General features: G+C 46.1%; 45 protein-coding genes, 1 other RNA gene and 1 pseudogene (2 of these 47 cut by a window edge). 29 read left to right on the top strand and 18 right to left on the bottom strand.

Features of this window, described 5'->3' with window-relative positions; all coding sequences use genetic code 11:
- The 3 genes from trpB to QT992_RS07595 form a co-directional block, all read left to right on the top strand.
- Positions 1-882, top strand: the 3' portion of a protein-coding gene (gene trpB / locus QT992_RS07605) for a tryptophan synthase subunit beta (protein ID WP_333085184.1). It extends 357 nt beyond the left edge of the window; the window shows 882 of its 1,239 coding nt (coding positions 358-1,239); its start codon lies beyond the left edge, outside the window; it ends in the stop codon at positions 880-882.
- Positions 883-1,178: 296 nt separating this feature from the next.
- Positions 1,179-1,685, top strand: a complete 507-nt coding sequence (locus QT992_RS07600; RefSeq protein ID WP_333341415.1) for a CAP domain-containing protein — start codon at positions 1,179-1,181, stop codon at positions 1,683-1,685.
- A gap of 150 nt (positions 1,686-1,835) precedes the next feature.
- Complete coding sequence (locus tag QT992_RS07595) at positions 1,836-2,468, top strand: ribonuclease H-like domain-containing protein (protein ID WP_333341413.1); 633 nt, start codon at positions 1,836-1,838, stop codon at positions 2,466-2,468.
- Between the two features lie 511 nt (positions 2,469-2,979).
- Here the strand turns inward: QT992_RS07595 and QT992_RS07590 are convergent.
- A complete protein-coding gene (locus QT992_RS07590; RefSeq protein ID WP_333341411.1) occupies positions 2,980-4,146 on the bottom strand; it encodes a hypothetical protein in 1,167 nt (388 codons plus the stop codon).
- A gap of 505 nt (positions 4,147-4,651) precedes the next feature.
- Positions 4,652-5,779 carry a HetZ-related protein 2 gene (locus QT992_RS07585; RefSeq protein WP_333341409.1) on the bottom strand — a complete coding sequence of 376 codons (1,128 nt, stop codon included), beginning with the start codon at positions 5,777-5,779 and terminating at the stop codon, positions 4,652-4,654.
- A gap of 136 nt (positions 5,780-5,915) precedes the next feature.
- Between QT992_RS07585 and glyS the strand changes: the two genes are divergently transcribed.
- The 3 genes from glyS (at position 5,916) to murD (ending at position 10,428) form a co-directional block, all read left to right on the top strand.
- Positions 5,916-8,081, top strand: a complete 2,166-nt coding sequence (glyS, locus tag QT992_RS07580; protein WP_333341407.1) for a glycine--tRNA ligase subunit beta — start codon at positions 5,916-5,918, stop codon at positions 8,079-8,081.
- 418 nt (positions 8,082-8,499) lie between these two features.
- A complete protein-coding gene (locus tag QT992_RS07575) occupies positions 8,500-8,868 on the top strand; it encodes a hypothetical protein (RefSeq protein ID WP_333341405.1) in 369 nt (122 codons plus the stop codon).
- Between the two features lie 213 nt (positions 8,869-9,081).
- Complete coding sequence (gene murD, locus QT992_RS07570; protein WP_333341403.1) at positions 9,082-10,428, top strand: UDP-N-acetylmuramoyl-L-alanine--D-glutamate ligase; 1,347 nt, start codon at positions 9,082-9,084, stop codon at positions 10,426-10,428.
- Positions 10,429-10,625: 197 nt separating this feature from the next.
- On the opposite strand, the gene QT992_RS07565 is transcribed toward murD, so the two are convergent.
- The 4 genes from QT992_RS07565 to QT992_RS07550 form a co-directional block, all read right to left on the bottom strand.
- On the bottom strand, positions 10,626-10,811 hold the full coding sequence (locus QT992_RS07565; RefSeq protein ID WP_333341401.1) for a hypothetical protein: 186 nt from the start codon (positions 10,809-10,811) through the stop codon (positions 10,626-10,628).
- Between the two features lie 36 nt (positions 10,812-10,847).
- Complete coding sequence (locus tag QT992_RS07560; protein WP_333321078.1) at positions 10,848-11,210, bottom strand: hypothetical protein; 363 nt, start codon at positions 11,208-11,210, stop codon at positions 10,848-10,850.
- Positions 11,179-11,361 (bottom strand): hypothetical protein, encoded by a 183-nt coding sequence (locus QT992_RS07555; RefSeq protein ID WP_333321077.1) that lies wholly within the window; start codon positions 11,359-11,361, stop codon positions 11,179-11,181. Before QT992_RS07555 ends, QT992_RS07560 begins: the two co-directional genes overlap by 32 nt.
- A gap of 181 nt (positions 11,362-11,542) precedes the next feature.
- The gene (locus QT992_RS07550; protein WP_333202841.1) at positions 11,543-11,959 is read right to left on the bottom strand and encodes an MAPEG family protein; all 417 of its coding nucleotides are present in this window, start codon (positions 11,957-11,959) and stop codon (positions 11,543-11,545) included.
- 490 nt (positions 11,960-12,449) lie between these two features.
- On the opposite strand from QT992_RS07550, the gene QT992_RS07545 reads away from it, so the two are divergent.
- The 4 genes from QT992_RS07545 (at position 12,450) to QT992_RS07530 (ending at position 16,459) form a co-directional block, all read left to right on the top strand.
- The gene (locus QT992_RS07545; protein ID WP_333341399.1) at positions 12,450-13,385 is read left to right on the top strand and encodes a DUF389 domain-containing protein; all 936 of its coding nucleotides are present in this window, start codon (positions 12,450-12,452) and stop codon (positions 13,383-13,385) included.
- A 19-nt stretch (positions 13,386-13,404) separates the two neighbouring features.
- Positions 13,405-14,982 (top strand): sodium:proton antiporter, encoded by a 1,578-nt coding sequence (locus QT992_RS07540; protein ID WP_333341397.1) that lies wholly within the window; start codon positions 13,405-13,407, stop codon positions 14,980-14,982.
- Between the two features lie 269 nt (positions 14,983-15,251).
- Positions 15,252-16,031 carry a methyltransferase domain-containing protein gene (locus QT992_RS07535; RefSeq protein WP_333320689.1) on the top strand — a complete coding sequence of 260 codons (780 nt, stop codon included), beginning with the start codon at positions 15,252-15,254 and terminating at the stop codon, positions 16,029-16,031.
- Between the two features lie 92 nt (positions 16,032-16,123).
- A complete protein-coding gene (locus QT992_RS07530) occupies positions 16,124-16,459 on the top strand; it encodes a cupin domain-containing protein (protein WP_333172170.1) in 336 nt (111 codons plus the stop codon).
- 429 nt (positions 16,460-16,888) lie between these two features.
- On the opposite strand, the gene QT992_RS07525 is transcribed toward QT992_RS07530, so the two are convergent.
- Both QT992_RS07525 and QT992_RS07520 read right to left on the bottom strand, forming a co-directional pair.
- Positions 16,889-18,382, bottom strand: coding sequence for an IS5 family transposase (locus tag QT992_RS07525; protein ID WP_333342075.1), 1,494 nt, complete (start codon positions 18,380-18,382; stop codon positions 16,889-16,891).
- 109 nt (positions 18,383-18,491) lie between these two features.
- Positions 18,492-19,103 carry a Crp/Fnr family transcriptional regulator gene (locus tag QT992_RS07520; RefSeq protein WP_333342077.1) on the bottom strand — a complete coding sequence of 204 codons (612 nt, stop codon included), beginning with the start codon at positions 19,101-19,103 and terminating at the stop codon, positions 18,492-18,494.
- A gap of 45 nt (positions 19,104-19,148) precedes the next feature.
- Between QT992_RS07520 and QT992_RS07515 the strand changes: the two genes are divergently transcribed.
- The 5 genes from QT992_RS07515 to QT992_RS07495 all read left to right on the top strand — a co-directional run bounded on the left by QT992_RS07515 (position 19,149) and on the right by QT992_RS07495 (position 24,555).
- A complete protein-coding gene (locus tag QT992_RS07515) occupies positions 19,149-19,667 on the top strand; it encodes a CdiA C-terminal domain-containing protein (protein ID WP_333320692.1) in 519 nt (172 codons plus the stop codon).
- A gap of 199 nt (positions 19,668-19,866) precedes the next feature.
- Positions 19,867-20,673 carry a thiazole synthase gene (locus QT992_RS07510; RefSeq protein ID WP_333154621.1) on the top strand — a complete coding sequence of 269 codons (807 nt, stop codon included), beginning with the start codon at positions 19,867-19,869 and terminating at the stop codon, positions 20,671-20,673.
- A gap of 69 nt (positions 20,674-20,742) precedes the next feature.
- Positions 20,743-20,910 carry a photosystem II assembly protein Psb34 gene (psb34, locus tag QT992_RS07505; protein WP_106333461.1) on the top strand — a complete coding sequence of 56 codons (168 nt, stop codon included), beginning with the start codon at positions 20,743-20,745 and terminating at the stop codon, positions 20,908-20,910.
- A 573-nt stretch (positions 20,911-21,483) separates the two neighbouring features.
- Complete coding sequence (locus tag QT992_RS07500) at positions 21,484-23,757, top strand: tetratricopeptide repeat protein (protein WP_333342079.1); 2,274 nt, start codon at positions 21,484-21,486, stop codon at positions 23,755-23,757.
- A 105-nt stretch (positions 23,758-23,862) separates the two neighbouring features.
- Complete coding sequence (locus QT992_RS07495) at positions 23,863-24,555, top strand: response regulator transcription factor (protein WP_333320696.1); 693 nt, start codon at positions 23,863-23,865, stop codon at positions 24,553-24,555.
- Positions 24,556-24,672: 117 nt separating this feature from the next.
- Here QT992_RS07495 and hemG read toward each other — a convergent pair whose 3' ends face one another.
- Positions 24,673-26,160 carry a protoporphyrinogen oxidase gene (gene hemG, locus QT992_RS07490; protein ID WP_333342081.1) on the bottom strand — a complete coding sequence of 496 codons (1,488 nt, stop codon included), beginning with the start codon at positions 26,158-26,160 and terminating at the stop codon, positions 24,673-24,675.
- Positions 26,161-27,281: 1,121 nt separating this feature from the next.
- On the opposite strand from hemG, the gene QT992_RS07485 reads away from it, so the two are divergent.
- The 5 genes from QT992_RS07485 (at position 27,282) to QT992_RS07465 (ending at position 36,129) form a co-directional block, all read left to right on the top strand.
- Entirely contained in the window at positions 27,282-31,517 is a 4,236-nt protein-coding gene (locus QT992_RS07485; RefSeq protein ID WP_333342876.1) for a PAS domain-containing protein, read from the top strand.
- A gap of 76 nt (positions 31,518-31,593) precedes the next feature.
- Positions 31,594-32,775 (top strand): magnesium/cobalt transporter CorA, encoded by a 1,182-nt coding sequence (gene corA, locus QT992_RS07480; protein WP_333342877.1) that lies wholly within the window; start codon positions 31,594-31,596, stop codon positions 32,773-32,775.
- 449 nt (positions 32,776-33,224) lie between these two features.
- Positions 33,225-33,658, top strand: an RNA gene (rnpB, locus tag QT992_RS07475) — RNase P RNA component class A.
- A gap of 285 nt (positions 33,659-33,943) precedes the next feature.
- The gene (rnc, locus tag QT992_RS07470) at positions 33,944-34,648 is read left to right on the top strand and encodes a ribonuclease III (protein ID WP_333342878.1); all 705 of its coding nucleotides are present in this window, start codon (positions 33,944-33,946) and stop codon (positions 34,646-34,648) included.
- Between the two features lie 305 nt (positions 34,649-34,953).
- Positions 34,954-36,129, top strand: coding sequence for a Gfo/Idh/MocA family oxidoreductase (locus tag QT992_RS07465; protein ID WP_333339640.1), 1,176 nt, complete (start codon positions 34,954-34,956; stop codon positions 36,127-36,129).
- A gap of 38 nt (positions 36,130-36,167) precedes the next feature.
- Here the strand turns inward: QT992_RS07465 and QT992_RS07460 are convergent, their stop codons facing one another.
- Both QT992_RS07460 and QT992_RS07455 read right to left on the bottom strand, forming a co-directional pair.
- On the bottom strand, positions 36,168-38,213 hold the full coding sequence (locus QT992_RS07460) for a sensor histidine kinase (RefSeq protein ID WP_333339638.1): 2,046 nt from the start codon (positions 38,211-38,213) through the stop codon (positions 36,168-36,170).
- 360 nt (positions 38,214-38,573) lie between these two features.
- Complete coding sequence (locus QT992_RS07455; protein ID WP_333339636.1) at positions 38,574-38,717, bottom strand: hypothetical protein; 144 nt, start codon at positions 38,715-38,717, stop codon at positions 38,574-38,576.
- A gap of 182 nt (positions 38,718-38,899) precedes the next feature.
- On the opposite strand from QT992_RS07455, the gene QT992_RS07450 reads away from it, so the two are divergent.
- Together QT992_RS07450 and QT992_RS07445 are read left to right on the top strand one after the other, a co-directional pair.
- Positions 38,900-39,559, top strand: a complete 660-nt coding sequence (locus QT992_RS07450) for a class I SAM-dependent methyltransferase (RefSeq protein WP_333339634.1) — start codon at positions 38,900-38,902, stop codon at positions 39,557-39,559.
- A 171-nt stretch (positions 39,560-39,730) separates the two neighbouring features.
- Entirely contained in the window at positions 39,731-39,892 is a 162-nt protein-coding gene (locus QT992_RS07445) for a hypothetical protein (RefSeq protein WP_333339631.1), read from the top strand.
- Positions 39,893-39,927: 35 nt separating this feature from the next.
- On the opposite strand, the gene QT992_RS07440 is transcribed toward QT992_RS07445, so the two are convergent.
- The gene (locus QT992_RS07440) at positions 39,928-40,161 is read right to left on the bottom strand and encodes a hypothetical protein (RefSeq protein ID WP_333320713.1); all 234 of its coding nucleotides are present in this window, start codon (positions 40,159-40,161) and stop codon (positions 39,928-39,930) included.
- 211 nt (positions 40,162-40,372) lie between these two features.
- Here QT992_RS07440 and QT992_RS07435 point away from each other — a divergent pair, with 211 nt between their 5' ends.
- Positions 40,373-40,630: a DUF2811 domain-containing protein gene (locus QT992_RS07435; RefSeq protein ID WP_050813024.1), complete on the top strand. Its 258-nt coding sequence runs from the start codon at positions 40,373-40,375 to the stop codon at positions 40,628-40,630.
- Positions 40,631-40,991: 361 nt separating this feature from the next.
- On the opposite strand, the gene groL is transcribed toward QT992_RS07435, so the two are convergent.
- Positions 40,992-42,683: a chaperonin GroEL gene (gene groL, locus QT992_RS07430; protein WP_333339628.1), complete on the bottom strand. Its 1,692-nt coding sequence runs from the start codon at positions 42,681-42,683 to the stop codon at positions 40,992-40,994.
- A gap of 651 nt (positions 42,684-43,334) precedes the next feature.
- Between groL and QT992_RS07425 the strand changes: the two genes are divergently transcribed.
- On the top strand, positions 43,335-45,083 hold the full coding sequence (locus QT992_RS07425; RefSeq protein WP_333232791.1) for an ABC transporter ATP-binding protein: 1,749 nt from the start codon (positions 43,335-43,337) through the stop codon (positions 45,081-45,083).
- Positions 45,084-45,450: 367 nt separating this feature from the next.
- On the opposite strand, the gene QT992_RS07420 is transcribed toward QT992_RS07425, so the two are convergent.
- Complete coding sequence (locus tag QT992_RS07420) at positions 45,451-46,566, bottom strand: fatty acid desaturase (protein ID WP_333051424.1); 1,116 nt, start codon at positions 46,564-46,566, stop codon at positions 45,451-45,453.
- Positions 46,567-47,117: 551 nt separating this feature from the next.
- Here QT992_RS07420 and QT992_RS07415 point away from each other — a divergent pair.
- Positions 47,118-47,585 (top strand): hypothetical protein, encoded by a 468-nt coding sequence (locus QT992_RS07415; protein ID WP_333051426.1) that lies wholly within the window; start codon positions 47,118-47,120, stop codon positions 47,583-47,585.
- Between the two features lie 135 nt (positions 47,586-47,720).
- On the opposite strand, the gene QT992_RS07410 is transcribed toward QT992_RS07415, so the two are convergent.
- From QT992_RS07410 to QT992_RS07400, 3 genes are all read right to left on the bottom strand, one after another.
- Positions 47,721-47,924 (bottom strand): hypothetical protein, encoded by a 204-nt coding sequence (locus tag QT992_RS07410; RefSeq protein ID WP_333232785.1) that lies wholly within the window; start codon positions 47,922-47,924, stop codon positions 47,721-47,723.
- 125 nt (positions 47,925-48,049) lie between these two features.
- A complete protein-coding gene (thiO, locus tag QT992_RS07405; RefSeq protein ID WP_333232783.1) occupies positions 48,050-49,147 on the bottom strand; it encodes a glycine oxidase ThiO in 1,098 nt (365 codons plus the stop codon).
- A 300-nt stretch (positions 49,148-49,447) separates the two neighbouring features.
- Positions 49,448-49,786, bottom strand: a complete 339-nt coding sequence (locus tag QT992_RS07400) for a 2Fe-2S iron-sulfur cluster-binding protein (RefSeq protein ID WP_333051432.1) — start codon at positions 49,784-49,786, stop codon at positions 49,448-49,450.
- A 75-nt stretch (positions 49,787-49,861) separates the two neighbouring features.
- Here QT992_RS07400 and cimA point away from each other — a divergent pair, with 75 nt between their 5' ends.
- On the top strand, positions 49,862-51,646 hold the full coding sequence (gene cimA / locus QT992_RS07395) for a citramalate synthase (protein ID WP_445305364.1): 1,785 nt from the start codon (positions 49,862-49,864) through the stop codon (positions 51,644-51,646).
- Positions 51,647-51,897: 251 nt separating this feature from the next.
- Here the strand turns inward: cimA and QT992_RS07390 are convergent.
- A pseudogene (locus tag QT992_RS07390) lies at positions 51,898-52,035 on the bottom strand (IS1 family transposase); the annotation flags it as partial.
- 119 nt (positions 52,036-52,154) lie between these two features.
- On the opposite strand from QT992_RS07390, the gene QT992_RS07385 reads away from it, so the two are divergent.
- From QT992_RS07385 to dxs, 3 genes are all read left to right on the top strand, one after another.
- Positions 52,155-53,342 carry an RNA-guided endonuclease TnpB family protein gene (locus QT992_RS07385; RefSeq protein WP_333320844.1) on the top strand — a complete coding sequence of 396 codons (1,188 nt, stop codon included), beginning with the start codon at positions 52,155-52,157 and terminating at the stop codon, positions 53,340-53,342.
- Between the two features lie 376 nt (positions 53,343-53,718).
- Complete coding sequence (locus tag QT992_RS07380; RefSeq protein ID WP_333339621.1) at positions 53,719-55,857, top strand: protein phosphatase 2C domain-containing protein; 2,139 nt, start codon at positions 53,719-53,721, stop codon at positions 55,855-55,857.
- A gap of 692 nt (positions 55,858-56,549) precedes the next feature.
- Positions 56,550-57,671: the 5' portion of a 1-deoxy-D-xylulose-5-phosphate synthase gene (dxs, locus tag QT992_RS07375; protein ID WP_333320841.1), read on the top strand. Its footprint extends 786 nt past the window's final position; only the first 1,122 of its 1,908 coding nucleotides appear in the window; its start codon is at positions 56,550-56,552; the stop codon falls past the right edge of the window.

Genomic DNA, 57,671 nt, shown 5'->3' with positions numbered 1-57,671 from the left:
CGCATGGGCAAAAAGCGCGTAATTGCTGAAACTGGTGCCGGTCAACACGGCGTTGCTACTGCCACAGTTTGCGCTCGTTTCGGGATCGAATGCGTTGTCTACATGGGCGTTCACGACATGGAAAGACAGGCTTTAAATGTGTTTAGAATGCGCTTGATGGGAGCCGAAGTGCGGCCGGTGGCTGCGGGTACGGGAACGCTGAAAGATGCCACTTCCGAAGCGATTCGCGACTGGGTGACAAATGTTGAAACAACTCATTACATTCTCGGTTCCGTAGCGGGCCCCCATCCTTACCCCATGATGGTACGCGATTTCCATGCGGTAATCGGTGAAGAAACGCGGGCTCAGTGTCAGGAAAAGTGGGGTGGTTTGCCGGATATTTTATTAGCTTGCGTCGGCGGCGGTTCTAATGCAATGGGTCTTTTCCACGAGTTTGTCGGGGAAGAAACTGTCAGATTGATTGGTATTGAAGCGGCCGGCGAAGGTGTGGAAACTGATAAACACGCTGCTACTTTGACTAAAGGAAGTGTGGGAGTTCTGCACGGGGCGATGAGTTATTTGCTGCAAGATAATGAAGGTCAAGTGATTGAACCGCATTCTATTAGTGCAGGTTTGGATTATCCGGGTGTGGGGCCGGAACACAGTTATTTGAAGGATGCGGGCAGGGCTGAATATTATAGCGTAACTGATGCAGAAGCGCTGGAAGCATTTCAGCGACTTTCGCAGTTGGAGGGGATTATTCCGGCTTTGGAAACTTCTCACGCGATCGCCTATTTGGAGACTCTGTGCCCGCAGCTAACAGGCAATCCGCGCATTGTGCTTAACTGTTCCGGACGCGGCGATAAAGACGTGAACACTGTAGCGAAGGTTCTGAATATCTAGGTTAGCGGAATGTGGGGCGATCGTTCTGTAGGAATTGGTAACAATTAATTGGTGTTAACTTAAGACTAAAATCCTTTGTATCTCTCGTTTGTATCGAAGTCTAGATCCCCCCTAGCCCCCCTTAATAAGGGGGGGACTGGAAGCGTTCAAAGTCAACCCCTACTCCCCTTATTAAGGGGGAGTAGGGGGTATGCGAGGGGGATCTAGAGGCTTATCCTCTGAGGGTATACTCATATTACTTTTGGCATTAAGTTGACACTAATGGTAACAATTAACTTTATTTATCGTTTGATTTCATGTCCAAAGGTTTGATTTTGATGGGCTTGGGATTGTTGACAATCCTGCCCAAGTGTGATACCTCCATTCCTACGCGATCGCTGCCACAAACTCCCATGAATACTAATGTTGCTTCGAGTGCTATTACTGACTTAGAAAAAGCGGTTAACCAACAGATCAATCAATACCGAGCATCTAAAAAGTTGCCGCCGCTGAGTGTCGATCCGCGAATCAGTCAGATAGCAAGAATTCACAGCGAAAATATGGCTAACGGTAAAGTACGTTTCAGCCACGATGGATTTGAGGGGCGGGCGAAAGCAATTACGATTCCTTATCAAAGTGTAGCTGAAAATCTTGCTTACAATATGGGCTACAGCGACCCGGTACGGAATGCTGTTGAGGGTTGGATTAAAAGTGACGGCCACCGCAAAAATATGGAGGGTCAGTTTAATGTGACCGGTATTGGGGTTGCGAAAAATGCCAAAGGGGAGTATTATTTTACTCAGCTTTTTGTCCGCACTCGGTAATTTGAAGGAAGGCACGACACGGATTCGGACACGGATACACGGATTAATTATCGAGTGTGACGTAGATGCTGAAGTTAGAAGGAAGAGGGAAGAGGGAAAAAGGCAGTCAAAAGTCAACAGTCAAAAGTCAACATTCAACAATTACTAATAATGGAATTTGCAGATTTTCAAGTGTGCGATCGTGATATTCCCGATTCTCTCTTATCTTATTATTTGACTGCGGAGGCGATCGCCGTTGATACGGAAACAATGGGTTTGATGCCGTGGCGCGATCGCTTGTGTTTGGTGCAGTTGTGCAATCCAGAAGGTAAAGTTGCAGTGGTGCGGATTGCCAAAGATCAGACAGCAGCACCGAATTTAAAGAAGTTAATGGAAGCCGAAAATATTGAGAAAGTATTTCATTTTGCGCGCTTTGATATGGCAACAATGCGTTACAATTTAAGTATTGATATTGCACCAGTTTTCTGCACCAAGCTAGCTAGTAAACTTGCTAGAACTTATACCAACAGACACGGATTGAAAGAATTAATTCTAGAACTCGAAAAGGTAGAATTAAATAAAACATCTCAAAGTTCCGACTGGGGAAATGCGACTAATCTTTCTGACGATCAACTAAATTATGCTGCTAATGATGTTCGCTATTTGCTGAGCGCTAAACAAAAGTTGACTGCTATGTTGCAGCGAGAAGAACGCTGGGAAATTGCACAGCAATGTTTTCAGTGTTTGCCCGTTTTTGTGAGTTTGGATTTATTGCAGTACAAGGATGTTTTTGAGCACGGCTAATACCATTTTAGATTTTAGATTTTAGATTGGGAATGACTGATGAGTACCAGGGTTTAGATCGCGGGCATACAGTTGCATTCTTTTTGGGAACTTGTATAATATTGTGTCATATTATGTCCGATGGATTGACCATAATATCCGGGCCGGGCGGGTTTTTGAGATTGTCAATTATTGGCAGATATTATTGGTTAACCCGCCCCTACCTGATTTCGGGCGAAGCGAAGCGGAGGGAATCGACCGGACTAGATATCACCTCGCACAACTGCAATCAAATTGTTTTGTAGTGAAGACTTGAGTTATCATAAAACTCGCTGGGACTTGAGTCGTCACTACAAACGTAATTATTATTATTTGACCGGACTTGATGTGATATCAAATCCGGTAGCATCGGAAATATTCCTCTCTGTATTCTCTCCCTCTGCGTTCTCTGCGCCCTCTGCGGTTAAATCATTCCGATACACCCGGAAACGATATGAGTTAAAAAAAAATCAAAACAGTGATCTATTGCTAATTAGGGCTGATCGGGATTGTGTGCGTGCAGCAAAGCTTCAATTTGGTCGTCAACATTTCTAATCACCTGTTCCAAAGCGGGCAACCCCTCTAAGGGCACAGGAGAAAGGCGAGTTCGATCGCGAATTTGATTCACTTTCCGCTGCAATTCTTCGGCCAGCCGCAGTGCGTCGCGACTCAAAGTAGACAACTGCTGCTGCTGGTAAAACCTCAAAGCTGCCCCCCGCAAAACTTGCAGGGTGGCTTCTTCCTTGCCACCCACCGTCATTACCCGCAAGCGCAACAGCAAATGAGTGTTTTGATATATGCGCTCAACTTCGACTTGTTTGGGCTGTTCTACCGGACAAACAGGCATATCTGTCAGCCGCTTCAACTCGTCGATAACCTCTTGGAAAAGGACGATATCGATACCTTCGAGCATCGATTTCAAAACGCCGTCTTGACTCCAAAGAATCCGGCCTTGGGACTGGTGCCGCTCAAAAAACAGGCGGCCGATACCCTCTCGCAGCACTCTACCGAGCAATTCTTCCAGCAGTTGGGGCGCGGGCAAAGTTGCCAAAACTTCGACTGGGCTTGACAAGTGCAAGGCCTCGACATTCAAAACCGATAGCTGTGTCGGTGTCGGGGGAACCTCAGCGCCAGCAGGTTGAAACCGCTCAGGATGGGGCAGCGAGGGTTGTGGCACAGACAGCAGCGTTGCTGCATTGGGGCCTGAAGTTGCTGGTGGGGGATTTTTGGCTGTTGGGGCTGCTGCGGTTTCTGTCTGGCTGGGTTCTCGAAGCTGGCTCCCGTGCAGCAAGTAAGCTGAGAGCATCGAGCGCTGAGTTTCCGAGGCAATTGGCTCTGTTGTGACTGAGCAATTCATGTAAGCTAAAATCCGCTGCACGTAGTCCAAGGCGGAGTCATCTTGGGCATCGACTACGCCCAGTTTAAACAGATTACCTTCTAGAGATAAAGGCAAAACTTGATAATAAAGGCAAGCTTCAAAGGGGACAACTGTGTCGATTAGTTGAAATATTCGATCGGAGTCCATTGTAGCTGCCGAGTCTGTTGAAGATGTATGTACCATTAGCTGCTTTGTAGTTGGAAGCGCGATCGAGCGCGACGCACCAACCTGATGCGATAAAATTAAACGCTGCAACTTCCCTGACGGAGGAATTGGTCTCACAACCGGAAGCTTTTCTTAAATAAAAATTCTTAGTCCCAGAATTTTCTCCCTTCTGTATTGCAGCCTCAAATTCTACCAAAAGATTGAGAGCTAGATGATGACTAGCGCAGTCTAGACCAACTATCATCGATCGCCCGAGATTGATGCCCGTGGCTGGCAACAATAGAATTATGTCTTTAATGCACAAGTATTAGAGATGCACCACAACCGATGATTTACGGGCAACCGCTGAATTTAGGATTGGTTAAAAAATCCTCAAAAGTCGATCGTGCTGCTAGTATCTTACCTCAGAGAGTGGGCTGCGATCGTCTCGGAGCGCGATCGTCACGGCAGCGCTACAAGAGCCCGATTAATCTAACCTGAATTGATACAAGGGGCATCGCGCGGTTTTCCACGGGGAAACTCGCAGAACTCTGTGGCTGTGAGGGAATTGATTTGTAGCGCGGATTCGGAAAAATGCTACCGCCCATTAACAATTAGCAATTGCCCGCCACCCATTACCAATCTACTCGTTGCGGAGAGATTGAGCTGCTAAATAGAGTTTGCTCCACTCGCCGATGACTTGATTGGTTTTCAGCTTTAATTCAGATGCGATCGTCTCTACACTTTTCCCTGCTTTCAGCGATTCTACCAACTGCCGCTGCACCGGCGTGAGGTTCTGTAAATATTGCTGCCACTGAGCCGGAGTCAAGCCCAAACTGTGTTCTTTGAGCGAAGTTTCCAGCCAGCTAGCGACTAATTCCGGTGCTTGTTTGACCGCAAAAACCCGAATCGCGTGGTAACTGACTTTTTCTCGCAAGCGGTAAATTTGCTTGATTGGAACCTTCAAATCCTCGGCAATTGCCTCTTGGGAACGACCTTGCAGGTAAAGCTGCAGCCACCGGGAAGCCAGCGGATCGACTTCAGCGGCCAAGTAATTCTCAAATTCTTGTTGGACAATCTGCCGCTGAGTTTGCTGCTCTTCCCAAGCTTGATTTTCTCGATACTCGGACATCGCCTGTTCGTCTAGCAGGCTGAGCGGTTCGTCTGTATCGTCGGGTAGAACCTGTTCCGACACCAGCCGCACCCAGTCTCCCGCAGGCACTTGGGTCAACCCGCCCCGCTGAGCACGCCGCAGGTAGTTGACAAAACGGTACACCAGCAGCGGCTGGTTGCGGATCGGCCGCAAGCAGTATTCTTCTGTGCTCGCTAGCAGCAAAGCATTTCGCAGCCGTCTGTCTGAGGTGCATTCGGCAATCCAGGCGACTTGCTGCTGCAGGTAGCGATCGGAATTGAGCATTTCCTGAATCACTTCTTGTAGTACCTCCACCGCACTCCGCTGTCTGTCGCGACTCAGGGAAACCCACGCTTGGATTTTTTGCCGGAGCACAACCAAACCGCCGAGCCGCCCGATCAAGTTGCGGTAAGCTTTTTCTGGCGGTACTCCCAGATACCGAGAAATCAAAATTCGATATAAAAAGTCGATCGCCCCAGAGGCGACAGACAATTGAGTTGGGCTAAGAGTGTCAAATCTTTCGGGCTTGTCTCCCAACAGCCAGCGGACAACACTCTCGCGGGTGCTAGAATTTTCGTCCGGGCAATCTTGTTCAAGTCGAGACTTCCAATCTTGTGCCAGTCTTTGGGCCAAGGTCATGAGCTGTTGAGCTATTTGTCTTTCACCCCCGATTTTACGTGGTATCCTGGATTTTTGAGTATTTTTCAGATATACGATCGCGCGATCGGATAAATTACCTTAAATTACCCTAAACAAAATTCCATTACGGTGCGATATGCCTAACTTTTTATTAGAACTCGGTACAGAAGAATTGCCCGCATCTTTTGTCTCAGGCAGCGCCCAGCAGTGGCAGCGACTTGTACCTGCAACGCTGGCAGAAGAATCCTTGACAAATGACTCTATTAATGTATACGCTACTCCGAGGCGTTTGGCCGTTCTCGTGAAAGGACTGCCAGTTCAGCAATTAGACAGAGAAGAAGAGGTAAAAGGGCCACCCGCGAGTTCGGCTTTTAAAGATGGAAAACCGACGAAAGCAGCCGAAGGTTTTGCGAAAAAGCAGGGCGTAGAAATTGATGCTTTGGAAGTTCGCGCTACCGATAAAGGCGATTTTGTGTTTGTGCTCAAAAAGATTCCGGGGCGGATGACAGCGGATATTTTGACAGAACTTGTGCCGCAGTGGATTAATAAGTTAGAAGGCAAAAGATTCATGCGGTGGGCCGACGGAGATTTGAAGTTTCCGCGCCCGATTCGATCGATCGTGGCACTGTTAGATGATACTGTACTGCCAATTACATTGGTGAGCGGTTCGGATACGGTCAAGAGCGATCGAATTTCCCAAGGACACCGGGTGTTATACACCCCCCCTACAGCCCTGGGGGGGGTCTCGATTCCCCAAGCCGAGGATTATGTCGAGTGTCTGCGGGCGGCTTGCGTAGAGGTCGATCGAACCCAGCGCAAAAATCAAATTAAAGCACAAGTAGAAGCCGCAGCCACAAAACAAGGCGGTTATGCCGACATTACCGAAGATTTGTTAGAAGAAGTCACCGACTTAGTAGAATGGCCGAACGCAGTTGTCGGCAAATTTGACGAGGAATTTTTGATATTGCCGCCGGAAGTAATCACCACAATTATTGTTACAAACCAGCGGTATTTTCCCATCCTCAAAAGCCCCGGTTATCCCGAACTTCTGCCCTATTTCATTACAATTTCCAACGGATCTCCCGCTAAAGCAGCGATTATTGCCGCCGGTAACGAGCGAGTAGTGCGGGCAAGATTGGCAGACGGTCAGTTTTTCTACAAAGCAGACTTGGCAAAGCCTCTAGAGGATTATTTGCCCAAGTTGGAAACAGTTACTTTCCAAGAAGATTTAGGGACTGTGCGCGCAAAGGTCGATCGGCTGTGCAAGATTGCCAGTTTAATTGTCAATCAACTGCAAATCACAGAGGAAGAGCAAGCTGATGTAGCAAGAGCAGCCTTACTTTGCAAAGCCGACCTCGTAACCCAAATGGTTTACGAACTTCCCGAAATGCAAGGAATCATGGGGCAGAAATACGCCTTAGCAAGTGGCGAATCGGAAACAGTAGCCACAGCGATTTTTGAACATTATTTGCCCAAAGGTGCGGGCGACAATTTGCCCCAAACTCTCACAGGTCAAGTTGTCGCAATAGCCGACAAATTAGATACATTAGTCAGCATCTTCGGTTTGGGAATGTTGCCGACAGGTTCCTCCGATCCTTTTGCCCTGCGCCGCGCAGCCAATGCAATAACTAACATTATTTGGGCGGCTCAGTTGCCAGTCAACTTGCACAAGTTGCTCGCAGAAGTTGTGGCCGAATTTACCGCAGCGCGCCCGGAAACACCTGCGGAGTTGCTATCGCAGTTATACGAGTTTTTCTTGCAAAGAATTCGGACTTTGTTGCAAGAAGAAAAGAATGTAGATTATGATTTGGTAAATGCAGTTTTGGGAGAAAACGACCCAGAATATACTGAACGAGCATTGAGAGATTTGTTAGACGCACGGGAAAGAGCGCTTTTTCTGCAACAAATCCGCAATAACCAGACTTTGGATCTGATTTACGAAACAGTCAATCGTTCAACTCGTTTGGCGACTCAAGGAGATTTGGATAAAGTAGAATTGGAACCGAAAACGGCGGTGAAACCGGAGTTATTTCAAAAGTCGTCTGAACAAGCTTTTTACGATGCAGTAGTGCAGTTAGTGCCGCAAACGCTGCTATGCAAACAAACTCGCAATTACCAGCAGTTGGTAGATAGTTTGACTGAGATTGCTCCAAGTGTCAGCAACTTTTTCGACGGGCCAGAAAGCGTTTTGGTGATGGATTCTGACCCGGAAATTAAGCAAAATCGGTTGAATTTACTGGGTTTGTTGCGGAATCACGCGCGGGTGTTGGCTGACTTTGGGGCGATCGTCAATCGATTTTAGATTTTGGATTTTTGATTTTAGATTGAAGAATTTAACTGGTTTCCAGGCTCTGCCTGGGAACCCATATCCAGAGGCTCTGCCTCGCTCTTGAAAAGGGAAGATATGAACAATGAATGTGAAACAACTGATTCGTAAATGGGCGCAAATGTCAAACGCCTATTTTTGGATAGGGCCACTTATTTATGTCATATTCTATCTGCTATCAAGATGGTGGATTTTAACAACAATCAGTGTGGTATTTCTGTTTTTAATAGGGAAAGCCTTCGGGACAGGGATTTTATTTTATACTTGTTTGATATTTATAGTAGCAATGCTATTGCCACCCAGGGGTGGGCGGGAAGTAACAAGATGTGGATTACAAAGAAATATAGGGTTATCTGGGTTGGTGTTATGTTTGTCGCTGTGCTTAGCAATAGCTTTGCCATCTCAATCTGCCGGCTGGTTGTTTTTGACAGGCTCTAGTCTGTTTAGTTTCATAGACAACTGGTTAAGACTAACCGAATTGCTGTCTAGAGATATTGCCAAATTAGAAGATGAAATGAAATATCTTAAGAGTCGTACTGCCATCCTCGAACAGGGGGAATACTGGGGCGAGATAGATCCAGTCGAAGCAGCCGCCAGGGAACTGGAAACAGCAACTAACTACGACTCAGCAATTTACATTTTTCAGCAATACCCCCGACCAATTCTCTCTGAAGCTTGGAACAAGCTAACTGACAAGCAAAAAGCTAAAGTCCAGCAGTGGACAAGAACATATTTGAGCGAGAAGGGGGAGTTTTGGAATTAAATCATATAGCTGGCTTTCTGGAAAATAGTCAGGAGACGGCAGTGCCGTTTCCCTACGAATTAGGACACGGCAGTGCGGTTTCCTTACAAATAAATATCGCGTGCGCTCGCTCTCTTAAAAAATAAGCAAAATGGCCAATAGTCAATAACCAATTCAAGGTTAAGATATAAACTTATAAAACCAGGTAAGTTCGCTCCATCACACACACAACTTATGCCGATAGCTCATATCATTGGACTAGGAAAATCAGGAATTGCCGCCGCAAGACTGCTAAAACGCGAAGGATGGGAAGTAACGCTGAGCGATCGCTCATCTTCCCCAAATTTGCTCGAACAGCAACAGGAATTTGCTAAGGAAGGAATTAATGTTGAGTTAGGTAAATCTTTTGAACCAGTCGAATCTATAGAATTAATAGTAGTAAGTCCGGGCGTTCCCTGGGACAGTCCAGCATTAGTGCGCGCCAGAGAGTTAGGAATTGAAACAATCGGAGAAATGGCTCTCGCGTGGCGTTACCTCAAATCTCCTTGGGTGGGAATTACCGGCACTAACGGCAAAACTACTACTACTGCTTTAATTGCTGCTATTTTTGAAGAAGCCGGGCTTTACGCTCCCGCTTGTGGCAATATTGGCTATGCTGCGTGTGAATTAGCTTTAGCAGAAAAACAGCCGGATTGGGTAATCGCAGAAATCAGCAGCTATCAGATAGAATCCTCGCCGTTTGTAGCGCCACGCATCGGAGTTTTGACGACTTTGACGCCGGATCACCTCAGCCGCCATAAAACTTTAGAAAATTACTACAACATTAAAGCGCATTTGCTGAAAAAGTCTGAATTGCAAGTAATCAACGGCGACGATCCTTGTTTGCGGCAACAAGGAGTTGACATTTGGCCGGATGCGTGTTGGACGAGTGTCAAAGGTGAAAAAGATTTGTTGGGAAATACAGATTTTGGAGCCTATATTCAAGATGGTTGGGTAATAGCTCAAAGCGAGAAAATTCTGCCTGCTGATTCTTTGCGGATGGTGGGAGAACACAATTTGCAGAATTTGTTAATGGCGGTGGCGGCGGCTAATTTGGCGGGGATAGATAAAAGTGCGATCGCGCGGGCGATCGCTAAATTCCCCGGAGTTTCGCACCGCCTAGAACACATCTGCACTTGGGAAGGCATAGATTTCATCAACGACAGCAAAGCTACTAATTATGACGCCGCCCAAGTCGGGTTGGCTTCTGTAAGCGCACCGGCGATTTTAATTGCGGGCGGCGATGCCAAAGAAGGGGACGATCGCGCGTGGATTGATACAATCAAGGCGAAAGCTGCTGCGGTGTTGCTAATTGGGGATGCAGCGAGTCTTTTTGCCGATCGGCTCACACAAGCAAATTACAACGCTTGGGAAATTGTCGAAACAATGGAAAGAGCAATTCCGAGAGCAGCAGAATTAGGCAAACAAAATCATGCTAAAGTAGTGCTGCTTTCCCCAGCCTGTGCTAGCTTCGATCAATACCAAAACTTCGAGCAACGGGGCGATCATTTCCGCCAATTATGCCTCGAATCCCTGATTTAACGAACATCAATCCTGTAGGGGCGGGTTCACCAACAATTTATGGCTAAAACCAATAATCTCGTAAACCCGCCCCCACCCAACAGACTAAAACCAATAATCTCGTAAACCCGCCCCCACTCAACTGTCAATCACAATCTACCGCTTTCAAGATACAAGAGGCGGGTTCACCAACATCTTTAATTGGCTAACCATAATCTTCATAAACCCCCCGTCCATACTGTCTTCCAAATATCCTTAATTCTAGCCTGCTCTTCCCATTCTAGCTCATAAAAAACTAGCATCATTTCCTCATGAGTATAATCAATAATGATTGCCGCCAAATGAGCAGCGGTTTCCGCTTCCAGCATGGCTGTTTTCAACTTTGCCATTGCCTCTTTATCCATTACCACTAAACTTTGAATATTGACCTCACTTTCATTTTAATTGTGTCTGCAAATGTCTTTTAATTTGCTCTGAAAATCAGCAATCTGAGGAGCACTTATTGTATCAGAAGGCGACGACGATATTTTAAATTCTTGCCTACAAAGCTGAGAGCGCAATTTTTCATCAATCTCCAGAATCTGGTCTTCGGAAGTGCCATTTTTTTGCAACAAAATTGCGATTTCCCTTTCCAGTTGGCGATAGCCTTGCTGAAAGAAATCTTGAGAGTTAGAACGAAACAAACCGCTATTGACTTGCTGAATTTGGCTGGGTGTCAGCGATTGAGCCGAGACAGCAGCCGGAAATCCAAAAGATGCTGCTAGCCACCAGCTAGAAATTATCTGTTTGAGAATGCTGTTCATCACTGTGGGGAGGAGTTATTACCTCAGTTGGTTTCTCGTTTTCTGACTCGCTTGCTAATTCATCTTCTAGTTCAAGTTTTTCTTGCCACTCGACAAGCTGCTGAAAAAGTTTCGGGCTAATTTCAAATACGGGTTTGTTGGTTTCTGACATCTTTACTCCTGAAGGTGATTGAAAGACTTGGATTTAACTGGTTCCCAGGCTCTGCCAGGGAACCGCTGTCGAGAGGCTCAGCCTCGCTTTTTCAGCAGGAAAATTGGAGGCTGAGCCTCCGGATCTGCGTTACCAGGCTCTGCCTGGAAACGAGTATAAAAACAATTATGTCGATCGGAAGCTACGCTCCAACCTTCAGCAGCGACATAATTATGCCAGTTAAGGAACCACCAAGCAAAGCTAAAGTAGCTAAGGTACTAATGCCAAATCCTGCCGCTCTTTTTTCGGCAGCTTGATAGTAACCCCAAGCAAACAAAATGCGTCCAACTATCCAAACTGCGCCGATACCGGCGCCCCAAATTGGGCTGATAAATTGCGAGAACAGCCACAGCGAGGGCAAAAATAGAATCATTTGCTCTAAGGTATTTTGCTGAACTCGCAACACTCGCTCAAAGTCTGGGTTTCCTGTCACCTGCGGGGGAGAAACTTTGTATTTGAATCTAGCTCTGCCGACGTTGATGGTAACAACGAAGTAGAGAATTAAGGCTGAAACAGTAATTAGACTAGGCCAAAGTGTCGCGTTTGCTTCTGCGAGCATGATTCGGTATTATGGGGTGGAGTATATATCTTGATTATAAATCAATTATTGCCGATCGGGTTATTCATCGCCGTCCCGGCATTCAAGGCAGGAGATTTGATTCAACTGCTGGGTATTAGTGGCGCGGCAATTGCTTTAGAGTTCCGGGACATCCTCGAAAACTTGCTGGCTGGGATTTTGATTGTTTTTGATTGCACCTGCCGACGGATACAAACCCGCGACTCTTGTCGTGAGCAGCCCAAAATTTTAGACTTTTGTTCAAGGTACCAGATTCATCAGTGGAGTAAATCTAAAATCAGTGGAGTAAATCTAAAATCAGTGGAGTAAATCTAAAATCTAAAATCTAAAATCTATAATCTAAAATCGTTTGACGGATACAAGCCCCCGACTTAAGGAGATTATTTTGCTCAACAATATTCGAGACCGTCTTAAATATTTCACCAGGAGCAGGATTCCTCGAGAGCATTTAAAGCAAATACGAGTTGACTTGTTGGAAGAATCAACCCTAGATATTGACTATCTTGTCTTAATTCTCGGCTCCTGTATAATTGCCACCTTTGGACTGCTTGCCAACAGTGCGGCCGTCATCATCGGTGCTATGATCGTCGCGCCTCTGATGTTGCCAATCCGAGGGTTAGCATTTGGAGCGGTAGAAGGTAACGTTCTCCTCTTCCGCAAAGGTTTAATTGCATTAGCAGTCGGGACGGTGCTAGCAATTTTTCTAGCTTGTTTGTTGGGCGCTTTGGTACAAATTCCCGACTTTGGGAGCGAAGTTCTAGCTCGTTCTAAACCTACATTACTAGACTTAGGAATTGCGATCGCCGCTGGGGGAATCAGTGGCTATGCAAAAGTTCAGCCCAAAGTTTCTGCTACTCTGGCGGGAACTGCGATCGCCGTGGCTCTGATGCCGCCAATTTGTGTTATAGGTTTAGGCTTATCTCAAGCTAATTGGTCGCTCAGCCTGGGAGCAAGCCTGCTGTATCTTACTAATTTGCTGGGGATTACTCTCTCCTGTATGCTAACCTCTTTAATGGCCGGCTACACCCCCCTGCATCGCGCTGGTAAAGCCCTTTTGTGGGCGCTAGCATTGACGGCTATACTTGTGATTCCTCTGGGGGTGAGTTTTGCGGAATTGATCGAGCAAGCGCAACTAGAAGCCAGTCTGAAGCGGGCTTTGCTTAACCGAACTATCACTTTTCAACGGGTGGAACTGATTAAAACTGATACTAACTGGTTGGCGAAACCGCCGGAAGTTCGCCTGATTGTTCGCAGCAGCGAAGCTTTGACACCCAAACAGGTGCAGCTTTTAGAAGCATTTGTCGAAAAAGAAATGGGTCAACCATTTACCCTAATTTTTCAAGTCAGTCAAGTTGAAGAAGTGCGGGGCCGGGCGCCGGATAAGTCCCGATCGAAACCGAAAATTTAGCTATTTTAGCCCTAATTGTATGACCCCAGAAACTCTAATTAACCAAGTGACGATCGAGGGGAATCTGAAGCAATTTCTCTTAGTGCTATTAGTTTCCTTAACTGTGGCGACGCTGCCGCAAATCTTTGGGTGGCTGAGCAAAATTCCCTACACGCTGCTGTTAGTAATTGTCGGGTTGGGTTTGGCTTTTATAGATGTGCGATTGGTGACGCTTTCACCGAAACTAATTCTGTTGATTTTTTTGCCACCTCTGTTGTTTGAAGCTGCTTGGAATCTGGAATGGCCTAAACTCAAGCGGGATTTAGTGCCGATCGCTCTTTATGCGGTTTTGGGTGTTGTTATTTCTGTTGCTGGCGTGGCTTTTGCTCTCAACCAACTAGCGGGAGTTTCTTTAGCGATCGCCCTGTTGGTAGGAGCTAGTATATCTGCTACAGATCCTGTTTCAGTAATTGCATTGTTCCGGGAACTGGGAGTTGAAAAACGCCTAGCTTTGCTGGTGGAGGGAGAGAGTTTATTTAATGATGGCATTGCTATTGTTGCCTTTAGTTTTTTGGTGGGATTCTCTCTAGGGACTGATGACGTTGGCATCCCAATTCTGATTGCGCGTTTCTTAGCTTTTGTGGGAATTGGGGTGGTTGTCGGCAGTTTAATCGGTTTTGGAGTTTCTTATCTGACTCAACCATTTGATTTACCTTTGGTGGAGCAATCGTTAACCTTAGTTTCAGCCTACGGCACTTATATAATTGTTGAGGAATTGGGTGGTTCTGGGGTGATTGGTGTGGTGGTGATGGGCTTGATATTTGGAAATTTCGGCTCTCGTATCGGTATGCAACCCAGTACCAGACTAGCGGTAACACAATTTTGGAATTTTTTGGCGTTTTTTGTAAATTCGATCATGTTCCTGCTGATTGGCGATCAGATAAGGTTTGCTGATTTGGGAACGAATTTAGGAGTGATTGGCATAACTGTAGTGGCGATGTTTGTGACGCGAGCGATCGCTATTTTTGGTTTAGGATGGTTGAGCAATTGGTTAGGACACTCTGAAATTTCATTGCCCGATCAAACAGTAATTTGGTGGGGAGGATTACGGGGTTCTGTCTCGATTGCTTTAGCTTTGAGCGTACCCAATGTTCTGCCCGATCGACCAAAAATTATTGCGATCGTGTTTGGGGTAGTTTTATTTACGCTGCTAGTACAAGGTTTAACCACCAGGGCGCTGCTGGAAAAACTGGGGTTGTTGAGCAACCAGGAGTTCCGCCAGGAGTATCTGGAGGCGATTGCCCAACGTGTTGCTCTCAATCGGGTTCTCAAGCATCTATCTGAAGTATCGGGCGATCGTAAAATCGAGCCTGAGTTTTCCAATCATCTCGCGAGTCAGCTTCAAGAAAAATTAAACTTGCTGCAAGCAGAAATCAATCAAATGTACGATCGATCTCCTGAACTGCGGCAGATGACTATCGACAAACTCGAAGGGGATTTGGAGGCAATAGAGGCTGATACTTATGCTGAATTTGTGCGAGCTGGTCAATTGAAGGATCTGCCTGTTTCTGTGTTGCAGCAATGTTTTAAAGAGCGGCATGAGACAATTGTTTCTTAATAGGGTGTTTGTAGGGATGGGAGCATCTCAGTTTTGTAAAAAGCATTTTTTTTATTGTAGTGCGAGCGTCCCCGCTCGCGTATTGTACAATACGCGAGCGGGGACGCTCGCACCGTAAATGCAAAACTGAGATGCTCCCGGCGGACATGGTATAATTCTTGATATTGTAGGGTGCCTCAGCCTACGATAATTTGAATATGAGCTAGATCATAGAAAGATTTGGGAAAATTTGGCAAACTGAGAGTAAGGTTAAATAGGAGGTCAATTCAATGACCAATACTGCTCTGAATTTTAAGACTGCACCGGGACATGAAGTGCTCGCGGCGGCTGGCAAGAAAATGCTGAGGCCGGGGGGGAAACTTGCTACGGAACAGTTATTTGAATGGGCGGATTTTCAGCCTGGGGAGACTGTTTTGGAGTTGGCTGCTAGTTTTGGATATAGTTCGATCGCCCTTGTTGAACGTTTTGGCGTAAAAGTAGTGGGAGTTGAGAAAAATCCCGACAGTGTAGCCCGCGCTCGTGCTAATGTTGCAGCAGCCGGTTTGAGCGATCGAGTGGAAATTGTGGAAGGAGATATTTTTCAGTTGGATCGGATTTCCCAACAGTTTGATTGGGTGTTGGCTGAAGCTATCCTGACAATGCAGTCGCCGTCGGGGAAAGCTAAAATTGTATCGGGAATTTGCGATCGTTTAAAACCAGGCGGCAAGTTTCTCTCTCACGAACTTTTAGCTAGAAACCGAGAATCAGAAATTCACAAAGCTTTATCAGAAGTGACGCGGGCTAATTCAACGCCTTTGTCTGAGTCGGGCTGGATTGCTGTTTACCAAAACGCGGGTTTGCAAGTAGAAAAGTGTCAAAGTGGGGCGATGGGGCTCCTCAATTTGTCGCGAATGCTGCAAGATGAAGGGTTTGTGGGTACTGTGCGGATTTTGTGGAATATTTTAAGTCGATCGCAAATTCGCGATCGTATCTTAGCAATGCGTCGAGTTTTCCAGCATTACCAACAGGATCTAGGCTACATCGTTATCTCTGCCAAAAAACAATCTTAACAAAGTCAATCGATTTTCGATTTTCGATTGAAGAAAGTGAAGCCACTGATAAATTCGAGACTTGTGACCCAATTAATTAATTGTCAAAAACTATGACTACTACTCTTTTACCGCTACAATCTTCAGCAATCCAACTCCGAGACGCAATTGAATATCCCGCCGCCGGAGTCTTGAACAAAATTTTAGTCAAAGACAAGAATTGTCAGTACAGTTTATTTTGTCTGGCAGCAGGAACGGAAATTTCCGAACACTCTTCGGCACGGAATGCCACAGTTAATGTCATCGAAGGAAAAGGTATTTTGACTTTGGAAGGCAAGGATATTGTTTTGGAACCGGGGGTATTTGTCTTCATGCCCGGTCAAGCTCTTCACGCTTTGAAAGCCGAAGAAAATTTGGCGTTTATTTTGACACTTTCCGAGCCTCATTAATCCCATAAATATTGCTGTAGGGGCGGGTTTTACCAACCATACTTGCCTAAAATCAATAATCTCATAAACCCGCCCCCCACAACCCGTGAATCGGGGCGGGTTTATGTAGATAGTGAGTTGCAGTCAAATATTGTTTGTGAAATCATGTCCCGTAGCATCATCAGTTGGGGCGGGGCGGGTTTACGAGATTGTTAGTTTGAGACGTAAATTGTTGGTAAAACCCGCCCCTACGAGCATTGGGATTTTAACATTTATTCTATTTCATCTCCAGAGGCGACATCCTCCAATTTTTCCCAATCTAATATAATAATTTTACCGCCTCGACTGTAGGAAACAAACGGCTTGAGTTTCTTAAATAGGGCTTGCTGAATAAGTTAAGAAAAATCGCGTAGGCGTAGCCAGCCGTAGGCATCTCACTTAATGGGTGATTCAAGCTCGACGAAACATAATTTTTGGTTTTCTATAACTTACCCAGTTATAGCTTTTGATAATGGTTGACCCGTAAGCAGGTGTGATTTTCGGTTTTTGACATAAAAACACACAAAAAACCCGTCTTAACCAGGTAGAAAGGTTGATTACTAAAAAAGTAATAGCAATGGCTGTCTGTGAAGTATTATCAAGTTTTGCCATCACCCGATTCAAGCTGAATCTTCGTTTTCCTTGTCCAAATTTGCCCTCAATAGAGTTCCGAATTCTCTCATCTTCTAAAGCTTGTTTCTTTGTTTCTTTGCTGACATTTGCTGGGGGTCTTCCTAAAGGGGGACCACTAATTCTAATTCCTCTTTCTTTACACCAGGCTCGATTTTCTCTCGTCCGATAAATGCGATCTGCATGGACTGATTCTGGGTAGTATCCTGTGTAATGTTTAAATGCTTCTACTTGTGCTTTTAAGTCTCCTGATTCGTTAAAATTATCCCAACTTATCCTGTCTAAAAATACATATCCTTCACTGCAACTCGCTGACAGTTTGGCTCCAAACTCTACGGGTTTCCCTGCTTTTCCTCTGACAATGGGACGAATGTGCGGTTGGCTTAAACTTACTATTCTGTCCGATATACTCTGTTTGTTATTTTCAAATAACCAGAGTTGTTGGCGATAGACTTCTGTGAGGACTAGCAAAGTTTTATACTGCTTTTGGCTCAGACTTTGTAGGGTGGCACCTGACTCGATTAGTTGTTCAATATGAGCGAGGTTTCTTTTGACATATTGCAGTTGTTTTTTAATTGCTTGGATTTTTTTGTTTCCTTTAGGTCGTCGTTGTTTGGCTACTGCTAAGTAATCTTTTCTTGCTATTTTTCGGTAGGTTCTGGGTTTTTTCTTGATTTTTACTTTGAGAGACTTATAGAGAATGTCGATGATTTTTTCGGTATGAACTCGGACTCGATTTAATAGTCCTAAGTCGGTTGGATAGCTAATATCTGCTGGGGCACAGGTCGCATCTATGATTAATTTTCCTTGATTGGGTGACTCATTTTTTGCTTCCGAATCCTTTTTTTTTTCAGGCGGGTTTGGGGTGGTTTCCCGTATTTTATTGACCATTCGTTCGTTCACTTTATTGATTAGATTCACACTAATTCGTTGCCGAAAGTGAACTAATAGTGATGGGTCAAATGGGAGTTCATTACTATAGGTTGCTTGACCGATAAAGTATTGCAGGTATGGGTTTTCGCGAATTTGTTCTACTGTTTCGCGATCGCTAATTCCCAGTTTTTCTTTGATAATTAATGCCCCCAATGCCATCCTAAATGACTTGGCGGGTGCGCCCATTTCGGTGGGGAAATTTTCAGCATAATCTGATTCAAATTCCGACCAAGGGATTAGTTCGGCCATTTTTACCCAACGGTTGTCAGCAGACAACCTTCCTCCAAAGGGGAGTTCAAAGTCGGATGGGGGGCTTGGGGCAAGCTCAGCTTTTCGGTACACGAACGCAAATGGTGATGCACGGGTTTTGAGTCATTATACCTGTTTTTCTTGCACCATTACTACCTTTCTTCGTCCGAAAATCCATACAGTGTTTACTTGAACCACTTATTCAGCAAGCCCTAAATAACCGCACGCATTCTTCGTAGGTAATGCCAATACTGCGAGCAATTTGATAGTAGGGAAAACGTTTTTCTAAACATACACTATTATCCGCAAGCTTCGTACCTTGCGCGACGGCAAAGTAATGAATAAATCGGGCCAGCCGCACGATCGCCCTTTCCGACACCAAACCGTGCACTGTCTCGTGCAGTTGCTGCAACCGCTGATTAAACACCGCCAATATTCGCAAAGCAATCTCAGGATTTTCCCGAATTGCTGCTAGCAAAACTTCCCGTTCTGTGGTAAGAACTTCCACATCAGTTTCTGCAGTCACCGTTGCGGGGGCAATGCCGTTGCCTAGCAAAGCAGGTGCGGCAAAAATATCTCCCTGAAATAAAGTGCGGAGAATTGTTTCTTTGCCTGCCGCCGCTGTTTTTGCAACCCGCAGAGAACCGCTCAAAAGAGTGTATAATTTTTCGGGGATGCGATCGCCCTCATACATCACAACTTCTCCCTGTCGGTAACTCCGAATTGCTGTATGTTCTTGCAATCCCTCTAATTCAGTTTGGTTTAAGCTGGTAAATATTCCAATTTTAGCCAGTTGCTCAACAGTTGATTTCATACCTTTAACTCTACCCGATCCGAGTCCATTGAGAGTATAGTAACGGTGAATTCAGAATATATCGAAACAAGCAGAGCCATCTACGAAAATGCAGAACCAGAATATCGGCGATATTATTTTGATGAGATAGCTGGCGGATTTGTGCTAATTCACCAACAACACAATCTTAATAATTCAGAAAGTTTTGTCGCTGAAGTTTTGGCTAAAATGGGAAAGAGAGTTACGCTGTTGAGCGAGCAAGCAGCAGAGGGTGTGAGAACGCCAGACGCTGAGATAGACGGTCAGATTTGCGAATTTAAGGAGTTAACAGAATCTACGAGGAACATCAGGTATCGAGTTCAAGAAGGAATCAGCAGGGCAAAAAATCAAGGTGCATCAGTAGTTATTTTTCACATCAACCGAGAAAATTACGAGGTCTGGAAAATCAACGCTGGCATCAAACAAGGTCTGTTTTGGGATACCCAAAACCAGATTCAACAAATAACTTTTGTTGCCAACAGCAAACAAATTCAAATCATTACAAGGGAAGACTGGCAAAATGGAAGACCATTTCAGCGAATTTAAAGAAATCGTAGAGTGCGGGTTGAAAAATAATATGCCGCGAGATGCTAAACTAATTACTGTAGGCCAAATTTTATATGCTGTTACCCGCGATGATCTAACCATAAAAGAAGGTTGGCAGCTTGAAGAGATGATGGGTGGCCGAACACAGTGGGAAGAGGCACTTGAGTATAGTATTTTTGGCTATCCAGTAGATACCGCAATGCCATCTTTAGATAAACCTCTGGTTATCGCAGGCAAAACTTTTCATTCTCGCTTGATGACGGGGACGGGAAAATATCGCAGCATCGCAGAAATGCAGCAAAGCGTCAACGCTAGCAGGTGCGAAATTGTGACTGTAGCTGTGCGACGAGTGCAAACAAATGCTCCCGGCCATGAAGGATTGGCAGAGGCTCTCGATTGGACTAAAATCTGGATGCTGCCAAATACTGCTGGTTGTCAAACTGCGGATGAGGCAATTAGAGTAGCTCGTTTAGGGCGGGAAATGGCGAAACTTTTAGGGCAAGAAGACAATAATTTTGTCAAATTAGAAGTGATTCCCGATGCTAAATATTTGCTGCCAGATCCGATCGGCACTTTGGAAGCTGCAGAACAATTAGTTAAAGAAGGTTTTGCCGTTTTGCCCTACATCAATGCCGATCCCTTGCTAGCCAAACGCCTCGAAGAAGTCGGTTGTGCGACAGTCATGCCTTTAGGTTCGCCCATCGGTTCAGGGCAAGGGATCAACAATGCGGCCAACATTCAAATAATTATTGACACCGTGAAGGTTCCTGTGGTTGTCGATGCGGGGATCGGAACCCCCAGCGAAGCAGCCAGAGCAATGGAAATGGGAGCCGATGCACTGTTGATTAATTCCGCGATCGCCAATGCCCAAAATTCCCCGGCAATGGCAAAAGCAATGGGAATGGCCGCAGAAGCGGGGCGGATGGCGTACTTAGCAGGCAGAATGCCGATCAAAGATTACGCGATCGCCTCTTCTCCGCAAACAGGCACTGTCACATCCAAATAAATTCCTGAATTTTCCTGGGCGCTTTTTTGGTAGAGTTGTAAACATCAAAAATATTAAGGATTGTGACTGATGCCTTACATCAAAGATGACGATGGACGCCTGAACAACTTTGCTAAAGAGCCGAAGGTGTATGAAGCCGTACCTCCCAACAAAAATCAGCAACGCAACTACATCATCATGGGTATTGCAGCAGCCATGTTAGTCGCCGGTTTGGTGTACGTGGCTGCCTCCGTCTGAAAACTGGCCTGAGACTCAAAGCTGCTTCAAATCGCAATTTTAAATAATCCTTCGAGAAACCATGTTTTCCTTTCCCAAGGAAACATGGTTTTTGTGTTTCAATACAAAGCAGGGAGTTGCGACAATCCTGAAGCGTGCCGAGCGAGCCCGAAAGCTAAATAAGACCAGCATAAATTTGGTGTTTTCCTCTCGGCTGTAGGGTTCAGGGACTTGGGTTGCACTTAATCACACTGGTTCGCCACCCACATAAAATTGCCAATTGAAAATCTACAATCCTTTAGTCATCACCGGTGCGATTGACAATCAAGCATCCAGGATACAAGCCACGTGATTCATCCGTCCAGAAATAAAAAACCTGTATCCGATAAAGGAGCCTCCGAATTTATCCGTGGGGTCAAGGCTTCAATCTAAAATCTAAAATCTAAAATCTAAAATCGATTGACTGCCTTCGGGGCGCAAGTTGTGAGTTATGAGCGATCGAGATTTCAACTCTCAACTCTACAATCTAAAATCTACAATCCAAAATCTAAAACCTAAAACCTAAAATCTAAAATCTAAAATCGGCTGATCCTGATGTCTATTCCTTCCCAAAAAGTTTCTAGCTCGAACAAGCTGATCTACCAACGCTTGAAACAGGCGATCGACCTCAATTTACGCCGTCAAATTTTTATCGCCGCCTGCGACGACTTGTGCTTGCGGGACTGTCTGGCAGCCCGCTTACACACAGAATTAGTCGCAGAGAGCGCAGGCTCCGATCCTCGCTCCCCGATCGACTACCCCCGATTTGTCAGTTTGGAACTCGACTTGAGCGAGCCAAATCCTTGGGGTTCGATCGCCGCGTGGCTCACCCAACACCCACCGCCGCAAAACAGAGGCAGCTACAGCCGTTTGCCGGGATTTCAAATTATCGGGGCAGAACACCTGACCAGGCAGTCAGCAGCCGTGCAGTGGTCGTTCCTGAGCTATTTGAGGGACATTGAAGCAAACCTGCAATTGTGCGAGTCTGCTCTGTTGCTGTGGGTGTCGCGGCCCTGGCTGAGTTCGATCGAACAATCGGCCCCGGAATTTTGGCACTGGCGAACCGGAGTATTTGAGTTTGAAGGCGAACCAACTCCAGCTAAGGGAGACTTGGGGCACTTTGAGGACTTCGGGAACTCAGGAGACTTGCGAAACTTGCGGGACAGCGGAGACTTTGGTAACAAACTTTTAATATCTTCTTTGTCTGGACAATCCCCAATTCCCGATGAACAATTCCCAATTTCCTATCCCCCGTCCCCAGGGCCAGATTCTAAATCCCTCCCATTGGCAGATGACGAACAATCCCCAATTTCCCATCCCCCGTCCCCAGCGCCAGATTCTAAATCCCTGCAACTGGCAGATTTGGTGCTAGCAGCGGCTTCTGAGGATTTGGAAGCCGAAAATAATGCCGCATCAGAGGAGAATTTTCTACCGCTGCAAACCCTGCAATACATCGAACTGCTGCAAGAACATCAGTGTTGTTCCGAAGCATTGGCTTTGGCTTATCACGGTTTGGGAAATTACTACCGCGATCGCATTCTGGGCGGAGACGTTTCAGAGCAAAACCTGACAATCGCCATTCGCGCGATCGAACAAGTGATTGCGTATCTCGACGTTGACAGCAACTCGCAGCAAAATCAACCACTAACTGAGGAATGCGCGCGGCTGATTGCCCAATTGACAGAAAATTTAACTCAGTACGCCCAGGAGTCCCACAGCCTACCGCCAATTTCCGATTTGCTCAACGATCTCGGCACTCTCTACTGGATGCTGTCGCGCGATCGCACCAATGCCCTCAACGCCTCAGATCCAGTATGCAGCCTTGAACGCAGCATCGCCCTCTACCTTGAAGGTTTGAACCGAACAGATGCCGAAACCGTACCCCAAACCCGCGTTAGATTAAACAAAAATTTGGGAATCGCCTCGGCCGATTTAGCCCGCTATCGAGACAAGACAGAGAACTTGCAGCACGCAGTTGCAGCTTACCAACAAGCGCTGCTGGATCTAGACCCCGCCGTGGAGCCTCAGCAGTACGCTGCTGCTCAGAATAATTTGGCGACAGCATACTGGAATTTAGCCCAAGATGGTGAGCCGATCGTATATCTCAAAAGCGCGATCGCAGCTTACACCCAAGCCCTCTCCTGTTACAGTCCCGAACGAGAACCCCTCAACTATGCCGGAGTGCAAAACAACCTTGGTACCGCCTGCTGGAACCTCGCCCAGCACCAACCCTCAGAACCCCTGCTAGTCAGGGCGATTTCCGCCTACCGCGAAGCATTGAAATACCGCACCCGAGAATTAGTACCTGCAGCAGCCGCCGCCACCTACAACAATCTCGGTACCGCTTATTGGCATTTGGCGAACCACTTCCAGCAGAAACAGGCGCGGACGGAATCATTGCAGCAGGCGATTACCGCCTACGAAGCCGCCCTGGATATCGCCGGAGAGATCGATCGAACCAAACTCACTTTTGACGCCTTGGCCGCCCGCAACAATCTCGGACTAGCCCACTATCAACTAGCCACAGACCCAGATTTCGCCGCTAACAAAGTCGCACAGACAAGCCATCTAGAAGCAGCACTGCAGCACCAGTTGCAAGTGTGCGCCGAATGGGGACAATATCTCAATGACAAAGGGTTAATATATGGGGATAAACTCAACCTGCAAGCCCCGGCAAACTCCCAAGCTGCTGATTCCCGGCAAACAGCATTGAGCTATATTGTCAAAACGATTAGAGCTTTCTATAGTGAATGTGGGCTGCCCGGCCAAAATTTAGCCTTATCCAAAGTTCCCGGAGATTTATTGCCCGAAATCTTGCGTAGGTTATAAATATGGCTATAACTATTAAAAGCTCAATTTTTTCGAGATTTGTATCCAGTTTTCTATTATTATGGCTGAATCTTCTTGCCTAATTCTTCAAGCAAACTTGTGGTCATGGCCCCTGTAAAAATCCTTGTGGTTGATGACGACCCGGCAATCCGAAATTTAATTCACCGTTTTTTGAGCCAGCAAGGTTATCAAGTTGAGTCTGGCGAGGACGGTGAGACTGGTCTGGAATTATTTGAGCAACTCAATCCTGACTTAGTAGTTCTAGATGTAAATTTACCTGATACAACTGGTTACAAACTGTGTCAAGAAATGCAAAGACGCACGGGCGTGTTTGTGTTGATGCTGACTGCCCGAACCGATGAAGCTGACAAAATGAAAGGGTTTGCCGAAGGTGCTGACGACTACATTACTAAACCTTTTAGTCTTGTAGAGATTGGAGCTCGCGTTGCAGCAATTTTGAAGCGCAAACGCATTGTTACTCCCGCCGAACAACAAAGTCTTACTTTTGGAGAGCTACTAATAGATCCGGTTCGCCGCGAGGTAATTCTCGGCAGTCAGATAGTTGCTTTGACTGCTTTAGAATTCGATCTGCTGTACTGTTTGGCCAGCAAACCCGGTCGCGTATGGAGGCGATCGGAATTGCTGCATGAAGTGTGGGACTACGAGTATGTAGGAGCCGATCGCGTGGTGGATGTTCATATCGGTCAAATTCGCCGCAAAATTGAACTAGATCCTAATCAAATGCCGATGATTCAAACCGTCAGGGGGGTGGGTTACAAGTTTGAGCCAACAACCTAGTAGCATTCGCCGGCATGTCCGTCGGCACACCAGGCAGAAGGCTGTATAGGGGCGGGTTCACCAATATCTCTGATTAACATCCTCGATATGTGTAAACCCGCCCTCCCACACAATAATTCAGATCGATCGAGTATCTGATTGTTTGTTCTGCAAATACTCGCCCACTTCTCGTGCAAGATCGAAACCCCTTCGCACGCAATCTCCCAAAGCCACGCCGCCAACGTAGTTACTGCACAAATACAGCCCAGGCAAAGATTTTAAGCCTTCATCGATTTGTTGCAGGCGATCGAAATGCCCCAAATTGTACTGAGGAATCGCCCGCTTCCACACATTCACCGCTAAAACTTTAGGCTGTGGCACATCTGGTTTCAGCAAAATCCGAGACAAATCTCGGTGCACCTCCCGAACGATTTCTTCTGAGTCGAGATTGCCAATTTCCGAGTCTGTAGCCCCGCCGATGAAACTGGTGAGAGTGTGCCAGCCCGCAGGCGTGCGATCGGCAAATAAACTTGATGTCCAAATCGTCCCCAGAGTGCGAATTCCCTGCCCCCTCGGAATTAAATTTCCAAAACCTACTAATTTACCCTTGACATCCGAATGCGGATATGCTAATACAACGCAGGCAACCGTAGGATAAGTAAAAGCTTGTAAAGCACTGCTAACTTCCGGTTGCAGAGGCTGCAACAAATCGGCTGTAACATAAGCCGGTGTGGTCAAAACCACGGTACGCGCCTCAACTTCCTGCTGTCCGTCGGGCGTCGAGAATACAGCAATGTAAGTTTCGCGTTCTGTACGATCGAGGCGAGTCAGGTGCCAGTTGAGTTTCACTCGATCGCCCAATTCAGCAGCGATCGCCTCTGGCAAAGCCTTCAACCCCTGTTTGAACGAACCCAACTCCCCCGGTCTAGTCTTAGGAACATTCGGGTCTGCAACAGTCTTTAGCCCCCCCTTGGTAAGGGGGGGTTGGGGGGGTCTTTTCCTAGCAGAAAGCAGCGCCCCCGCCACCAGCCCGCCACCCAGATCAGCCATCTTGGCTACCCGGCCAAAAGCCGCCGCCGCGCTAAGTTGTTGCGGATCGCCCGCATAAACCCCAGAAACAAAAGGTTCCACCAACCGCTGCATCACTTCCTGCCCCAGATGACGGCGGAAAAATTGAGAAACAGTTTCCTCGTTACCCTGCTGCGAAAGTCGATCGCCCATTGCCGGCGCGACAAATCCCAAAGCCCCGAACAACGCCCGCAGTTTCCCCGGAAAACTCAGCAACTGAGACTGAATCATCGCCGATGGAGTCATCGGCACCGGTTGCAGCTTTTTTTGCCAATACACAAAACGAGGCAATTTGCGATCGGCAAAAATCAACTCCTGCTTCAATCCCACATCCACAGCCAACTTCATCAATTCCGGCGTCGGCGAAAAACTGTTCGGGCCCTCCTCCCAGAGAAACCCCCCCGCTGTCACAGTGGTGATGTTCCCGCCCACACGTCCCTGACTCTCAGCGACTAAAATCTTTAGCGAGGATGGATTCGTTGCTTCCTTGTGAAGTGCGTGCGCCAAACTCAAACCGCTAATACCCGCACCCACAATCAAGGTATCTAATAGTTCCATATTACATAGAAAAATATCGCAATCTTTATGTTACATGGGTTTGCACGGCTTGCGTTCTTTGCTTCGCGTACTGCCAAACCGCTTTCAGATTACCGAATTGGGAATTGGGAATCGGTAAGCTGTGCGGCATTTGTGAAACATTTTTCTCACAGGTTGTGGATGAGAACCTCTGCCCACCTCCCCGTCTCCCCGTCTCTCGATCTCGCTTTTGTCTCCGCTGGGTCTGGTGTGAACAAACCTGACGGTCAACTGAGTACAGTGAGACCGCAGGCTTCTTTTTCCTTGTTTTCAAAGGCTTTTTATATTAAAATTTTTGTGGGAGCATCTCAGTTTTGTAAAAAGCATTTTTTTATTGTAGTGCGAGCGTCCCCGCTCGCGTATTGTACAATACGCGAGCGGGGACGCTCGCACTGTAAATGCAAAACTGAGATGCTCCCATTTTTGTATTATAGGGAACAGCGCCGAAAATTGCACCGGGAAACGCAGCAGTACAGTGTCCAAAAAGATTTGAGTGGGTTAAACTTATATGTTGCACCATTCTCAATTAGCCTTTTATGAACAGGCTTTTCGGCCTGTTCCACAAAATATAAATTTTCTTGGGGAACAGGCCGGACAGCCTGTTGCTGACAATGGTGCAAGATATCAGTTAAACTAACTTTAGGCAAATTTTACAGCTTAAGCAAGTCAGCACCCTGCTCTGAATAGATGGGGTTTCATGCCCTAATCAAAAGACATAGTTGACCAGCTATCGTCTTAACTGATTACGTTATCAAAATTATCGGTGTAAGCCCAAGCTGCTATGCGATCGCGCGTGAAATATTTAAAACGGTAATTGTTCCGTTGAAAGTAGATCATAAAAGTACCAAGCGACCAAGTAGCCCGGTGTAGCAATAATCAATATTCAAGGCGGTTAAAACGGCCTGATGAGTGTTTCCTCGATCGGTCTACTCACATCTTGCACCATTCTCAAGAACAGGCAAGATGCCTGTTCCACAAAGAGTTAATTTCTTGTGGGTTGGGCATCCTGCCCGCTCATAAAAGCTTATTGAAAATGGTGCAACAGATGAGCCTGAAGACACGAGGTTTCCACAATACTAAGCTTTTCTCATGAAAAAATACCCATGCAGGAAGTTATCAACTTGTTTCAGTCTTTTTTCTCTAACTCTGTTGATGCTTTCCTAGAGTGCGATCGACAGCAAAAGTACCTATCGATCAATCCAGTCGCTGCTGCTTGGATGGGATTGGAGCCTGCTGAAATAGTCAACAAAACTAATCAGGAATTATTAAAATTATATCCCAATAATGCTGCTGTCAAAAATATAATCTCGCAGATTGATTCTTGCCTGCAACAAGTATTTATTACCGGGGAAAAACGGCTGGCAATTCATGAGGTGACGACGGCAGACGGCGGGATTAAAATTTACGAAACTGCTTACACGCCAGCGGTGGATGCCTCTAGCAAGCAGATGCGGGTTTTGGGCGTCGGTAGAGATATCACCAGGCACTACCGCTGGCAGCAGCAGAAAACTCAACAGTTACGCCGATCGAACCATTTACTGTGGTTGAATGCAGCTAACAGTCCCCTGGCAATGGTGGGCTGGGATGAAGATTTTCGGATAGTTCAGTGGTCGAAACGCGCCGAAGAAATCTTTGGCTGGACAGCCGATGATATGATGGGCAAGCAGTTCGGCGATTTGGCTTTGGTTTGCGAAGAAGATAGAGAGGCTGTAAGCGCGATCGAGCTTGAATTAGCCACTGGCAACGGCAATACTTCAATTAACCGCAACTATACTAAAAGCGGACAGGTAATTTGGTGTCGCTGGTTCAACTCGATTATTCGCAGCGCCGAAACTTTTACCGTGCTTTCTTTGGTGGAAGATATCACCGATCGCAAACGGTTGGAAGCAGAAAAAGCCCAAGCTTCTCGCCTCACAGCAATGGTAGCCGATGTGGGTATTGCCCTCACCAAACACCCTGAAGATATCCTGCTTCCCTGCTGCGAGGCAATGGTGCGAAATCTCGATGTCGCTTCTGCTGAAATTTGGACTTTCAACTCTCAACATAATGTTTGCCAATTGCAAGCGGCATCGGGAATATACAGCCGCACAGACGATCGGGCTAGGTTTATTGAAAGTAAGGTTAACTTTATAGCCAAACAGCACAAACCGGAATTTGACTGCGGATTTGAACTGAACAATTTTGGACTCCCAGAGGAAGAATCCCCGAAAGCAACAGAGGCGCCAAGTTCCGAAGTAGCAATTATCAACACCAGTCAAAAGCAGACAAATTGCCCAATACCCAAGCAAATTCTCACCTTCGCCGGCTACCCTTTGATAGTCGAAGAACGGCTGGTGGGAGTCATGGTAATTATCAGCAGCCAGCCGCTGACAGCACCGTTTCAGGAAACTTTAGCATCGGTTGCGGATGTCATTGCTTTAGGCATCGAACGCAAGCGTGCAGAATCTGAATTAAAATCAGCTAGAGCTTTCCTCAATTCCGTAGTAGAAAATCTGCCGGTGGGAGTTTTTGCTAAAGATGCTTCTTCGCTGAAATTTGTGCTGTGGAATAAAGCGGGAGAAACGATCGCCGGTGTTACTTCTCAAGAGGCGATCGGCAAAAATGACTACGATATTTACCCCAAAGAACAAGCTGATGTTTTTACTGCTCAAGACAGGGAAATATTGACCCGCGATCGCAACCAATCTACTGTTAAAGACATAGGCGAAGAGCCGATCCAAACTCGCCACAAAGGTATGAGAATACTGCACACGCGCAAAGTGCCAATTCTCGACGCCGCAGGTCGTCCTCAGTACGTTTTGGGGATTACTGAAGATATTACCGAACGCAGGCAGGTAGACGAAAGCGTGCGCCTCTACGACCAAATTGTCGAGAATATGCAAATTGGTTTGTACGTCTACCATTTAGAAAATATAGACGATGACAGCACTCTCAGGGCGATCGCCTCCAATCCTGCAGCTACCCTATTTACCGGATTAGAAATGGCTGATGTTTTGGGAATGACAATCGACGAGATTTTTCCCCACCTGCGATCGAAAAACATTCCCCAAGCATTTGCTTCGGTAATTCGCACCCAGAAAGCCGTAGAACTTGAAGATATTGAGTGCGATGAAGGTGGCCGCATAACTCGCGCTTTTTCTATTAAAGCTTTTCCATTACCCAACAACTGCGTCGGTGTTGCTTTTGAAAACATTACTACCCGCAAGTGCCTAGAACTAGAACTGCAGGCGTCTTTGGAAAAAACCGAACGTTCCGAACAACTCCTGCGTACAGTAATAGACAAAACTAGCGACTGGATTTTGGCAAAAGACAAAAATTTTCGCTGTATTTTGGCAAACAAGAGTTTCGCTCAAGCAATTGGTAAAACCGTCGAAGAAATTATTGGCAAATCTGATTTAGAATTAGGATTTTCAGAAGAACTCGTGTTTGGGAATTGGGCCAAAAATATCCGAGGATTCCGCACAGACGACTCTGCTGTAATGGCCGGCGAAATCATCCACAATCCCTGCGATCCGGCAACTCTTGCTGACGGTTCAGTACATATTTTTGATACCCAAAAACTTCCCCTGCGCGACGCTGAAGGTAATGTATTTGCAGTGCTAGCTTTCGCTCACGATATTACAGAACGACATGAATCGGAAGCAGCTTTGCGTAGAAGTGAATCCAGATTTAGGTCTTTGGTAGCTAATATTCCCGGAGTGGTTTATCGCTGGAGGTGCGATTTTTCGACTAATTTTATTAGCGATGCCGTTTACTTATTAACCGGCTATCCTGCGGCAGATTTTATTTGGTTTTTGGACAGGAGATGCCGGACTTTTGCTAGCATTATTTACCCGGAAGATTTGGCCAAAGTAGAAGCAACTATTCGGCAAGGCATAGAAAACAAAGAGTCTTATAACTTGGAATATCGGTTGCTAGCAGCAGACGGCACGGTTAAATGGGTGTGGGATAAGGGTTCTCCTGTTTTTGACGCAGAGGGAAACGTTTGCTATTTGGACGGGGTGATTTTTGATATTAGCGATCGGTACTACGCCGAGGAAGCATTGCGCCAAAAAACTTTAGAGTTAGAAGCCGTTTTTCGCGCTTTGCCGGATTTGTATTTTCGACTAGATGCTGACGGTATAATCGTGGATTATTTGTCAGGAACTTCTTCGAGTTTATACGTCCCTCCCGAACATTTTATCGGCCAACGAATCACAGACATATTGCCACCCAATGTCGCTGGCCAATTTGCCCAAGCAATCTTTGAAATTTCCGAAACAAGAAATTCAATCGATATAGAATATTCGCTTTCCATGTCGGAAGGAGAAAAAACTTATGAAGCCCGACTGTTGCCGTTTAATTCAGATCAGATTATTATTCTCGCCCGCAATATTACCCAGCGCAAACAAGCCGAAGCTCAATTAAAACATAAAAATCGCCAGCTAGAGCAAACATTGAAACAATTAGGCCGGACTCAAGCTCAACTAATTCAAGCGGAAAAAATGTCGGGTTTGGGACAGCTAGTGGCGGGAATCGCTCACGAAATCAATAATCCTGTCAGTTTTATTTACGGTAATATCACTTACGCTAGTGAGTATGCCAAAAACTTGCTGGAACTGTGCAGTTTGTACCGCGCACACTACCCGGAACCTGTTGCTGTTATCCAAGATTTGGCAGAAGAAATAGAACTGGAATTCATGAAAGAGGATTTCCCGCACCTGCTGACTTCAATTCAAACTGGAGCCGATCGAATTCGCCAAATAGTTCTGTCTTTGCGTAACTTTTCCCGCCTGGAAGAATCCGATCTTAAGCGTGTTAATATTCACGAAGGAATAGAGAGTGCTCTGTTAATTTTGCAACACAAGATTAAAGAAAATGGTAGAAATCGTCCTATTCAGATAGTTAAAGAATATGGGAAATTGCCGCAGATACAGTGCTACGTGGGACAGTTAAATCAAGTGTTTATGAATATTTTAAATAATGCTATTGATGCTTTAGCGAATGTCAGGCAGAGGAAGTTGGAATTGGCGACTTATGTGGAAGAGGAAGGGCAAGATTTTGCTAGTTTACCTTTAAGTTGCGACACATTGCCTTCGATTCGGATTCGCACGGAGGTGTTGGAGAATAATCGGGTTGCGATCGTAATTTCCGATAACGGATCGGGAATGGCAGAGTCTGTTAGATGTCGGGTATTTGACCCGTTTTTTACTACTAAACCAGTAGGCAAAGGTACAGGTTTGGGACTGTCTATCTCCTATCAGATTGTGGTGGAAAGACACGGAGGGACGCTGCAGTGCATTTCCGCGCCGGGAGAGGGAACGGAATTTGCGATCGAGATTCCAATTCGGCAGAGGTAATGAGTCATTGGTAATTGGTAGTTGCACGATAAAAATGATAATCTAATTAAAGGTTGTAAAAGTCAGGAATATTAGCATGGTATACAAAAGCATACATACTTCTAATGCCGTTGCAAAACAAATTCAAGATGATGAGGATGATGATGATTCCTACGTTGACTATTTTTATGACGATCCGGGGGCTCCGCCGGGAACTCTCGACTTAGAACCCGATGCGCCGCCTCCCGAGATTGTATTAATTGACTATTGCGAAACAGCCGCAACTCGCGGTAAATTGGCAAATCCTCAAGACGCTTCGGCCTATTTAGATACAGCATCTGTTTCTTGGGTTGATATGTTGGGACTAGGAAACAAAGAAACTTGGCGCCAAATGGGTAAAGTGTTTAATTTGCATCTTATGGCTCAAGAAGATGTGGTTAATGTACCACAGCGCCCCAAAGTGGTAGATTACGAAAATCACCTTTTAATCATTGCTTGGATGGTGATACTTAAGCCGAATTCAGAGAATTTTCATAAAGAACAAGTTAGTTTGATTTTGGGGAAACATTACCTGTTAACTGTTCAGGAAGAACCGGACTATGATTGTTTTGAACCCGTGCGCGATCGCATTCGTAAAGGACAAGGAATGATTCGCAAACACGGAGCCGATTATCTGGCTTATACTCTGTTAGATTCGATTATAGATGGCTTCTTCCCTGTATTAGAAGTTTATGGAGAGCGCATTGAACAATTAGAGGATGAAGTGGTGCTAAACCCCACCCGCAAAACCCTGGAAAAAATCTATAAAATCCGGCGCGAATTGCTGACGCTGCGCCGCGCCATTTGGCCGCAGCGGGATGCAATTAATGTTTTGATTCGAGATAGCAGTGATTTGATTAGTCCAGAGGTGCGAATTTACCTGCGCGACTGTTACGATCACACGGTGCAGGTGATGGATATGGTGGAAACCTATCGAGAGTTGTCTTCGGGTTTAATGGATGTTTATCTGTCATCCGTTGGCAATAAAATGAATGAAATCATGAAATTGCTGACAGTGATTTCTAGTATCTTTATTCCTCTAACTTTTGTGGCGGGAGTATACGGGATGAATTTCAATACAGAGAAATCGCCTTGGAATATGCCAGAACTGAATTGGTATTTTGGCTATCCGCTGTGTTGGGCAATTATGCTAGCGATCGCCTCTGGTTTAGTTTACTTCTTCTGGCGGCGCGGCTGGTTTGATAATTTTTCTACTGTGAAAGATGACTCATTAAAGTAACCGAATTGAAGATTTGAGATTGGGGATTAAAGATTGAAGAATCCAAAATCCTGTTATGTAAAAAGGTTTCCTGCCCCTAGTTGAATCCGTGCGATAAATCCTGGCATGATAATTGCCAACTTTTGGACCCCCTGATTCATCCGTGAGTGAATTTAAGGGGAGTTGCAGGGAAATTTAATTGTTGGGCGGGCCTTCGGGCCCACAGTACAAGAGTTTGAATAAACTGAGATGTTGCACCATTGTCAAGAACAGGCTTTCCGGCCTGTTCCACAAGAGATGAATTTTATTGTGGAACAGGCCGGAAAGCCTGTTCATAAAAAGCTTATTGACAATAGTGCCAGATGTGAGAATAAACACAAATGTCCAAATTAAGTGGGCGACAAGTTAAAATATTCAATCTCAAATCCCACATTGATTGACGAACGATCGCGTACAATAAATCTGGGGAAAAAGTAGGCGCAGGCGGTTGCGGATTAGCGAAAGCTTGTCTGAGGAAAGTCCGGGCTCCCGAAAAACCAAACTTGCTGGGTAACGCCCAGTGCGAGCGATCGTGAGGATAGTGCCACAGAAAGATACCGCCAATTAGTCATTAGTCAGCAGTCATTGGTCATTAGTAAGTAACTGAGGATTTGTGACTGGGAAGCAACCACTAATTTGGTAAGGGTGCAAAGGTGCGGTAAGAGCGCACCAGCAGCATCGAGAGGTGCTGGCTCGGTAAACCCCAGTTGGGAGCAAGGTCGGAGGGACTATGGTTGGTTTTTTACCAGTGCCGTTTTTTGGTACCGCTTGAGGCGTCTGGTAACAGGCGTCCCAGATAGATAACTGCCCTCGAAAACTGCTTGCAGTTGAGAGAACAGAACCCGGCTTATGTCCGACTTTTTCCCCCCCATTTAATTAAAATTACCGCTTGGGAATCAGGTCAACAAATCTTTTCGACCTGTTTTATGTTGGGAAAGGTATGCACTGCACACCCGGAGGAAGATTTTGGGTAAGGTGCACCATAAGCACCCGGAGGAATATTTAGTTTTTCAACTAATTTTTTTTATTAATATGAATCTGATCCCAGTAAAAAAAAATAATGCAACTTTTGAAAAGCTCCCAACCCGGATAGTCATCCGTGATTCCCACTTCTAAAATCTAAAATATAAAATCTAAACTCTAAAATGGTATGATTTATCCGGGTCGCCAAAAGCAACTTGAAACATTAATTCAAAAATTGGGACTGACGAAGAATGCTTCGATAAAATGGCATCTCCTCGATTTAGCTTTGACTCATGCGAGCGCGTCAGCTAAGGCAAATTACGAGCAACTAGAGTTTGTCGGGGATGCAGTCGTGCGGCTGGCTGCGTCGGAATTGTTGTTTGAGATTTATCCTGACTGTACAGTGGGGGAATTTGCTGCTATTCGATCGATCTTGGTGAGCGATCGCATTCTTGCTAAAATCGCTGAAAGTTACGGGTTCGATCGCTATTTAATTGTTTCCAGCAGCGCCGCCGCAGACAAAACAGGCGCTGAACCCCGGTTGGCCGATGCTTTGGAAGCGGTACTGGCTGCGCTTTATTTGAGTACCCAGAGCTTAGAATTAATTCGCCCTTGGCTAGATTCTCACTTTCAACGCCTAGCGGCGGAAATCCGCAGCGATCCGGCCCGCCAAAACTACAAAGCTGCTCTCCAAGAGTTGACTCAAGGCAAATACAAAACTTTGCCCAAATATAGCGTCCAAGAAACCGGGACAGTGCAGGGCGGGGAGGATCGTTTTACCGCAGAAGTTCTCATTCAGGGAAAGTTGGTAGCAGAGGGAAAAGGTCGATCGATCAAAGCGGCCGAACAAGCAGCGGCTCAGGCAGCTTTCAATAAATTAGTTGACAGTTGACAGTTGACTGTTGAATGGTGTTATCAGTTATTGGTTATTTGTTAGGAGCGCGAATTAAATAACTTACAATTTTAATTGTTATTGTGGGATGGGCGTCCCGCCCGTCCAAAAAGGACGGGCGGGACGCCCATCCCACTTTCAAGAGTGGAAGTTATTTAATTCTCATTCCTTAGCTGATACCAATAACCAATAACCAATAACTACTGCAAACAGTCAACAGTCAACAGTGATTTTTTTGAGTAAAAACATAGATAATAATAACAAAATATGCTATAATTGCTGTGCGATTTTTTAAATTATAATTAATGAAAATCGGAATAGCTGTATTGGGTGCCGGTCGCTGGGGAGTTAACCTAATTCGCAACTTTCTCGAACATCCCAACAGCGAAGTTTTAGCGGTGGTAGACCCGAATCGAGATTCATTGGCGGCCGTTCAAAAACAGTTTAATCTTGATGCCTCGGTGATTCTAGCTGCCGATTGGTCTCAAGTGCAAGCCTTGCCGGGACTGCAAGCTGTGGCGATCGCTACTCCAGCTTCCACACACTACACCCTCGCAGCAGCCGCGCTGAAACAAGGCTACCACGTCTTAGCAGAAAAACCCCTCGCCCTCAACCTGACTGAAGCAATAGAACTCTGTCAATTAGCCGAAAAACAGCAGCGGCAACTCTTCGTTGACCACACTTATCTGTTTCATCCAGCAGTCGATCGAGGCCAAAGAATTATTCAACAGCATCAACTCGGAAAATTGCGCTACGGTTACGCCCAGCGCACCCATTTTGAACCGGTGCGCCATGACGTTGATGCCCTTTGGGACTTGGCTATTCACGATATCGCTATTTTCAATACTTGGCTGGAACAAATGCCAATTGAAGTAAGGGCGATCGGCACTGTTTTTCCGAAGGAATCAGGAATCACGAATCAGGAATCAGGAATAAATAAAGAAGAAGCAGCAGAAATTGAAAATCAATTTTCTCCTTCACTGCTGACTACTAATCCTGCTGAAAAACTAGCAGATTTAGTTTGGGTAACGCTCACCTATCCCGACGGATTTCAAGCATTTATTCATCTGTGCTGGCTAAATCCTGACAAACAACGGCGCTTAACAGTTGTTGGCAGTTTGGGAACCTTGATTTTTGACGAAATGTCGCCAGAAACTCCGCTGATTGTGCAGCGCGGCCATTCAGATTGCGGGGGCGAAGAGAATAACTCTTTTGAAAGTGCGTTAGCGAAGCCCGCCCCTACGGGGGCTACGCCAACGAAGAGGATCGCGCCGCAGCCAACTGGCCTGAGACACCGCGAAGTGTTGACTTTAGAACAAGTAGAACCGCTGCAGCGAGTGTGCGATCGCTTCCTCAACTGCGTGCAAACAAATACCCCCTGTCTTACCTCTTCGGGCGCGGCTTCCGTCGAATTAATCCGCATTCTCAGCACTTTGAGCAAATCCCTCGAACTCGGCGGACAGCCCCTAATACCATTTTAGATTTGAGATTTTAGATTTTAGATTGGGAATATCACTCCTCAACTTTTGAAATTTCCCTTTTCCGTTACTAAGTCCGGGCTGTGAAAATAAAAACTTGACTGCTGATTGACAGGCAAAGAAATCATCACCGTAGTACCTTGATTCACGCCCGCGCTGTGCAGGGTAATGCTTCCGATCATAGATTCCATTATCCTTCGCGAGATAGCCAAGCCCAAACCGTTACCGCCAAACCTGCGAGTTGTAGAACCATCAGCCATCACAAAAGGTTGAAACAATTTCTGCTGGTGCTCGGGATCGATACCAATTCCCGTATCTTTAATTGTCACCACCACCCAATCGCTTTGACCGCTGGGGCCCGTCGTACTTTCCCCACTGCCGTTAAAACTAGCAGAATTAGTCCTCGATTCTAGCCGCACAGATATACTAATACTCCCCGACTCTGTAAACTTAACGGCATTGCTCAAAATATTTAAAAACACCTGTTTTAGCTTCTCCGGATCGGCATGAACAATAATCGGATCGTGAGGCTCTGGCAAACTTAACTTCAAGCCTTTTTCCTCAATTTGAGTCGCTTGCAAATCAATCGCGTCTTCAAGTACCTGAGTAATATCAACTACTTCTAAAATCATGGAGAAGGTGCCGGATTCTATTTTAGCAATGTCCAAAATATCATTAATAATATTGAGCAATTGCATGGACGAGTCGTGGGCCCGCTGTAAAAACTCCATTTCTTCATCTCGGTCATCGCAGTAGCCGTCCCGCACAATTTGAATAAAACCAATAATCCCGTTGAGAGGCGTTCTTAATTCGTGAGAAATATTCCCCAAAAATTCATTTTTTAATTGATTGGCAACTTGGGCTTCTTTGGTTGCTACTTCCAATTCTTTGGCCCAGGATCTGAGGCGCTGTACCATGCTGTTGAGTGCTTCTGATAGTTGATTAAATTCCCTAATTTGGAAATCTTGGGGCACTGTCTGCGACGCTTCCGTATCTACTTTCATCGCGTAGTCTCTCAGTTTTTCCACAGGACGCGCCAAGTCGCGAGACAGATATAAAGTCGCGATGATACTAGCAGCAACCAAGCCTACAATTAAATTAAATAAAACTTGCTGAATTTCTTCCAAACCCGACAGAGCGTAATCTAAACGAGAGACAGCTAAAATAATCCACTTGCTGTTCTCGTGTGTAGTTGAAGGACTCGGGATAGCCGCGTATCCTGCTAGCAACTCTACACCATTTCTTTCAAAGGAAAATAGGTGGAGAAAAGCTGTTCCGCCTGCGATCGCCCTTCTGACAATACTTTTTAGTCGAGCGGCATCTGCCTCTTGGTCGATATTGCGGCCCACGCGGTTGACATTAGGGTGCGCCAAAATTGTCCCATCTTGGTCGATCGCCACAGTATAGCCGGCTAAAGAACCCTTGGGAGCGCTGGTTTGCACAGGCAAGGCCGACTGCAAACTCAAAGCATAACTCAACTGCAGGGTATTGCCCCGACGAATGTAAACAGGAGCGCTCAACACCAAACTCGCTTGGCTATCGGAGCCTTCTTTACCCGCATCGGGAAAATCCTCACCCCCCAAAGCCGCCTTCCGATCGTTTGCTGTCCCCTGTCGCTGGGGAGGTAAGGACAGACTGATGTAAACGCTCTTTTCGTCCAGCAGCGTTTGCTGCTGCTGTACGGGCGGCCAAAATTTTGCCGGCAACGACTGAATCGGCTGCTGCCCGCAAGTGCTTGCTATCACTTGATTTGTCTTTAAATTAGTCAATTGCAAGCAATCAACCTGGGCTGGCAACCGCTGCCCTAATTGGGCGATAAACTTTTGATAATCCTTCGGATCTACCGACTGCAACATCGAGCTTTCCGAAGCGCCGATCAGATTCGACTTCAGCGATTTCGCCCACTGTTCAATAGTGTCTGCTTTTCTGACTGCACTTTCTGTCAAGTTTTGACGAGCAGTTTCCAGAAGCGTCGAGCGTGCCTTGCGATAGGTAACATACTCCCCCACCAGTAGAACCGGTACGCTGAGCAACAAAATCCGCGACAGTAAAATACGGCGAAAGGAGGATTGACCTAACTTAACCATAGGAAATATCTAAATTAAGGTGCAACACCCAACAGCGACCATTAAAGTGAAATAAACCAGACCGAAAGCGTGAATCTGTCTAGGGGGCTCTGCTGACTGGACAACACAGCTTCCGAACAACATTTAAACACAATTATAGAAGCCACTGTAGTAATCTCGATTCTAAGTGTGTGGACTTAAAGAGGCTTAGCAATTTGTTTGGCCACTGCCTGTGATTTCGGTCACACTTCCCTTCTCAATTTTCGGCTCGATTGGCATCCGATCGCCCAGGGGCCGATTTTTCAGGCTGCCAAAAGCGTCGGGTGGACATACCGCAGTTGCTTGAAGCTAGAATCGCATAGATGCACTCTGACACCCAAATTAACGGGCAAAAAGTTCTGTCTCCGGGTAGTACACAGAGAGAATTCTGCTCGATCGGACTTTTTCTTTCCGAATGCCTTCAAGAGATGGGCCAGAGATGGGCGATGCGAGATTTTGCACCCTGTCAAAGATTTCTTTTGCCATCCGATTGATTCGGTGACAATAATTCACCTGTCAAACAAAAAGAATGAGATGATCGAGCTGCCGATCGACTCTGACCACCCTAATGTGGGGAACCTTGGCCCAAACAGTGCACCCACGCTCCGTAAATTCGCGTAAATTCGCGTAAATTCGCGGTCTCGGCAATAATCTCCATAGCTTAATCGATGAAAAAAAACTTTAGCGATTATACGTATTATTACACAAACAACCGTCCGAGATATCATCACGCTTATTTGATATCTCCCCTTTTAGAAATGCTGGCGACACTTCAGCAGACCAGCAAGACAAAACTCCGAGTTTTGGATCTCGGCTGTGGCAATGGCAGCCTCAGTCACGTCATCGCAGAGCACGGCTGCGAAGTTGTCGGCGTTGACACTTCTGCACCCGGAATTGCCATCTCCCGTCAAAGTTTCCCCGATTGTCAGTTTATCCAAGCAGATATTTACGACCTTCCCGATACCGATATTCTGAACTCATTTGATGTTGTCTTAGCTATTGAAGTAATCGAACACTTGCTTTATCCTAAAGAAATAGCAAAAACTGCAAAAAGATGCCTCAAGCCGGGAGGAAGACTAATTATTTCCACACCCTATCACGGCTATTTAAAAAATGTGGCTTTAGCGGTTTCTGGCAAACTAGATAAACATTTTACAGTTCTTTGGGATAACGGGCACATTAAATTTTTTTCAGTAGAGACGCTGACCAAGTTATTAACATCTGAAGGATACACCGACATAAAATTTAAATTTGCCGGTCGGTGTCCCTATCTTTGGAAATCAATGTTATGCTCTAGTACGTTCTCGCCAGAAGCGGAGAAATCATGAGTTTTGAGTTGTGATTTTTCAGCCCATTAATTTTTATGAATAGACAACCAGCCCTCATGAAAAGTAAAAGATAACTTTTATGGTGAAAGGGTGAAACAAATAAAATGAGAGTTGGCGTTTGGATATTAGGCGATCGACTTTGGCAGAACCAAGCTGCTATCAACCCCACAGATGATAAATCTTCCCTACTGGGATTTCCTAGCGCGCCAGCGGGACAAACTTCAGTCGATCGGTCCCATGAGCTTTCTCTTAGCCAATCTCGACAAAATGCCACCCGCAGAATTGGCAACCATCCGCCAAAAAGCGGCAGAGTGGCACTTAGGAAGTCAGTAGTCAGTAGTCATTAGTCATTAGTCAGTAGTCATTTTTTATTTGCTAGCCATGCCCCATGCCCCATCCCCTTTGCAATTCTTATTTTTTCCCTGACTTTTCCCTAAACATTCCACAGCGTTTCCCCAGGCAAGTCTGAGGTTTTCCACAGATTCGACAAAGTTTTCCACAGAAATTAACGGCACGGTAGCATCTTGCTGCGGAATTGGGGATTTCCTTAACTTGCTGCCTAATTCCTCATAAAGCCCCCAACACATAAAGATATGTAACAAAAAATGCCCTGAAAAGCTTATTATTTGGTAAACCTTTTTTTTATATAAAGGAGTTTGTAATATTTCGCAACATTGACAAACCCACCCCCTCATAGCGCACAATGATGCGACCGACCTAAAAAAAAGCGCTCTGATTTCGGCTGTGCCTGCACCTGTATCCGGCCGAAGGGGGGGTTCTGTTTTCAATTTATTAGCGAGACTAAAAAAAATGATGAACCCAACAGTCAGTATTTTTGCTGAAATTCCCGAAACGCTGCACGATTCTCTCAAAACTTACCTGGAAACCCATCCCGAATGGGATCTAGACCGAGTATTTTGCGCGGCCCTGTCGCTGTTTTTGTTGCAGAATGCCGATAGCGGTACGCCTGAAGCTTCGCGCAGTTATCGCCAAGCTGCGAGAGTTTATCTCGAAACTCTGTTTCAATCTCCTCAAGACTTGCACAGCAACAATGTAACTCCCTCGTCCTGAGAACTATCGCTTATAGCTTAATGCCGAGCCCCATTGCATGTCCCTTAAGAAGCAGGGCTGTTTCATTTTCAGGAAAATCGGGATTTTGTAGGGGTAGTGCTACCCCTACTCCCCGTGCCTACCCCCTCCACGGACGAGGGAATCGGTGTTTCAAATATTGGGGCTGCCACGGGGGGATTGGGGCTGCCACGGGGGGATTGCCCCTACAAGAGAATGAAAAATCCCCCCGGACTATCAGGGGATGCCGGGAGGGTAAACTGCCTTAATCGTCAAACAGTAGACGGGTAGTACATAAGACGCGCTTGTTGACACGCATGGTGCTTATGGCGCACCCTACAGGCTACAAACTAATGGCTGAAGACTACATCATGCCCATGCCGCCCATGCCGCCCATGCCGCCCATGCCGCCCATGCCGCCCATGCCGCCCATGCCGCCCATGCCGCCCATGTCGCCCATGTCGCCACCGGCTTTTTTCTTCTCGGGTTTTTCGACAATCACAGCTTCAGTGGTCAACACCATGCCAGCAATGGAACCGGCATTTTGCAAAGCCGATCGCACTACCTTAGCCGGGTCAATAATCCCGGCGGCAATCATATCTTCGTACACGTCGGTGAGAGCGTTGTAGCCAACGTTGAACTCGCTCGCCCGCACTCGTTCGATGACGATCGAACCTTCAACGCCGGCATTATCAGCGATTTGACGCAAAGGTGATTCCAAAGCTTTCTTCACCAAGTCAGCGCCTACTTGTTCTTCGGTGTCTAAAGTATTTCTGATCGCATCTATTTTTGTAATCAGGTGAATTAGGGTCGTGCCACCTCCGGCAACGATACCTTCTTCCACAGCAGCTTTAGTAGCGTTCAGAGCGTCTTCAATACGCAGTTTACGGTCTTTGAGCTCGGTTTCGGTAGCTGCGCCGACTTTAATTACAGCGATGCCGCCGGCGAGTTTGGCGATGCGTTCGGTTAGCTTTTCCTTGTCGTAGTCGGAATCCGTCGCTTCTAGCTGTTTGCGGATTTGCTCGATCCGTTTTAGCACGTCAGCTTTGTGTTCGTCGCCAGCAACAATGATGGTGTTTTCTTTGTCGATCGTAATTTTGCGGGCGGTACCGAGCATTTCTAGGGTTGCGGTATCGATGCTGAGTCCGACTTCTTCAGAAATCAGTTGACCGCCGGTGAGTACGGCGATATCTTGAAGCATAGCTTTGCGTCGATCGCCAAAACCAGGAGATTTGGTTGCTGCGATGTTCAATACGCCGCGGGCTTTGTTGACTACCAGAGTTGCCAAAGCTTCGCCTTCAATATCTTCGGCGATAATTAGCAGCGGTTGACCTGTGCGGGCGATTTTTTCGAGAACTGGAATTAGTTCTTGAATTGAGCTAATTTTTTTGTCGGTAATCAGGATGCGAGCGTTTTCGTACTCAACTTCCATGCGATCGGTGTTGGTGACGAAATACGGAGAAAGATATCCGCGATCGTACTGCATCCCTTCGACAACTTCCAATTCTGTTGTCAGAGATTTCGACTCTTCTACAGTAATTACGCCGTCTTTGGTGACTTTTTCCATTGCTTGGGCAATCATACTGCCGACTTCTTCGTCGTTACCGGCGGAGACAGTGGCGACTTGAGCAATGGCGCTGCCTTCGACAGGTTTGGCCAATTTCTCGATTTCCAGCACCAAATGGGCGATCGTTTTTTCAATACCCCGGCGCAGCGCGACTGGGTTTGCGCCTGCTGCGACATTCTTCAAACCTTCGCGAATGAGGGATTGAGCGATAACCGTTGCGGTTGTTGTGCCGTCGCCTGCGATATCTTTAGTTTTGGAGGCGACTTCTTGAATTAAGCGAGCGCCAGCATTTTCCAGGGGGTCTTCGAGCTCGATATCCCTAGCAACGGTGATACCGTCGTTAACGATTTGGGGACTGCCGTATTTCTTTTCCAATAGGACATTCCGGCCTTTCGGGCCCAAGGTGATGCGGACAGCATCGGCGAGTTGATTGACGCCGCGTTCTAGTGCCCGGCGAGATTTGTCGCTAAATGCAACTATTTTTGTCATGTTTGTCTCCAATCGCTTACATTAGCAAATTTAGCACTCTCTGAGTCTGAGTGCTAAGTCGATCGATTTTTGATTGTAGCGCGCCTCAACCGTGTGGGGGATTGGGGGGGCGGATGGGAGATTTGGGCGCGATCGTTCCGGGTGGCTAAGGACAAGGCAATGCCGTGTCCCCACATATCTCGTGTCGCCACAGATATAATAATGTGGTTTGTTACATATCGATATAATCAGGTTTTGGTTCAGGCCTAAACCCAATTTTGATGGCGCGTTATCCCAAAGCAGATTTTTTATTAAAAATTTCTTAACTTGTGTTTTCGGTCATCTACCTTTCGATAGAGCTTCTATTATTTTTTCAGATTTCTACCTTCTATGGATCGTCAATTAAATAATTTCCCTTTTTTCTTGTGGGATGGGCGTCCCGCCCGTCCCCAATAGACGGGCGGGACGCCCATCCCACAACAGTCATGAAAAGTGGATTTTATTTAATTCTCATCCCTATAGCAACCGCCAAGACTATTAGCACGTTCTTAATTGCTGAAAACCTTGGGGAAGACTCCTTCTTCCTTCAGCATCCATCCGTTACATCCCGTACATTGCTCGTTGCCGAACCTTCTTCCTTTCCTCAATCAATCTCAAATTACGCACTAACAAATGGCTCGTTATTCTCGACTGCAAAAACTCGGCTCTTATATGCGCCCGCACTGGAAACCAACCTTCTGGGGCGTTTTTTCACTATTAGTTGTCAATGCTGTGGGCGTTTACATCCCCCTGCTGATTCGGAATTCAGTTGACACTCTGCAAGTGGCGACTAAATTTGACGAAGTTTTCAATTTCGTGGCACTAATTCTGATTCTCGCCTCAATCATGTGGGTGATTCGGATGGCGTCGCGGATTTTGCTGTTTGGCGTCGGGCGTCAAGTCGAATTTGACCTCAAACAGCAAATATTTAATCATTTATTAACATTAGAACCGTCTTATTTTGCAGCCAATACGGTAGGAGATTTAATTAACCGCGCTACTTCCGATTTGGACAATATTCGGCGCTTGGTGGGGTTTGCGGTGCTGAGTTTGGCGAATACGGCATTTGCCTATGCTTTGACTTTGCCGGTGATGCTGGGGATTAATGTAAGGCTGACACTGTTTGCGATCGCAGTTTATCCTTTAATGCTGGTTTTGGTACAGTTATTTAGCGACAAACTTCGCATCCAACAGTTAGCCGTGCAAGAGGAATTGTCGGCGATGAGCGATTTAATTCAAGAAGATATGAGCGGGATGTCCGTAATTAAAATCTACGCTCAAGAAGAAAACGAACGCCGAGCTTTTCGCAATTCCAATGCGAAGTTGCTATCAGCAAATTTGGAATTAGCAAAAACTAGAAACTTTATTTTTCCGCTGCTGGGCGGTTTGGCAAGCATTAGTTTGTTGGTGCTGCTTTCTGCTGGTGGCGGGGCAATTGCTAATGGTCAAATTAGCATTGGCGATTTTGTAGCGTTGCTGATTTATGTCGAGCGTTTGGTGTTTCCGACGGCGCTGTTGGGTTTCACAATTACTGCTTACCAGCGGGGAGAAGTGAGTGTCGATCGCATCGAATCAATTCTGACGGTGGAACCGCAAATTAAGGATGCTCTCGATGCAGTTGAACTTGCAACTCCAGTCAAAGGCGAAATTGCGGCTCGCCATCTAAATTATACTTATCCGGGCGCTAAGACACCCGCGCTTAAAGATGTTGATTTTACCATAAAACCGGGAGAAACTGTCGCAATTGTTGGGGCGATCGGCTCAGGAAAATCAACTTTAGCTAATGCGCTGCCACGCTTGCTAGATATCGATCCGGGCGAGTTATTTGTAGACGGACAGGATATTACCAAGGTAAAATTGACCGAATTGCGCGGGGCGATCGCCTACGTTCCGCAAGAAAGTTTTCTGTTCGGCACTACCATCAAGAATAACATCCGCTACGGAAACCCTTTAGCGGAACAGCCGGAGATTGAAGCGGCGGCCAAACAAGCACAAATTCACGCCGAAATCCTCAACTTTCCGCAGCAGTACAAAACAGTTGTCGGCGAGCGCGGCATTACTTTATCCGGTGGACAGCGGCAGCGGACAGCACTTGCTCGCGCTTTGTTAGTTGACGCCCCGGTGTTAATTTTGGATGACGCTCTTTCCAGTGTTGACAATCAAACTGCTACCGACATTTTGCGAAACTTGGCAACGGGAACCGATCGCAAAACAGTAATTTTTATCTCGCATCAAATGTCGGCGGCGGCTAGTGCCGATCGCATTTTTGTGATGGAGCAAGGAGAAATAGTTCAGAGTGGCACTCACCTTGAATTGGTAGGGCAAACAGGGCTTTATCAGTATTTGTGGAACCAGCAAAAATTAGAGGAATTGCTGCATTGACAAGTGACAGATACTTTGAGTGATCTAGAGTTAGACCCTAGATAAATAGGCAGGTGCAAATAAACTGGTCACGAGGAGGGCGGGTTTTGTCAGAATAAACTGGCTGCTAGCATAGCTCCCGGCTAAACCCGCCAGACCCATCTAATGTTTATTTGTAACCACCTACTTAACTATAGCAATCCTAAATCATTTGTGAATTTCTTACTCCCTCCCCTTAGTAAGGGGAGGGTGGGGGTGGGGTCAAAAATTTACGACTCCTGCGAGGATGGCTATAGGAAAGTTACTGTTAAAATTTCTCCCACTCGCTGCATCCCTAATCATAGGATTTTGGGGAGCAAGAATCCACCAAATTTATTGCCCCCCGATTTTAATTAGCTACATTACTGAAGGGAATTTCTTCTTGTTGCTGAAATAATTTAATCGATTGCAGACTATCTGAAGCAGCATCCCAAAGAATGAATTGGAAGCAGTCAGGAATATCGCGGATTGTCAGTGATTTTGAATTAGCAAGCAGGTGAATATTAGCATTGTGACAAGCCCGAAGATTATAGTTAGGTATTCGCTCAGAGAGATGATGAATATTGTGGTAAGCAATATCAGCAGAAAACCAATTGAGAATAGTCGGTAATTTTAGGTAACTACTGCCTTCAATTGCGCCAAGAATATAGTCCCAACCTTCGGCTTTATGAGCGTAGGAACCCTCAAAATTATGCTGAACAAAGAAAATACAGATAAATATTGCCGCCGAACAGGTCATGACAATTGAGTAAACACTCCAGAAAAAGCCAAACCCCAGTAAGTTGCTCAGATAAATCCAGCTACCAACAACACAAATATTGTTGAACAGTAAATCCCAAAATTCAGCCGTCGTATACCAATGTTTGGATTTATAAGAAGCAATGATTCCCGATAAACCTATGCCAAAATCTTGATTTAGACAAGCAAAAATATGTCGGATAAAACCCGTAGTTCCCAATATCAGTGCGAGTCTTGGTTTAATAATTAGATAGAAAAAACCACCGGGAAACAGCATCAATGGGTGTCGGAGTAACTGATACATCTTTTTACTAAATGGACTTAGCGCCGCAAATTTTTCGGTGGATATCAACGCCGAAGGGCCGCGGTACATATCCCAATTACCATTATGTTTGTGGTGATAAGCGTGCCCCCTCGACCAGGGGTACTGAGGAATCGCATTGATGATACCTAGCAGGAAACCCATAATGCGATTGACTTTTTTGGAACTAAAAAGAGAATAGTGTCCGCAATCGTGCATCAAAGAGAAACAACGTCCTGAAAAAAGTGTCATCAACACCATTATCGGCGGAAGAAGGAATACAGAAATGGCAGCAGCTTTAAATGCTAAAAACCATAAGCATATATAAGGAACCACTGTATTGAGTATTTGGCAACTAGCTTTCAAGTTGTTGCTCTTCATATAAGGAGCTAGCACAAAATCCGACTTTTTGATCGCGCTTTTCATTCAGTATGTTTATGGTGTGTGGATAAGTGCTTCGCTTAGCATCACAGTTGCGGGACAGCGGCGGATTTACCCCGGACTTTCCCCGTTTCTTCCCAAAGTTTTGTTGGAACCGATTTTTGCACATTTATGAGGTTATCACAACTCTGCTTTGTTTACAGAAAAAACTGTGAAGCCTGTCAACAGCCGAACAAATCGCTGCACCGGAAGGCATTAATATGATTGGTTGGTTGCAGGCTATTCAGTAATTTATGCCACTATTTTTGCTTGCATCGTCTGTGGCACACTTTATTGTACCGGGTTGTAGCCCAACTCGATCGCACGCTCAAAAGTTGGGCTACTGGCGAAAACTTTTTATGGGCGGGCGATAGGGGCGATCGACAAACCGCCCGCCCCGGAAACCAAAGCTGACACAACATCCAGAAGCGCAGAGGATTTTGGATCAACTCCTTGAGACGAGAATTTGAAGGACGATCGCAATTGGCTGCGTTTTTTGTGCTCGGAGATAGCTCGGATTTGCTACAATCTAATCGCACACGCGATTAGAAGGGATTATGACCGAACTATTAGATGAGGCGCTTTCTATTGAAATGGCGACTCGCATCAAAAGCAACCGTAAAAACTGCTTTGACAACGCCTGTAAAGCAGCGTTAGCCACCGAGGGCGCAATTTATGTTCAAGGCTTTTTAGCTGTGCCCGGAGTGCCATATAAACCCATCGAGTATAGCTGGATTGAACTCGACGAGCGAATTGTTGACCCAACATTTCCCCATCTCGGTTTCATCGCTCAAGACATTCATTACTTCCCAGTCCAGCGCTTCAGCGTCAAGAAACTCAAAGCAATCCTAGAAGAATCAAAAGAAGATTATCCTGAAGACGACCCGCTGCCGATTTATGGCAATCAACCTTATGAATATTACGGCGATTTGATGTTAGGCGGTAGCGATTACCAAAATGCTTACGATTTGGCTGCCGCTAAATGCAGAGAATTAAACCAACCCAAAAAACAGGATGCAAACTAATTGAGGACTTACAAAAAAATGGTTAGGCGCGCTACTTACAGCGGTACTTTAGCCACTGTTGTGTCGATTAATATACTTCATGATGACTTCCCAAATCTACAAACACGGCTTTTCCGTCTTCTGTAAAGTAGAAAATTACTCTTTCGTCACTCGGAGTTCATTGATGTTAGCGAAAAATTTCAGTTCACCTTTTTGTTGTTCAATCTGCCCTGACTTAAAGTTTTGATATATCTCTTCGCGACGTTCTTCCCGGAGATATTGCTTCAACAACAGTTGAAGCTCTTGCTTTTCGTCAGTAGAAAGATTCTTGATCGTCTCGACCACATCACTGAAAGTCATAACTTACAAAACCCTATTGTGCTGATTAGATTATAGCAAAAAATATCCTTTTGGTTGACTTTCGTTTCTCGTTATGCGGCTCTGCCTCGTCTTAAAAAAAGCAACAAATCTCACTATTTACCATTTTAAACCTTCCAAGATTCAGGAAATCTCGAATAATGAAAAGCAGCCAATAACGGATCTGATTTCTGATTCCCAATCAAATCAGCCAACAATTTAGCCGTCACCGGAGCCAATAAAATGCCGTTGCGGTAATGCCCCGTAGCCCATGTCAAATTCTCCCAAGCACTAGCACCCAAAATCGGCAATTCATCGGTCGTAGTCGGCCGAAATCCCCACCAAAACTCCAAAATCGGATAATTTTGTAATTCGGGATATAACTTAATCGCTCCTGCTAGCAAACTTTGGATTCCCGCAGGCGTATTTCCCGGCGTGAAATCCACATTTTCGCTAGTTGCGCCAATAATAATTCTGCCATCTTGACGTGGCACAATATAAATTCCCGTCCCGAATAGAACGGTTTGCAGGGGCTGGATAACTCCACAATCTTCTGGTACACATACTGACAGCATTTGTCCCTTTCTTGGAAAAACAGGAATATCCAATAATTTCTCAGACCAAGGGCCCGCAGCCAAAACATAACGGTCAGCTTGTAATTTTCCTGCCGTTGTTTCCACTCCAAAAACTCGGTTTTTCTGCCGAATGATTTCCTCTGCACTGCCTTGAATAATCTCAATCTGCAATTCTTTAGTTGCGGCCTGAAGCGTCCGAAATAAAGCGCGGTTGTCTACTTGAGCGTCGTCAGGATACCACCAACCGCCAATTACTTCTTGACCTAATCCAAACTGGTGCTGGCGAACAGTATCTCTGTCCAACCATTGATAATTAAGGTTGGCCAAAAGCGGCTTTTCTTGAGGCTCATTTTGACAAAGTGGTGCGAGAATTCCCGATCGCCAATATCCCGTTTTCAATCCGGTAATGTCTTCTAGCTGTTCCACCCAGGCGGGATACAGTGCGCGGCTTTGCAAGCACAAATCTAGCATCGGACTGGGGGGAATTCGTTCGGCTTGCGGGGCAAGCATTCCAGCGGCAGCCCGGGTAGTCGGTTGTTTATAATCGGCGGTGAGAACCGCGACAGATGCACCTCGCAATTTCAGTTCTACTGCTAGCGAAAGGCCAATTATTCCGCCGCCAATAATCAGAATATCTTTAGATGAATTCATTAACTTTTATATGGACTGTCTGAGCTTTTTGACAATCAAGCATCTAGGATACAAGCCCCCGGATTCATCCGTGGAGAAATAAAAAAAAAACGTGTATCCGAGAAACTTGCCGAACGTATTTATCTCGCGCAAGTCAATGCTTCAATCGAAAATCGAAAATCTAAAATCTAAAATCGATTGACCTCTCGGCTTTCTGGAGGGTAAGGTGCGCTAAGCACACCTTACAGTTAGAATTATTATGCAAGTCTTACAGATTATCTGGCAAGGCGATCGTCCTATCAGCCTTTCTTAACAAAAAATCTATCCTTGGGGTTTCCAGACAGTTTCAGAACCCTGACCCCAGAAACCGTCATATTTTGTCACCTTAATATCGCCTAAAACCTTGGTTTGGCAGGACAAACGGCGGTTGGAGGCGGGAGAATGGGGAGGAACCGAAAGTCGGGCTTTTTCGCGCCACTGGGGCTCGGAAACTTCGCCCTCGACGGTGACGGCGCAGGTGCCGCAAGTGCCGAGGCCGTGGCAGTTGATGACTTTGGCATTGCCGTTGTAGAGATCGATGCCGTTTTTGAGCAAAACTTCACGGAGATTGGCTCCGCGATCGCACTCAAATGTTTTTCCTTGCGCTTGTACCTTGACCACAGCAATTTACCCCAGTTAGATTTATGTTAATTTTCCTATATATTATCGCATTAAATTCAAATAAATTCATCTAATATGGTAAGTGATATATTACCAATTTCTCGATCGCAATTTCCCATGACAAATCGGCTCTGGATCTACGATACCACGCTGCGAGACGGTGCTCAGTGTGAGGGACTCTCCTTATCTCTCGAAGACAAACTGCGAATTGCTCGACAGTTAGACAGTTTAGGAATTCCCTTTATTGAAGGCGGCTGGCCGGGGGCGAATCCTAAAGACGTACAATTTTTTTGGCGTCTCAAAGAACAGCCCCTAACTCAAGCAGAAGTTGTAGCTTTTTGTTCGACTAGGCGGCCGGGAACTACGGCAGCTAATGATGAAATGTTGCAGGCTATTTTGTCCGCCGGTACTCGCTGGGTGACGCTGTTTGGCAAGTCGTGGGATTTGCACGTTATTGAAAGTTTGAAGACCACGCTAGAAGAAAATCTGGCGATGATTCGAGATACAATTGAATATTTTCGGAGTCAGGGAAGGCGCGTTATTTACGATGCCGAACACTGGTTTGACGGCTACAAAGACAATCGAGATTATGCTATTAAAACTTTAGAAGTAGCCGCCGCTGCCGGTGCAGAATGGCTGGTGCTTTGCGATACTAACGGCGGTACTTTGCCTCACGAAGTCAGTCAGGTTGTTCGCGAGGTGGCAGAAATAATAGAAAGTTGGGATATTTCTGAATCGGAAATTAACCCCCCCCAACCCCCCCTTATTAAGGGGGGGATAAAGTCTCAAATTCAACCCCTTATTAAGGGGGGGATAAAGTCTCAAGTTCAACCCCTTATTAAGGGGGGGATAAAGTCTCAAGTTCAACTGGGAATTCACACTCATAACGACTCTGGAGTTGCGGTTGCTAATGCTTTGGCTGCTGTGCAAGAAGGAGTGACGATGGTACAGGGAACTATAAACGGTTACGGCGAACGCTGCGGCAATGCCGATTTATGTTCCTTAATTCCTAATTTTCAACTAAAGTTGGGTCAGAATTGCATTGAAGACGAGCAATTAGTTAGATTAACTCAAGTAAGTCGATCGATTAGTGAAATTGTCAATCTTGCTCCCGACGATCATGCTCCTTTTGTGGGTCTTTCGGCTTTTGCTCACAAAGGCGGAATTCATGTATCGGCTGTTGAGAAAAATCCGTTAACTTACGAACATTTAGAACCGGAAAAAATTGGCAACAGGCGGCGAATTGTGATTTCGGATCAAGCTGGTTTGAGCAATGTTTTGGCGAAGGCTCGCACTTTTGGCATGGATCTCGATCGCAAAAATCCTGCTTGCCGCCAAATTTTGGAAAAATTGAAAGATTTGGAAAGTCAGGGATATCAATTTGAAGGTGCTGAGGCGTCTTTTGAATTGTTAATGCGCGAGGCCTTGGGAAAGCGCAAGCGTTTATTTGAAATCAAAGGTTTTCAAGTTCACTGCGATAAAGGTAGGGAGGAAACAGTTAATTCTTTAGCAACTGTGAAAGTGACTGTTAACGGTCAAGATATTCTGGAATGCGCGGAAGGAAACGGCCCTGTTTCGGCACTTGATGCGGCTTTGCGGAAGGCTTTGCGGAATTTTTATCCGGCAATTAATGATTTTAATTTAACCGATTATAAGGTGCGAATTCTGGACGGATGTGCGGGAACTTCTGCTAAAACTCGCGTGTTGGTTGAGTTTAGTAACGGTCAAGACCGCTGGACGACTGTGGGGGTTTCTGGTAATATTTTGGATGCTTCTTATCAAGCTGTTGTTGAGGGTTTGGAGTATGGTTTGGTGTTGGGAGATAGGGAGGCGATCGTTTTAACTGTGTCGAGTTATTAGGTTAACGGCGAAGAGAAGTTGCCTGAATATCGATGTTTAAATAGATACCAGGCGATTTCAAGAGAAGGTTAGCCAATTTAAAAAAGGTGAAACCTAAAATTTTGCATCATTCTTAATAAGAATTTTATGGGCTGTGAGTTAAGCTGTTGTGCATCTAAATCGTGTTTTTTGTGCGGGCGAGACGCCCAACCCCTACTCCCCACAAGAACTTTATCAAATTTTAGTTCACAGTTTAAATGTGCAACAGCTTATCCTAGTTGTTTAACCCAATTCATAATTGTCGTATGATGTACACCTTTGACTCTTTCAATCTCCCTAAAACCCATGCCATTAACATACATTTGTAGGCATTCGTCTTTCACTTCTTGAGCATAACCTCTGTGCTGTTCATCAATAAAATGGGGTCTGAAACCCCGTCCTTATAGGACGGCTTTACATTAGCTTTTGTTAAAGCACTCTATTTCACATAATATGTGTTATTATGTGAAACAACAAATTAAGAGCAAGAATGACACTAAAAGCCTTCAGCTATCGATTATACCCAACACCGGAACAAGAAAGTTTGTTGCGGCGCACATTGGGCTGCACTCGTTTAGTCTACAACCGTGCTTTAGCAGTAAGAACTGAAGCTTGGTACACAGAACAGAAACGAGTGGGGTATGCTGAGACTTCTTCAATGTTGACCGAGTGGAAGAAAACTGAAGAACTAGATTTCCTCAACGAAGTTAGCTGTGTGCCGTTGCAACAATGCTTGAGACATCTACAAACAGCTTATACCAACTTTTTTGATGGACGGGCAAAATATCCTAACTTCAAAAAGAAACGCAACGGTGGCAGTGCAGAATTTACCAAGTCGGCATTCAAGTTCAGGAACGGGGAAGTCTACTTGGCAAAAAGTACACAACCGTTGCCGATTCGCTGGAGCCGTACACTGCCTGATGGCGCAACGCCATCAACTATTACTGTAAAGCTTGCACCGTCCGGTAGGTGGTCGGTTTCTTTGTTGGTAGATGTTGAAATTGAACCTTTGCCTAAGACGGAAAACCAAGTCGGTATCGACTTAGGAGTTACAAGCTTGGTCACTTTAAGTACAGGCGAAAAGATTGGCAATCCCAAAGGGTTCAAGGCAAAATACCGCAAGCTTAGAAAAGCGCAGAAAGCTTTAAGCCGCAAGCAAAAAGGGTCAAATAACCGACACAAAGCACGGCTTAAAGTAGCGAAAGTGCATCAAGAAATCGCTGACGCGAGAAAAGACAACCTTCACAAGTTAACGACACGGTTGGTGCGCGAGAACCAAACCATCGCCGTAGAAAACTTAGCTGTGAAGAATATGATCAAGAATCCCAAACTTGCTCTCGCTATAAGTGATGCAAGTTGGGGCGAATTAGTCAGGCAACTTGAATACAAATGCGATTGGTACGGTCGCACTTTAATTAAGATTGACCGCTGGTTTCCTAGTTCAAAACGATGTGGAAATTGCGGTCACATTGTTGAAAAAATGCCGTTAAATATCCGGGAATGGGATTGTCCTAAGTGCGATACGCACCATGACCGAGATATAAATGCGGCAAAAAATATTTTGGCGGCAGGGCTTGCCGTTTCAGTCTGTGGAGCGACTGTAAGACCCCAACAGAGTAAATCTGTTAAGGCTGGTGCGAAATCCCCTAGGGGACAGAAGCAGAAACCCAAGTCGTGAGTCTTGGGAATCCTCGCCCTTCTAGGGCGGGGAGGATGTCAAAAAAAGAATAGGTGATACTATTTAGATCTTAGATTGGAAATTTAAGATTTAAGAATTGCCAACAACTGACTATGCAAGGGTTTGCGACTTGCAGCCCCTCAGAGCGATTTTTCGCGCAGCGGTACCAGGTTGAGGCTTCCATCGTACTCCAAGTCTGAGTTTAGTAACTTAAATTACAATTTAAGCCGGTGCAGACTGGCAGAAACTACAATTTCTAGGGGCCCAAAGGCAGTTAAGAAATTAATAGGGGCTAAAATCAGTTTATTCTCAAGCTCATGAATTTGGGCTTGCGAATCATATATCTTCAGAATGTTTTTACACAAACTATTTCGATATGATCAGCAGTTTCTCCGAACCCATTTATTGCCCGAATCTTAGCTGTGCCGATCCCCGCAATACCTTTGGCCGCCAGCAGTGTGCAGCGTGCCAAACGGATTTAATTTATCGCTATGTGTGGGTGGTGGGACAAGCAGCCGAGGAAGTGCCGGCGGGTAAGGTAATAGCCGATCGATACTTTGTCATTGCACCCCAAATCTGGCTCGACAGCCGTCCAGTTCTGCCTCCGAGCGTCCCGGAACAACTGCCGGATACGATTATGCCTTACCTGCATTTGTATCCCCAACGGCTGCATACGCCGGAAGTATACGGTTTTTGTTCCCTAGGCGAAGCACCGGAAGCGACAGAGGTGCTTTTGTTGGAAAATGTGCCCATCAATAATTTCGGCAGCCTGTATCCTTCTATTTTACAAGCTTGGTCGGGGACAACCGCCGCGCGCCAAGTTTACTGGCTGTGGCAAATGCTCCAACTGTGGGCGAGACTGTCGGAACAGGGAGTAGCTTCGAGTTTGCTGGTACCGGAAAATTTGCGGGTGGAAGGTTGGCGGGTACGCCTGCTGGAACTGCACCGGGGCAATTTTGTACCGACGCTGCGGGATTTGGGAGATGTGTGGTCAGGTTTGGTGGAATCAGCGCAACCCGAGGTGCAGTCGAAACTCGGAGAGATTTGTCAGTTTATGCGCCGCAGCAGCATGAATTTCGACGCGATCGCCCTGGAACTAAACGATTTACTATTAGAACAAGCCGCTAAATTGCCTCTGCACTTAGAAGTAGTCGGCATGACCGATACCGGGCCGCAGCGCTCCCAAAATGAAGACAGTTGCTATCCGACTGCTGCTGATTTTCAATTTAGCAAAACTTCAGGCGGCGACAAACTAATTCCTTACTTGACAATGGTTTGCGACGGGGTTGGGGGCCACGAAGGAGGAGAAGTTGCCAGTCAATTAGCCGTCCAGTCCATGAAAGCTTTAATCCAAAATTTGCTCGCCGAAATCACTCAACAAGAAGAGTTGATGACGCCTACAATGGTAATTAAGCAACTCGAAGAAATAGTGAGAGTTGTGAATAATGTGATTTCCGCTCAAAATAATGAGCAGGGAAAAGAGTTGCGGCAACGGATGGGGACGACTTTGGTGATGGCCCTCCAGTTGCCTCAAAAAGTGAAAATTTCCGAGGATTTGCCATCCAATAACAGCCACGAACTTTATTTAGTCAATGTTGGAGACAGCCGCGCTTATTGGATTGGCAAAAATTACTGTCACCGGCTGACTGTGGACGACGACGTAGCCTCAAGGGAAGTCCAGCTAGGACATTGTTTATACTGGGAGACTCAACTGCGATCGGATGCAGGAGCCCTGACTCAAGCTTTGGGCACGCGGGATGCCGATTTCCTGCGCCCGACGATTCAGCGATTTATTGTCGAAGAGGAAGGCTTACTGCTGCTGTGTTCCGACGGTTTGAGCGACAACGACTGGGTAGAGAAATCTTGGGAGAATTATGGCCCAGAGGTGCTTGAGGGCAAAATGTCTTTGGAAGCCGCAGTTCAGTCTTGGATTCGTCTCGCCAACGAGAAAAACGGTTATGACAATACCTCTGTGGTGGCGACTCACTGTCGGATGTCGCCGGAGAGATTGGTACTGTTCGATCCGGCGGTGGCGTCAGCGGTGGCGTCAGCGCCAGTGTCAGCCTCGGCGTCGCTGCCGCCGTCCCTGCCGCGATCCCTACAAAAGTCCGGGAGGATTCCAGAATCTCAGCTTTCAGAATCGTCCAAACAGTTGTTGTACCCCGAAACTTCCCCCGCCCCGGAACCCGTTCAAAAACAGCGATCCAAGCTGCCGCTGCCCCTACTGGGGGTGTTGGGGCTGATATTAGCCGGTGGCGGTTTAGGTTTGTGGGTGCAAAGCCACCAAAGCCCCCAGCCAGAGCCCGCACAACTTCCCCCACCGCCGGAAACTCCCGCCCCAAGTCCTTCGGAGACTCCCTCCCCAGGGGCCGAGAGTCCCTCGCCGTCGCCCGAATCGAGTCCTGCGGAAATTCCGCTGCCCGATAGCGAGAGTCCCTCGCCGTCGCCCGAATCGAGTCCTGCGGAAATTCCGCCGCCCGAAGAAGCGGAAACTCCTTTGCCATCAGCGGAGTAAGGGAGATTAGACCTCTTGCAAAAATCCTTTTCCTCAATTGATGGGACGGGCTCTGGGGCCCATCCCACAATAGTTATTTTTTCTTGTGGGATGGCCCCAGAGCCCGTGCTAATTATTTTTGCAAGAGGTGTATTGAATTAATTTGAGGCCGAAGGAAAGAGGCAGAAGGAAAGAGGCAGAAGAAGTGTTTTTACAAATATGAGATGCTCCCATCACAGTTATTGATTTTGTATCATAGTCCGCTTGCAGAAACAAGATGGCTAAAAAGTCAGCCAGCGCTACAAAAAGCAGTTTAAAATTCCTAATAATTTTAGTTCAACTAACAATTAGCGATTAGCAACTAACAACATAAGCTTTTTTTATCTTGACCACGAATTTCAAAGGTGGTACCCGCGACGTGATTTATCCGTGGAATCAATCCAAAATCGAAAATCGAAAATCCTCAAGCCCCCGCGTTTATCCGTGGGGTCGCCTCTAAAATCTAGAATCTAAAATCTAAAATCTAAAATCGATTGACGGCGCACAATTTATTAACTATAATTACCAGGCCAAAACTAACAAAAATCTTACGCCTAACAGTTTTTCTCAAATAACCGTTAAACTATTCTAACGTTTGCGCGTACCCAACCTCGCAGGCATAACCTATATCTGTTAAGGATTCGTCCTGATTCACAGGAGCAAGATTTTAAAATATGCATCTCAGCGAACTGACTCACCCAAACCAATTACACGGCCTCTCGATTCATCAACTCGAACAAATTGCCCGACAAATTCGAGAAAAGCATTTAGAAACTGTAGCCGCTAGCGGCGGCCACCTCGGCCCAGGATTGGGTGTAGTCGAACTGACCTTAGCACTCTACCAAACACTCGACCTCGATCGCGACAAAGTTACCTGGGATGTCGGCCACCAAGCTTATCCTCACAAATTAATCACCGGCCGCTACAACCAATTCCACACCCTGCGCCAAAAAGACGGCGTTGCAGGCTATCTCAAGCGCTGCGAGAGCAAATTTGACCACTTCGGCGCAGGCCACGCTTCCACAAGCATTTCCGCAGCGTTAGGAATGGCGATGGCGCGCGACCTCAAGGGGGAAAACTTTAAAACTGTAGCAGTCATCGGCGACGGCGCATTGACTGGCGGCATGGCACTCGAAGCCATCAACCACGCGGGCCATATGCCGAAAACCAATTTGTTAGTTGTGCTCAACGACAACGAGATGTCAATCTCGCCCAACGTCGGCGCAATTACCCGCTATTTGAACAAAATGCGATTGTCGGCACCGGTGCAGTTTCTCAAAGATAACTTAGAGGAACAATTCAAACACATTCCCTTTGTGGGCGAAACTTTTACTCCAGAAATGGAACGCCTCAAAGAAGGGATGAAACGCTTGGCCGTCTCGAAAGTTGGAGCAGTAATTGAAGAATTAGGCTTTACTTACATGGGCCCGGTAGACGGACACAATTTGGAAGAGTTAATTGCCACTTTCAAACAAGCTCATACCATTCAAGGGCCGGTGTTGGTTCACGTGGTGACGGTGAAGGGCAAAGGATATGCGATCGCCGAAAAAGACCAAGTAGGATATCACGCCCAAAATCCCTTTAACTTAGCCACCGGCAAAGGCATTCCCTCCACTAAACCCAAGCCTCCTGCTTACTCGAAAGTCTTTGCCCACGCCCTGGTCAAGCTAGCAGAAGATAATCCGAAGATTGTCGGCATTACCGCTGCTATGGCAACCGGAACTGGTCTGGATAAACTTCATGAAAAACTGCCTAAACAGTATATTGATGTCGGGATTGCCGAACAGCACGCCGTG

The sequence above is a fragment of the Microcoleus sp. T3_D1 genome (assembly GCF_036700405.1).
In the GTDB taxonomy this organism is placed as follows: Bacteria; Cyanobacteriota; Cyanobacteriia; order Cyanobacteriales; family Microcoleaceae; genus Microcoleus.
The sequence above is the reverse complement of the archived record's forward strand: the minus strand, read 5'-3'. Positions and strand labels throughout refer to the sequence as shown.

Coding starts and splice junctions, on each gene's coding strand:
- QT992_RS07425 (WP_333232791.1), top strand. CDS start 43,335: ATGGCTCGTTATTCTCGACTGCAAAAACTCGGCTCTTATATGCGCCCG.
- QT992_RS07385 (WP_333320844.1), top strand. CDS start 52,155: ATGACACTAAAAGCCTTCAGCTATCGATTATACCCAACACCGGAACAA.
- QT992_RS07535 (WP_333320689.1), top strand. CDS start 15,252: ATGACCAATACTGCTCTGAATTTTAAGACTGCACCGGGACATGAAGTG.
- glyS (WP_333341407.1), top strand. CDS start 5,916: ATGCCTAACTTTTTATTAGAACTCGGTACAGAAGAATTGCCCGCATCT.
- murD (WP_333341403.1), top strand. CDS start 9,082: ATGCCGATAGCTCATATCATTGGACTAGGAAAATCAGGAATTGCCGCC.
- psb34 (WP_106333461.1), top strand. CDS start 20,743: ATGCCTTACATCAAAGATGACGATGGACGCCTGAACAACTTTGCTAAA.
- QT992_RS07415 (WP_333051426.1), top strand. CDS start 47,118: ATGACCGAACTATTAGATGAGGCGCTTTCTATTGAAATGGCGACTCGC.
- thiO (WP_333232783.1), bottom strand. CDS start 49,147: ATGAATTCATCTAAAGATATTCTGATTATTGGCGGCGGAATAATTGGC.
- QT992_RS07435 (WP_050813024.1), top strand. CDS start 40,373: ATGAACCCAACAGTCAGTATTTTTGCTGAAATTCCCGAAACGCTGCAC.
- QT992_RS07560 (WP_333321078.1), bottom strand. CDS start 11,210: ATGAACAGCATTCTCAAACAGATAATTTCTAGCTGGTGGCTAGCAGCA.
- QT992_RS07485 (WP_333342876.1), top strand. CDS start 27,282: ATGCAGGAAGTTATCAACTTGTTTCAGTCTTTTTTCTCTAACTCTGTT.
- QT992_RS07455 (WP_333339636.1), bottom strand. CDS start 38,717: ATGGCAAAAGAAATCTTTGACAGGGTGCAAAATCTCGCATCGCCCATC.
- QT992_RS07510 (WP_333154621.1), top strand. CDS start 19,867: ATGCCATCTTTAGATAAACCTCTGGTTATCGCAGGCAAAACTTTTCAT.
- QT992_RS07465 (WP_333339640.1), top strand. CDS start 34,954: ATGAAAATCGGAATAGCTGTATTGGGTGCCGGTCGCTGGGGAGTTAAC.
- groL (WP_333339628.1), bottom strand. CDS start 42,683: ATGACAAAAATAGTTGCATTTAGCGACAAATCTCGCCGGGCACTAGAA.
- QT992_RS07410 (WP_333232785.1), bottom strand. CDS start 47,924: ATGACTTTCAGTGATGTGGTCGAGACGATCAAGAATCTTTCTACTGAC.
- QT992_RS07565 (WP_333341401.1), bottom strand. CDS start 10,811: ATGGATAAAGAGGCAATGGCAAAGTTGAAAACAGCCATGCTGGAAGCG.
- QT992_RS07585 (WP_333341409.1), bottom strand. CDS start 5,779: ATGACCTTGGCCCAAAGACTGGCACAAGATTGGAAGTCTCGACTTGAA.
- corA (WP_333342877.1), top strand. CDS start 31,594: ATGGTATACAAAAGCATACATACTTCTAATGCCGTTGCAAAACAAATT.
- rnc (WP_333342878.1), top strand. CDS start 33,944: ATGATTTATCCGGGTCGCCAAAAGCAACTTGAAACATTAATTCAAAAA.
- hemG (WP_333342081.1), bottom strand. CDS start 26,160: ATGGAACTATTAGATACCTTGATTGTGGGTGCGGGTATTAGCGGTTTG.
- QT992_RS07495 (WP_333320696.1), top strand. CDS start 23,863: ATGGCCCCTGTAAAAATCCTTGTGGTTGATGACGACCCGGCAATCCGA.
- QT992_RS07595 (WP_333341413.1), top strand. CDS start 1,836: ATGGAATTTGCAGATTTTCAAGTGTGCGATCGTGATATTCCCGATTCT.
- QT992_RS07460 (WP_333339638.1), bottom strand. CDS start 38,213: ATGGTTAAGTTAGGTCAATCCTCCTTTCGCCGTATTTTACTGTCGCGG.
- QT992_RS07420 (WP_333051424.1), bottom strand. CDS start 46,566: ATGAAAAGCGCGATCAAAAAGTCGGATTTTGTGCTAGCTCCTTATATG.
- QT992_RS07450 (WP_333339634.1), top strand. CDS start 38,900: ATGAAAAAAAACTTTAGCGATTATACGTATTATTACACAAACAACCGT.
- QT992_RS07530 (WP_333172170.1), top strand. CDS start 16,124: ATGACTACTACTCTTTTACCGCTACAATCTTCAGCAATCCAACTCCGA.
- QT992_RS07520 (WP_333342077.1), bottom strand. CDS start 19,103: ATGAAATCAACTGTTGAGCAACTGGCTAAAATTGGAATATTTACCAGC.
- cimA (WP_445305364.1), top strand. CDS start 49,862: ATGGTAAGTGATATATTACCAATTTCTCGATCGCAATTTCCCATGACA.
- QT992_RS07600 (WP_333341415.1), top strand. CDS start 1,179: ATGTCCAAAGGTTTGATTTTGATGGGCTTGGGATTGTTGACAATCCTG.
- QT992_RS07550 (WP_333202841.1), bottom strand. CDS start 11,959: ATGCTCGCAGAAGCAAACGCGACACTTTGGCCTAGTCTAATTACTGTT.
- QT992_RS07555 (WP_333321077.1), bottom strand. CDS start 11,361: ATGTCAGAAACCAACAAACCCGTATTTGAAATTAGCCCGAAACTTTTT.
- QT992_RS07500 (WP_333342079.1), top strand. CDS start 21,484: ATGTCTATTCCTTCCCAAAAAGTTTCTAGCTCGAACAAGCTGATCTAC.
- QT992_RS07380 (WP_333339621.1), top strand. CDS start 53,719: ATGATCAGCAGTTTCTCCGAACCCATTTATTGCCCGAATCTTAGCTGT.
- QT992_RS07540 (WP_333341397.1), top strand. CDS start 13,405: ATGACCCCAGAAACTCTAATTAACCAAGTGACGATCGAGGGGAATCTG.
- QT992_RS07445 (WP_333339631.1), top strand. CDS start 39,731: ATGATAAATCTTCCCTACTGGGATTTCCTAGCGCGCCAGCGGGACAAA.